48 protein-coding genes are annotated in these 53,907 nt (G+C 71.3%); 13 read left to right on the top strand and 35 right to left on the bottom strand.

The window, feature by feature from the left end; translation table 11 throughout:
* Positions 1–35 precede the first annotated feature (35 nt).
* From ODJ79_RS40730 to ODJ79_RS40750, 5 genes are all read right to left on the bottom strand, one after another.
* A complete protein-coding gene (locus ODJ79_RS40730; RefSeq protein WP_263029061.1) occupies positions 36–1,034 on the bottom strand; it encodes a MurR/RpiR family transcriptional regulator in 999 nt (332 codons plus the stop codon).
* A gap of 188 nt (positions 1,035–1,222) precedes the next feature.
* Positions 1,223–2,134 (bottom strand): aldo/keto reductase, encoded by a 912-nt coding sequence (locus ODJ79_RS40735; RefSeq protein ID WP_263029062.1) that lies wholly within the window; start codon positions 2,132–2,134, stop codon positions 1,223–1,225.
* A 38-nt stretch (positions 2,135–2,172) separates the two neighbouring features.
* Positions 2,173–2,484 carry a hypothetical protein gene (locus tag ODJ79_RS40740; RefSeq protein ID WP_263029063.1) on the bottom strand — a complete coding sequence of 104 codons (312 nt, stop codon included), beginning with the start codon at positions 2,482–2,484 and terminating at the stop codon, positions 2,173–2,175.
* A gap of 134 nt (positions 2,485–2,618) precedes the next feature.
* Positions 2,619–2,987, bottom strand: a complete 369-nt coding sequence (locus ODJ79_RS40745; RefSeq protein WP_263029064.1) for a DoxX family protein — start codon at positions 2,985–2,987, stop codon at positions 2,619–2,621.
* Positions 2,988–3,006: 19 nt separating this feature from the next.
* Positions 3,007–5,760: an AAA family ATPase gene (locus ODJ79_RS40750; RefSeq protein WP_263029065.1), complete on the bottom strand. Its 2,754-nt coding sequence runs from the start codon at positions 5,758–5,760 to the stop codon at positions 3,007–3,009.
* 243 nt (positions 5,761–6,003) lie between these two features.
* Here ODJ79_RS40750 and ODJ79_RS40755 point away from each other — a divergent pair, with 243 nt between their 5' ends.
* Both ODJ79_RS40755 and ODJ79_RS40760 read left to right on the top strand, forming a co-directional pair.
* A complete protein-coding gene (locus ODJ79_RS40755) occupies positions 6,004–7,206 on the top strand; it encodes an epoxide hydrolase family protein (protein WP_263029066.1) in 1,203 nt (400 codons plus the stop codon).
* A 121-nt stretch (positions 7,207–7,327) separates the two neighbouring features.
* The gene (locus ODJ79_RS40760; RefSeq protein WP_263029067.1) at positions 7,328–10,075 is read left to right on the top strand and encodes a helix-turn-helix transcriptional regulator; all 2,748 of its coding nucleotides are present in this window, start codon (positions 7,328–7,330) and stop codon (positions 10,073–10,075) included.
* On the opposite strand, the gene ODJ79_RS40765 is transcribed toward ODJ79_RS40760, so the two are convergent.
* Entirely contained in the window at positions 10,035–10,577 is a 543-nt protein-coding gene (locus ODJ79_RS40765; RefSeq protein ID WP_263029068.1) for a hypothetical protein, read from the bottom strand. The genes ODJ79_RS40760 and ODJ79_RS40765 overlap by 41 nt on opposite strands.
* Before the next feature lie 231 nt (positions 10,578–10,808).
* Between ODJ79_RS40765 and ODJ79_RS40770 the strand changes: the two genes are divergently transcribed.
* The 3 genes from ODJ79_RS40770 to ODJ79_RS40780 are packed head-to-tail and all read left to right on the top strand — an operon-like array spanning position 10,809 to position 12,823.
* Positions 10,809–11,267, top strand: a complete 459-nt coding sequence (locus ODJ79_RS40770) for a VOC family protein (protein WP_263029069.1) — start codon at positions 10,809–10,811, stop codon at positions 11,265–11,267.
* Positions 11,268–11,310: 43 nt separating this feature from the next.
* Complete coding sequence (locus ODJ79_RS40775) at positions 11,311–12,384, top strand: AI-2E family transporter (RefSeq protein ID WP_263029070.1); 1,074 nt, start codon at positions 11,311–11,313, stop codon at positions 12,382–12,384.
* A 28-nt stretch (positions 12,385–12,412) separates the two neighbouring features.
* The gene (locus tag ODJ79_RS40780) at positions 12,413–12,823 is read left to right on the top strand and encodes a DUF1003 domain-containing protein (RefSeq protein WP_263029071.1); all 411 of its coding nucleotides are present in this window, start codon (positions 12,413–12,415) and stop codon (positions 12,821–12,823) included.
* A 23-nt stretch (positions 12,824–12,846) separates the two neighbouring features.
* Here ODJ79_RS40780 and ODJ79_RS40785 read toward each other — a convergent pair whose 3' ends face one another.
* Positions 12,847–13,512 (bottom strand): TIGR03085 family metal-binding protein, encoded by a 666-nt coding sequence (locus ODJ79_RS40785; RefSeq protein ID WP_263029072.1) that lies wholly within the window; start codon positions 13,510–13,512, stop codon positions 12,847–12,849.
* Between the two features lie 74 nt (positions 13,513–13,586).
* On the opposite strand from ODJ79_RS40785, the gene ODJ79_RS40790 reads away from it, so the two are divergent.
* The gene (locus tag ODJ79_RS40790; protein WP_263029073.1) at positions 13,587–13,733 is read left to right on the top strand and encodes a hypothetical protein; all 147 of its coding nucleotides are present in this window, start codon (positions 13,587–13,589) and stop codon (positions 13,731–13,733) included.
* Between the two features lie 198 nt (positions 13,734–13,931).
* On the opposite strand, the gene ODJ79_RS40795 is transcribed toward ODJ79_RS40790, so the two are convergent.
* Both ODJ79_RS40795 and ODJ79_RS40805 read right to left on the bottom strand, forming a co-directional pair.
* Complete coding sequence (locus tag ODJ79_RS40795; RefSeq protein ID WP_263029074.1) at positions 13,932–14,759, bottom strand: alpha/beta hydrolase; 828 nt, start codon at positions 14,757–14,759, stop codon at positions 13,932–13,934.
* Positions 14,760–15,443: 684 nt separating this feature from the next.
* Entirely contained in the window at positions 15,444–16,298 is an 855-nt protein-coding gene (locus ODJ79_RS40805) for an enoyl-CoA hydratase/isomerase family protein (protein ID WP_263029076.1), read from the bottom strand.
* A gap of 188 nt (positions 16,299–16,486) precedes the next feature.
* On the opposite strand from ODJ79_RS40805, the gene ODJ79_RS40810 reads away from it, so the two are divergent.
* Positions 16,487–16,738: a three-helix bundle dimerization domain-containing protein gene (locus ODJ79_RS40810; protein ID WP_263029077.1), complete on the top strand. Its 252-nt coding sequence runs from the start codon at positions 16,487–16,489 to the stop codon at positions 16,736–16,738.
* A gap of 18 nt (positions 16,739–16,756) precedes the next feature.
* Here ODJ79_RS40810 and ODJ79_RS40815 read toward each other — a convergent pair whose 3' ends face one another.
* Complete coding sequence (locus ODJ79_RS40815) at positions 16,757–16,960, bottom strand: hypothetical protein (protein ID WP_263029078.1); 204 nt, start codon at positions 16,958–16,960, stop codon at positions 16,757–16,759.
* 449 nt (positions 16,961–17,409) lie between these two features.
* Between ODJ79_RS40815 and ODJ79_RS40820 the strand changes: the two genes are divergently transcribed.
* Positions 17,410–17,790, top strand: coding sequence for an STAS domain-containing protein (locus tag ODJ79_RS40820; RefSeq protein ID WP_263029079.1), 381 nt, complete (start codon positions 17,410–17,412; stop codon positions 17,788–17,790).
* Here ODJ79_RS40820 and ODJ79_RS40825 read toward each other — a convergent pair.
* From ODJ79_RS40825 to ODJ79_RS40870, 10 genes are all read right to left on the bottom strand, one after another.
* The gene (locus tag ODJ79_RS40825; RefSeq protein ID WP_263029080.1) at positions 17,774–19,687 is read right to left on the bottom strand and encodes a LamG-like jellyroll fold domain-containing protein; all 1,914 of its coding nucleotides are present in this window, start codon (positions 19,685–19,687) and stop codon (positions 17,774–17,776) included. The genes ODJ79_RS40820 and ODJ79_RS40825 overlap by 17 nt on opposite strands.
* A gap of 315 nt (positions 19,688–20,002) precedes the next feature.
* Positions 20,003–22,045 carry a putative bifunctional diguanylate cyclase/phosphodiesterase gene (locus tag ODJ79_RS40830; RefSeq protein ID WP_263029081.1) on the bottom strand — a complete coding sequence of 681 codons (2,043 nt, stop codon included), beginning with the start codon at positions 22,043–22,045 and terminating at the stop codon, positions 20,003–20,005.
* Between the two features lie 188 nt (positions 22,046–22,233).
* Complete coding sequence (locus ODJ79_RS40835; protein ID WP_263029109.1) at positions 22,234–23,703, bottom strand: M1 family metallopeptidase; 1,470 nt, start codon at positions 23,701–23,703, stop codon at positions 22,234–22,236.
* A gap of 182 nt (positions 23,704–23,885) precedes the next feature.
* Positions 23,886–24,887, bottom strand: a complete 1,002-nt coding sequence (locus ODJ79_RS40840) for a sensor histidine kinase (RefSeq protein ID WP_263029082.1) — start codon at positions 24,885–24,887, stop codon at positions 23,886–23,888.
* A complete protein-coding gene (locus tag ODJ79_RS40845) occupies positions 24,884–25,579 on the bottom strand; it encodes a response regulator transcription factor (RefSeq protein WP_263029083.1) in 696 nt (231 codons plus the stop codon). Before ODJ79_RS40845 ends, ODJ79_RS40840 begins: the two co-directional genes overlap by 4 nt.
* Positions 25,580–25,589: 10 nt before the next feature.
* Complete coding sequence (locus ODJ79_RS40850) at positions 25,590–25,994, bottom strand: hypothetical protein (protein WP_263029084.1); 405 nt, start codon at positions 25,992–25,994, stop codon at positions 25,590–25,592.
* Positions 25,991–27,175: a molybdopterin-dependent oxidoreductase gene (locus ODJ79_RS40855; protein ID WP_263029085.1), complete on the bottom strand. Its 1,185-nt coding sequence runs from the start codon at positions 27,173–27,175 to the stop codon at positions 25,991–25,993. The genes ODJ79_RS40850 and ODJ79_RS40855 overlap by 4 nt, the downstream gene beginning before the upstream one ends.
* Positions 27,148–27,759, bottom strand: a complete 612-nt coding sequence (locus ODJ79_RS40860; protein WP_263029086.1) for a class I SAM-dependent methyltransferase — start codon at positions 27,757–27,759, stop codon at positions 27,148–27,150. The genes ODJ79_RS40855 and ODJ79_RS40860 overlap by 28 nt, the downstream gene beginning before the upstream one ends.
* Positions 27,756–28,373, bottom strand: a complete 618-nt coding sequence (locus ODJ79_RS40865) for a TIGR04282 family arsenosugar biosynthesis glycosyltransferase (RefSeq protein WP_263029087.1) — start codon at positions 28,371–28,373, stop codon at positions 27,756–27,758. Before ODJ79_RS40865 ends, ODJ79_RS40860 begins: the two co-directional genes overlap by 4 nt.
* The gene (locus ODJ79_RS40870) at positions 28,370–29,029 is read right to left on the bottom strand and encodes a glycosyltransferase family 2 protein (RefSeq protein WP_263029088.1); all 660 of its coding nucleotides are present in this window, start codon (positions 29,027–29,029) and stop codon (positions 28,370–28,372) included. The genes ODJ79_RS40865 and ODJ79_RS40870 overlap by 4 nt, the downstream gene beginning before the upstream one ends.
* Positions 29,030–29,142: 113 nt before the next feature.
* Here ODJ79_RS40870 and ODJ79_RS40875 point away from each other — a divergent pair, with 113 nt between their 5' ends.
* Entirely contained in the window at positions 29,143–30,192 is a 1,050-nt protein-coding gene (locus ODJ79_RS40875; protein WP_263029089.1) for an NAD-dependent epimerase/dehydratase family protein, read from the top strand.
* On the top strand, positions 30,189–31,535 hold the full coding sequence (locus tag ODJ79_RS40880; protein WP_411267422.1) for a hypothetical protein: 1,347 nt from the start codon (positions 30,189–30,191) through the stop codon (positions 31,533–31,535). The genes ODJ79_RS40875 and ODJ79_RS40880 overlap by 4 nt, the downstream gene beginning before the upstream one ends.
* Before the next feature lie 12 nt (positions 31,536–31,547).
* On the opposite strand, the gene ODJ79_RS40885 is transcribed toward ODJ79_RS40880, so the two are convergent.
* The 11 genes from ODJ79_RS40885 to ODJ79_RS40935 all read right to left on the bottom strand — a co-directional run bounded on the left by ODJ79_RS40885 (position 31,548) and on the right by ODJ79_RS40935 (position 42,371).
* Complete coding sequence (locus ODJ79_RS40885) at positions 31,548–33,350, bottom strand: PAS domain-containing sensor histidine kinase (RefSeq protein ID WP_263029091.1); 1,803 nt, start codon at positions 33,348–33,350, stop codon at positions 31,548–31,550.
* A 216-nt stretch (positions 33,351–33,566) separates the two neighbouring features.
* Entirely contained in the window at positions 33,567–33,959 is a 393-nt protein-coding gene (locus tag ODJ79_RS40890) for a VOC family protein (protein WP_263029092.1), read from the bottom strand.
* Between the two features lie 181 nt (positions 33,960–34,140).
* Complete coding sequence (locus ODJ79_RS40895; RefSeq protein ID WP_263029093.1) at positions 34,141–34,542, bottom strand: hypothetical protein; 402 nt, start codon at positions 34,540–34,542, stop codon at positions 34,141–34,143.
* Positions 34,543–34,584: 42 nt separating this feature from the next.
* Entirely contained in the window at positions 34,585–34,998 is a 414-nt protein-coding gene (locus ODJ79_RS40900) for a subtilase-type protease inhibitor (RefSeq protein WP_263029094.1), read from the bottom strand.
* Between the two features lie 161 nt (positions 34,999–35,159).
* Entirely contained in the window at positions 35,160–36,191 is a 1,032-nt protein-coding gene (locus ODJ79_RS40905; RefSeq protein WP_263029095.1) for a branched-chain amino acid ABC transporter permease, read from the bottom strand.
* The gene (locus ODJ79_RS40910; RefSeq protein ID WP_263029096.1) at positions 36,188–37,048 is read right to left on the bottom strand and encodes a branched-chain amino acid ABC transporter permease; all 861 of its coding nucleotides are present in this window, start codon (positions 37,046–37,048) and stop codon (positions 36,188–36,190) included. Before ODJ79_RS40910 ends, ODJ79_RS40905 begins: the two co-directional genes overlap by 4 nt.
* Positions 37,045–37,740, bottom strand: coding sequence for an ABC transporter ATP-binding protein (locus ODJ79_RS40915; RefSeq protein ID WP_263029097.1), 696 nt, complete (start codon positions 37,738–37,740; stop codon positions 37,045–37,047). The genes ODJ79_RS40910 and ODJ79_RS40915 overlap by 4 nt, the downstream gene beginning before the upstream one ends.
* The gene (locus ODJ79_RS40920) at positions 37,737–38,507 is read right to left on the bottom strand and encodes an ABC transporter ATP-binding protein (RefSeq protein WP_263029098.1); all 771 of its coding nucleotides are present in this window, start codon (positions 38,505–38,507) and stop codon (positions 37,737–37,739) included. The genes ODJ79_RS40915 and ODJ79_RS40920 overlap by 4 nt, the downstream gene beginning before the upstream one ends.
* Before the next feature lie 8 nt (positions 38,508–38,515).
* Entirely contained in the window at positions 38,516–39,706 is a 1,191-nt protein-coding gene (locus ODJ79_RS40925; protein WP_263029099.1) for an ABC transporter substrate-binding protein, read from the bottom strand.
* Positions 39,707–39,929: 223 nt separating this feature from the next.
* Positions 39,930–41,237, bottom strand: a complete 1,308-nt coding sequence (locus ODJ79_RS40930) for an MFS transporter (RefSeq protein ID WP_263029100.1) — start codon at positions 41,235–41,237, stop codon at positions 39,930–39,932.
* Between the two features lie 84 nt (positions 41,238–41,321).
* Positions 41,322–42,371 (bottom strand): glycoside hydrolase family 11 protein, encoded by a 1,050-nt coding sequence (locus ODJ79_RS40935; protein ID WP_263029101.1) that lies wholly within the window; start codon positions 42,369–42,371, stop codon positions 41,322–41,324.
* A gap of 680 nt (positions 42,372–43,051) precedes the next feature.
* On the opposite strand from ODJ79_RS40935, the gene ODJ79_RS40940 reads away from it, so the two are divergent.
* The gene (locus ODJ79_RS40940) at positions 43,052–44,203 is read left to right on the top strand and encodes an RCC1 domain-containing protein (protein WP_263029102.1); all 1,152 of its coding nucleotides are present in this window, start codon (positions 43,052–43,054) and stop codon (positions 44,201–44,203) included.
* Positions 44,204–44,433: 230 nt separating this feature from the next.
* A complete protein-coding gene (locus ODJ79_RS40945; RefSeq protein ID WP_263029103.1) occupies positions 44,434–45,897 on the top strand; it encodes a sigma-70 family RNA polymerase sigma factor in 1,464 nt (487 codons plus the stop codon).
* 8 nt (positions 45,898–45,905) lie between these two features.
* Here the strand turns inward: ODJ79_RS40945 and ODJ79_RS40950 are convergent, their stop codons facing one another.
* Positions 45,906–46,856 carry a PaaX family transcriptional regulator C-terminal domain-containing protein gene (locus tag ODJ79_RS40950; RefSeq protein ID WP_263029104.1) on the bottom strand — a complete coding sequence of 317 codons (951 nt, stop codon included), beginning with the start codon at positions 46,854–46,856 and terminating at the stop codon, positions 45,906–45,908.
* A 271-nt stretch (positions 46,857–47,127) separates the two neighbouring features.
* Here ODJ79_RS40950 and ODJ79_RS40955 point away from each other — a divergent pair, with 271 nt between their 5' ends.
* Positions 47,128–48,477, top strand: coding sequence for a PHB depolymerase family esterase (locus ODJ79_RS40955; RefSeq protein WP_263029105.1), 1,350 nt, complete (start codon positions 47,128–47,130; stop codon positions 48,475–48,477).
* 67 nt (positions 48,478–48,544) lie between these two features.
* Here ODJ79_RS40955 and ODJ79_RS40960 read toward each other — a convergent pair whose 3' ends face one another.
* From ODJ79_RS40960 to ODJ79_RS40970, 3 genes are all read right to left on the bottom strand, one after another.
* Positions 48,545–49,795, bottom strand: coding sequence for a cellulose binding domain-containing protein (locus ODJ79_RS40960; protein WP_263029106.1), 1,251 nt, complete (start codon positions 49,793–49,795; stop codon positions 48,545–48,547).
* Positions 49,796–49,809: 14 nt separating this feature from the next.
* Positions 49,810–51,792 (bottom strand): family 43 glycosylhydrolase, encoded by a 1,983-nt coding sequence (locus ODJ79_RS40965; protein ID WP_263029107.1) that lies wholly within the window; start codon positions 51,790–51,792, stop codon positions 49,810–49,812.
* A gap of 70 nt (positions 51,793–51,862) precedes the next feature.
* Positions 51,863–53,227 (bottom strand): endo-1,4-beta-xylanase, encoded by a 1,365-nt coding sequence (locus tag ODJ79_RS40970; protein WP_263029108.1) that lies wholly within the window; start codon positions 53,225–53,227, stop codon positions 51,863–51,865.
* Between the last annotated feature and the right edge of the window lie 680 nt (positions 53,228–53,907).

The raw sequence follows: 53,907 nt of genomic DNA on the forward strand, positions 1-53,907 counted from the left end.
ACATCGGAATCCTTTCCGGAGGGTTGGGGAGTTGACTAGACGGTGGGGCTGACCTTGGCCGCCTTGTGTCCTTGAACAGCTTGAGCGGTGCGCTGGAAGGAAGCGTGGGATCGTTCGTGGGTTCGCTGTGCGACCGCGACGTAGAGCAGGTCGAGGACGACGAGCTGCGGGTGCCGGGCGGAAAGCGCGTCCGGCCGGAAGGTTGTCGCCTGCGTCGCGGTCAGCAGGACGATGTCGGCGAGATCGGCCAGCGGCGATCGCGGGAAGCTGGTCAGCGCGATCGTGGTGGCGCCCCGGCTGCCCGCCTCGGCGAGCAGCTCGATGGTCTCGCCCGTCTCGCCGCTGTGTGAGATGCCGAGCGCGACATCGCCGGGCCGGGACAGGGCGGCGCTGGCGAGGCCGTTGTGCACGTCGGTCCACGCCCACACGGGTACGCCGATCCGGTGCAGGCTGAACTGCATCTCATCGCCGACCAGCGCGCTTCCGCTGGCGCCGAAGATGTTCACGCGCGCCGCGGTGGCGATCGCGGTCGCGGCACGCTCCACCTCGGCCAGATCGAGCAGGGCGGCGGTGTCGTGCATGGCCTTGGTGTCGGCCGCCATGATCTGGCCGAGCACCCGCTCGAGGGGGTCGCTGGGCTGGATCTCCCGGCCGATGTCCACCGTCCAGCCGGCGGCCCGGGCCCGCCCGGTCTCCGCGGCGATGCCGAGGCGCAGGTCCGCGTACCCCTCGAAGCCGACGGCCCGGCAGAACCGGGTCACCGTGGCAGGCGAGGTTCCGCTGCGCTCGGCGAGCTCGACGATGGTGGCTCGCGATGCGGCGGCCGGGTCGGCGATGACCTGCTCGGCCACCCGGCGCAGCGCGCCGGTGAAGTCCGGCAGCAAGGTCCGCACCCGCGCCAGCACCCCGTCGCCGGTCGCGTGCGCCGTGCCCGCGCTGCCTGCGACACCCCCGTTCGCGAGGTCCTGGTCGTCGTTGGTCAGCAGGCCACCGCGCGCGGTCGATGCGGAACCGTTCACCTCCGGCTCAGCCATTCGCCACTCCTCCGCGAGACTTGTTCACCAACGCGGTAAAATTTCTTACTGAAGAGCGGCCTTGTCAAGAGGCCTGGGAGAAATTTTCAACCACGACGCTGAACTGCAACGAGGTGGCGACCGGGCGGTCGGCCCGCCGACCTACGACAGGCCACGAAAATAGTTCTTACCCGACAGGTCGCGCGGCGTCAGCTCCACGGCAGGTGCGACCGCTCGCGCCAATAGCGCTCGGCGGGCATGGCCAGGTCAGACCGCGGATGAACCGTGATCCCTTCCGCGCGCAGGTTCGACGTCAGCTGGTCGGCCGTCGCGGCTCCGGAGAGCACGATGGTCGCCCACGACTGGCTCAACGCCGCCGCGAGGGCGACGGCATCGCCGGGAGCGTGCTCGCCCACGGCGAGACGGCCGTTGCCGAGGGCCTCCTTGACGATGACCAGGCACCCCGCGTCGTACGCCTCGGCGAGCGCCGGGCCCGCGCTGGGTTCCAGCAGGTTCCAGGTGGCCTGCACGCTGCGGAACAGCGGTCGCCCGCCGACCCGGACGCCGAGCGCGGCCCGGATCGCCGCGGCCTGCGCGGGACCGCTGGTCGACAACCCGACGACCGTGCCTCGCTCGGCGAGGCCCGCAAGCCGGGCGTGCAGGGCCGCGTCGTGCAGCGCGGGGCTGTCCGGGGTGACCGAGTGGATGTGGTAGAGATCGAGGCGGTCGCCGAGCAGGGCCAGGGTCTCGCCGAGCTGCCGGTCGAAGGTGGCGACGCTGTGGTCCTTGACCTCGTGCACGTCGGCATCCATCCGCCAGCCGCCCGTGTAGGCGTAGCCCCACTTGCTGCCGACCACCGCATCGTGCACGTCCGGCCGGGCCTGCAGCCACTGGGCCAGGAATTCCTCGGCCCGTCCGTAGGAGCGGGCGACGTCGAAATACCGCACGCCGGCCCCGTACGCCCGATCCAGAAGTTCGTGCGCCCGGGAGCGCATCGCCTCGACCGTCCGCTCGGCCGGCAGATCTCCGGCCCGCCCGAGATTGATGTACGCGGGGCGCCCGACGGCCGCCAGCCCCAGCCCGATACGGGACGCTCCCGCCAGCCGCTCGACGATCTCCACGCCCCTATTCAACGCCTGGGGGCGTTCGGCGCGCAGCGTCACCGCCGTTCGTGTCCGGGCGCCCCCTCGTCGTGCGGATCGGCCGGCGGGTCGGCCGTGTCGTCCAGGCGCCGTTCGACCCGCCGCACGGCGGCCCGGAGCCGGGGCGTCCGCTGCCGCTGTGCCTTGGCGTTGGGCGAGTCCGGCCCGTGCCGGCGCAGCATGTCCTCGAGACGCTGCTCGAAGTCCATGACCCGCCCGTTGGGCCCGACGGTCTGGTCCGCGTAGGTCAGCGCGTCGGCGACCGGCGTCTCCTCGCGCGGAAATGGGGCGAGACGATCGGCCAGGCCGCGTACCTGCGCGACGCACAACGCCTCGGAGTGGTGCGCGACCAGGCCCGCCAGGCAACCGGCGCATTGACGAGGGTCACGGTAATCCCGAAACCCTAACCGGCCGAATACACCACATTAGACAACTCTAAGATGGACATACGGTAATGAACGAACTAACGGATCGCTTGGAGGGTGATGGCGGCCGCTAGCGCTGCGATCGCGAGCAGCAGATAGCCGACCGTCGCGAGGAGGAAGCGGTGTTCGTGCGCGCGCAGGTGGGTGACGATCGCCCCCAGGAAGAACAGGACGAGCCCGATCGCCGCCGCAACGCCGATGTACGGCACGCCGAGGAGCCCGAGAAGCAGGCCCAGGGCACCGGCGGTCTTGAGCGTGCCGAGCATCGGCAGCCAGGAGGTGGGAACACCGACCTTGTTCGCGTTGGCCACGGCGACCGTCCCACGGGTGAAGTCGGCCCAGGCCGCGTAGACGTTGGCCGCGATCGCGGCGACCGTGACGACCGCGCACAGCACGAACACCGGCATTTGCGCTCATCCCCTTCCGTCAAACGCGCACCGCGGTGGACAGTGCCTGCCGCAGCTCGCGGCGGGAGGCGATGCCGAGCTTGACGAAGACCTTGCGCAGGTGCCATTCGACGGTACGGGCGCTGACGAACAGCTCGGCTCCGATCTCCGCGTTCGTGCGGCCGTCGCGAGCCATCCGGGCGATGTGCTCCTCCTGCGGGGTCAGCTCGTCGGCCACACCGGGGCGGCGTCTGCGCACCTTCTCGCCGGTGGCACGCAGCTCCCGGCGGGCCCGCTCGGCGAACGCGCCGAGGCCCATCGCGGTGCTCATCGCGTACGCGGTCTGCAGGTGTTTCTTGGCTTCGGAGCGCCGATTCTCCCGGCGCAGCCACTCCCCGAGCAGCAGATGCGCCCGTGTGAGGTCGGGTCGCAGCCTGGTCCGGCCCAGCCGCTCGATCGCCTCGCGGTAGCGCTGCTCGGCGTCCCGGCCCTCGCTGAGCAGCGCCTCGCAGCGTGCGGCGAGGCCCATGGCCCAGTCCGAACCTTCCACCAGGTATCCGGACAGGCGCTTCAGCGCCGTCCTGCCCTCGGCCGGATCGCCGTCGCGGGCGACGGCCTCGACCAGCTCGGCGAGAGCGAACGGGGTCAGGAACGACAGCTCGTCGGCGGCGACCTCGCGGGCGGCCGCGGCGGCGACCTGGTGGCGGCCGAGACCGTTGTTCAGGACCGCCGTGGCGAGGCTCTCGATCTGCAGGGCGTAGCCGTCACCGTGGTCGATCGCCTCGGTGTCGAGGGCCGCCATCCGGGCGGTCAGCTCCGCCTGGCGGCCCTGGTAGGCGGCGAGCAGGTGAGCACCGTACGCCGCCATGGGGATCCCGGTCGCCTCCTTGACGGCATCGTGCTCGGCCACCACCGCCGCCGCAGCCTCCAGGTCGCCGCAGTGCGTGGTCATGAACCCGTGGTGGTTGAGCGAGAGAACCAGCGAAGTCAGCGCCCCGGAGCCGCGGGCAAGCTCCACCTGACGACCGCTCAGCTCGGCCCAGCCGTCGGCGTCCCAGAGCGCGAAAGCCGCCGTGGTCGCGCTGCGTCCCCATTGCAGCCAGTCGTCGGTGGACACCCTGTCCTCGCGGAACAGCTCGACGGCCTGCCGCAGTGCCGGCGCCGCCGCGGCGCGGTCCTCGAGGATCGCCGTGGCCAGGCCGTCGAGGAGCAGGTCGGACGGCCGGGCGTCGGCGGGCCGGGGAGCGGCGCGGGCCGCCCGGCAAACCGTACGGAGATCACCGCCGGGCGCGGCGAACTGGCCGGCGAGAACCGCGGCCCACCACGCCTGCAGGTAGGTGTCGCGGGCCAGGCGTACGTCGAGCGACTGCAGCCGGGAGGCGGCCCGCAAGAGCCGGACCGGCGCCTCGCGCCCGGGGTTCGCGGCCGCTTCGATCTGCCCGGCGAGCTGCTCGGCCCGGGCCCGCTGCAGGTCGTCGCCGGCCCTCGCGGCGGCTTCGCCGGCGAAGTCACGCGCCGCGTCGAACGCGCCCGCCCGGAGGTGGGCCAGCGCGGCGGCGTACGCCCGGTCGGCCCGGCGCACCGGGTCGGCGGTGAGCGCCATGGAGCGCTGCAGAAACGCGGCGGCGGCCGGGAGCCCGGCCCGGGCCTGCGCCGTCGCGGCGCTGCGCTCCAGCTCCAGGGCGAGGTGCTCATCGGGTCCGCCGGCGGCGCCGGCGAGATGCCACACCCGCCGCTCGGGGTCCGCCTCGACGTCGGTCGCCTGCGCGAGGGCATGGTGGACGGCCCGTCGATCGGCGGGCGCCCCGGCCAGATACGCCGCCGATCGGACCAGCGGATGCCGGAATCGGACGCCGCCGCCGATCTCGAGCAGGTCCTCCGCCCCGGCCGCCTCGGCGGCCTCGTGCCCGATCCCGAGCGTCGAGGCGGCCCGCCACACCAGGGCCGCATCCCCGGTCGGGTCGGCCGCGGCGAGCAGCATCAGGTGCCGGGTCGGCGTCGGCAGGGCGCGAACCCGGCCGAGATAGCGGGCGTGGAGCTGGTCGGAGACGGTGGCCGTGGCCGGGATGGCGAAGCCGCCGGCGAGTTCGGCGGGACTCATGCCCTTCGGGAACTCGAGAAGGCCAAGCGGGTTGCCCCTTGCTTCGGCGACGATCCGATCGCGTACGCGCGGGTCCAGATGCCCTCGAACTGTCGCGTCGAGCAGTGCCCGGGCATCGGCGTCGGTGAGCCCACCGACGGTGAGGGTGGGCAGCCCGCGGAGGGTTTGCTCGTCGCCGGTCTCCCGCGCGGCAACCACCAGCAGCACTGCCTCGGCCAGCAGCCGCCGGGCGACGAAGCCGAGCACCTGCGACGACGTCTCGTCCAGCCACTGCGCGTCGTCGACGAGGCAGACGATCGGCCGTTCGACGGACGCCTCGGCGAGCAGCCCGAGCACGGCCAGGCCGACGATGAACCGGTCCGGCGGGATCCCGTCGGCCACGCCGAACGCGACGCGAACGGCGTGGGCCTGTGGCTCGGGCAGGGCGCCGAGGTGGGCGAGCAGCGGCGCGCAGAGTTGGTGCAGGGCGGCGAACGGCATGGCGAGTTCCGACTCGACACCGGCGATCTGGATGATCCGGCAGCCCGCGGCCTTACCGGCGGCGTAGTGCAGCAACGCGGTCTTGCCGATCCCCGCCTCGCCGCGGATCACCAGCACCCCGCCGCCGCCCGCGCGCACGCCGGCCAGGGCGTCATCCAGGACGTTGCGCTCCCGGGTGCGTCCTCGGAAGGCGGGCGTACGGTGCGCCACCACGCCCTCAACATAGAGCCGGGACCGGGCCCGGGTAACCCCCGATGTGACGGCGGTAACCAGGCCGCACCCTCGCTCGCCGGCCGGGTGACGACCAGGGTGTTTCACTGGTGCGAGCCGTGCCGGGGCCTGGCCAGGCTGAGGGCATCCCGGAAGCACGGATTCGCCGGACCGCCCAGGTGGCGCTCGCCCGCCGGTCGGATCTGCGGCTTCTCTGCGCTGAGTTCGAGAAAGGCAGTGTCCGACATGACCACGCCCGATCAGCAGACAGGCAGCGCCATCCGGCCGTACACCGTCCAGATCCCCAAGGATGCGCTCGACGATCTCCGGCGTCGTCTGGCCGCGACCCGCTGGCCGACCAGGGAGATTGTCGGCGACCGCTCGCAGGGTGTGCAGCTGGCCACGATGGAGGCCCTGCGCCAGTACTGGGCGACCGAGTACGACGGGCAGCGGGTCGAGTCCCGGCTGAACGCGCTGCCGCAGTTCACCACCGAGATCGACGGCGTGGACATCCACTTCGTGCACATCCGGTCCGAGCAGCCGGACGCGCTGCCGCTGATCATGACGCACGGCTGGCCGGGCTCGGTCATCGAGATGCTCGACGCGGTCGGCCCGCTCACCGACCCCACCGCGCACGGCGGCGCCGCCACGGACGCGTTCCACCTGGTGCTGCCGTCACTGCCCGGGTACGGCTTCTCCGCAGAGCCGGGCGAGGTCGGGTGGGACCTCGCCCGGACCGCGCGGGCCTGGGCCGAACTCATGCGCCGGCTCGGCTACGACCGGTACGTGGCCCAGGGTGGTGACGTCGGCGCCGGCGTCACCGACGCGATGGGACGGCTGGGCCCCGACGGGCTGGCCGGCATCCACACCAACCTGCTCGTGCCCGCGCTCAACGACCCGGCGGCGCTGCCGAACGGCACGGACGCCGAGCGCGCCGCGCTCGCCGCCATCAAGACCTTCCAGACCAGCGGGAACGGCTACTTCGTGGAGATGGCCACCCGGCCGCAGACGATCGGGTACGCGCTGCTGGACTCGCCGGCCGCACTCGCCGCCTGGATGATCGACCACGACACCGACGCCTACTACAAGATCGCCCGCGCGTTCGTCGACGGTCAGCCCTCGGGCAACCTCACCCGCGACCACATCCTCGACAACATCACCACGTACTGGCTGAGCGGCACCGGCGCGTCCGCGGCCCGCTCGTACTGGGAGGCATACGGACCGGACGCGCCCGCCGCGGGCAGCCGGCCGCTCCCGCCGCCCCGGATCCCGGTCGGCTTCAGCACATTCCCCGGCGAGATCTGGCGCACGCCGCGCAGCTGGGCCGAGCAGTCCTACCCCACGCTCACCTACTTCGGCGAGGCCGAACGCGGCGGCCACTTCGCCGCCTGGGAAGAGCCGGAACTGTTCGCGGCGGAACTGCGGGCCGCCTTCCGCACGCTGCGGTGACCACACACATTGACGAGTGCTGATCATTCGGACCGGGTGATGTGTTGCCGGTTGCCGGCGTGCCAAGCTGAGGCTTCACGCCTGCAACCGGACAACGGTCGATCCAGCCGGACGGGTGGTCATGTCGCGTGCGATGCCGGAGCCGGCGCTTCGTGGCCGTCGGCGGGAGTGTGAGCTGCTGCGTCAGGTGCTGGCGGACGCCCGGAAGGGCGAAAGCCGGGTGCTGGTGTTGCGCGGTGATCCCGGTTCCGGCAAGACGGCGCTGCTGAGGTACGTCTCCGGCCTGCTCGGCGAGTGGCACCGGCTGGTGGCGGTCGGCGTCGAGTCGGAGATGGAGCTGGCCTACAGCGGTCTGCATCAGCTCTGCTTCCCGGTGCTGGATCGTCTCGACCGGTTGCCGCGGCCGCAGCGGGACGCGCTCGCGGTGGTGTTCGGTTTGAGCTCGGGGCCGCCGCCCGATCGGTTCCTGGTAGCGCTGGCGACCTTGACGCTGCTCGACGAGGTGGCCAAGGACGAGCCGCTGGCCTGCGTGGTCGACGACGCTCAATGGCTGGATCAGGCGTCGGCGCAGGTGCTCGGGTTCGTTGCGCGTCGCCTGCTGGCCGAGCCGATCGCTCTGGTGTGCGCGGCCCGGACCGGCGTGGGCGATGCGGTGCTGCCGGGCGCGCCCGCGCTGGCGGTCGCCGGTCTGGGTGTGGCGGACTCCCGCGCCCTGCTGATGGCGAACGTGACCGGCCGGATCGACCCGGAGGTGGCCGCCCAGATTGTCGCGGAGAGTCACGGCAACCCCCTCGCCCTGCTGGAGCTGCCCCGCACCTGGACGGGTCACGACCTCGCGGGCGGCTACGGCCTTCCGGACAGCCGGCCCGCGGCCAGCCGGGTCGAACAAAGCTACGCCCAGCGGCTGGCCTCGTTGCCGCAGGATACGCAGCAGCTCCTGCTGATCGCGGCGGCCGAGCCGCTCGGCCATCCTCGCCTGCTGGGAGCGGCCGCGGCCGCCCTCGGCGTCGACCTGGCGGCAGCGGCCCCGGCGGTGGCTGCCGGCCTGCTGAGGCTGGATGCCCGAGTGGAGTTCGCCCATCCGCTGGTGCGGTCCGCGACCTATCGCGCGGCGCTGCCCGATCAACGTCAGCGTGTCCACCGAGCGCTGGCCGAGGCGACGGACATCGGCACCGATCCGGACCGCCGGGCGTGGCATCGCTCCCGGGCCACCAAGGCGGCGAACGAGGATGTCGCCGCTGAGCTGGAGCGCTCGGCCGGGCGGGCCCAGTCCAGGGGCGGGTTCGCGGCCGCCGGCGCGTTCCTGTCCCGGGCGACCGAGCTGACGCCGGACCCGTCGATGCGCAGCCGGCGGGCGCTCGGGGCGGCGGCGGCCAATCTGCAGGCGGGCGAGTTCGAAACCGCCAGGCGGATGCTGACGCTGGCGACCGACGAGGTCGCCGACGATCTCCAGCTCGCGCAGATCGATCTGGTCCGCGCCCAGCTGGCCTTCGCGTCCAGCCGGGGCACGGAGGCGCCCCCGCTGCTGCTGGCCGCCGCGCAGCGCCTACAGCCCTTCGACGTGCGGCTGGCCCGCGAGACCTACCTGGACGCGTTCACCGCCGCGTTGTTCGGAGCGCGGCTCAACGAAACCGTCGGCATGACCGAGATCGCCGCGGCGGCCCGAGCCGCGGCCGGCCAGGCGGGACCCGAACCCACGCCCGCCGACCTGCTGCTGAACGGTCTGATCGCGCTGGCCGACGACCATGCCACGGCCGTGCCGCCGTGCCGGGCCGCCGTACGGCGAATGGCGTCCGGCTGGACGCCGTCGCCGAGCCGGCTCCGCCGGTTGTGGCAGGGCTGCGTCGTCGCGATCGAGATCTGGGACGACGAGAGCGCGTACGTCCTGTCGCAGCGACACGTTGAAATCGCCCGCCGGACGGGAGCGCTCAGCGAGGTGGCGCTGGCACTCAGCTCCCAGACGCCGGTCCTCGTCTTCTGCGGCGAGCTGGCCGTGGCGGCGGCGGCCGTCGCCGAGACGCAGTCCGTGGAGGAGATGACCGGCATCGCCGCCGCCCCGTACGGCGCCCTGATCGTCGCCGCCTGGCAGGGGCGCGCCGAGCACGCCGCTCGCCTGATCGCGAGCACCCGGCAGGAGGCGACCGCCCGAGGCGAGGGCATCGGCGTCGCCATCTGCGCCTACACCCAGGCCGTGCTGGCCAACGGCGGCGGCCGGTACCACGAGGCGATCTCCGCCGCCCGCGACGCCGCCGACCACCGGGAGGTCGTCGTCGAGAACTGGGCCCTCCCGGAACTGATCGAGGCGGCTTCCCGCGCGGGCGAGCCCGGTCTGGCACGGGCAAGCCTGACCCGGCTGGCGGAGAAGACTCAGGCGTGCCGGACCGATTGGGCACTCGGGGTGGAGGCGCGCTCCCGTGCCCTGCTGAGCGCGGGCGCCCGGGCCGAGGACCGGTACCGCGCCTCGATCGACCACCTGGCCCGCACCCGGATGCGCGGCGACCTGGCCCGCGCTCACCTGCTCTACGGCGAATGGCTGCGCCGGGCGAACCGCCGCGTCGACGCGCGCCGGGAGCTGGATTCCGCGTTCGAGCTGTTCACCGCGATGGACATGGCCGGCTTCGCCGAGCGGGCACGGCACGAGTTGCTGGCGACCGGCGCCACCGTACGCAAGCGGGGTTTCGAGGAATCCACCGAGTTGACCGCCCAGGAACTGCAGATCGCGCGCCTGGCGACGCAGGGGCAGACGAACTCGGAGATCGGCGCCCAGCTCTTCATCAGCAGCCGTACGGTCGAATGGCACCTGCGAAAGATCTACAGCAAGCTCGGCATCAGTTCACGCCGCTACCTCCACACGGCGCTTCCGGACTGACCACCGCCCCGCTGACCGACGGATCGATCATCAGCCGAACCGCCAGCGACGCCACCGCCTCCGCGACGCCACCGATGATCAGATTGACCCGGATCGGCGCCACCGCGGCGGCGAGGCTCGCGACGAGTGCGGACCACCCGGCCGTGCCGATCGCGGTGACCACGACCAGCGAACCGCCGTCGCGCATCTCCTGCCGGACGTAGCGGGCGGTGCAGCGCGGCTCGCCACCGCAGAGCACCAGGTGATCGATCGGTCCGGGCAGGCCGCCGAGAAACGCCTCCAACTGGTCGGGATCCGACTCGTCGAAGGTGGCGGTCGCCTCCACGCCGATCTCGTCGGCCAGGTCCTCGAGCGGGCCGGTACGCCGATCCGTGATGATCAGTTGCGCTCCGGCCCGCTTGGCGCAACGGGCGGTCGCCGGCCCGGTAGGGGTACAGCTCCCGACGATCACGACGGTTCGCCCCAGCAGGTCCGACGGTTGCGCAAGGGGCAAGTCCCACATGACGTGACCTTTCGCGGCTCGGGAGGTGCGCTGTTGTCAGAGTGCTCAGCGACGTGCCCGCCTGGCACCCGGCGTACCCCCTGGTCGGTCCGCTCGGCATCACGGGTCGCCCACCCATGGCCCGGTCGTGCGCTGCGGGCAGGACCCGTGACTACCACGGGCGCGACCGCCCACCGAGCCGGGCCAGGCTGGTGGCGGCCGACCCTGACGACTACAAAAGGAGTGGTACCCATGAATGTCAATCTCGAGGTGGTCAGCATTCCGGTGTCCGACGTGGAGAAGTCGCTCGAGTTCTACCGCGACCGGCTCGGGTGGCGGGTCGACGCCGACATCAACCGCGGCGAGTTCCGGATCGTCCAGCTCACCCCGACCGGCGACGGGCACGTGTCGATCGCCTTCGGCGCCGGCATCCCGCAGGGCACGCCCGGATCGATGCATCACCTGGAACTGGTCACCGACGACATCGTGGCCACCCGGGACGAGCTGGCCGAGCGCGGGGTCGACATCACCGAGGTCTACCACGGACCGGGCAGTCCGTTCTTCCCGGCCGCCCGGGTTCCCGGGCCCGACCCGGAACGAACCAGCTACAACTCGTACGCCTCGTTCCAGGACCCGGACGGGAACGGCTGGACGCTCCAGGAGGTCACCGGGCGCCTCCCCGGCCGCGAACCAACTCCGGCCCGGCGCTGACCACCGGCCCGCGGCCCGGTCGCCGCACGCGAAGGGGATCCCGATGACGGGTGACGATCGACGCACCACCCTGTCTGCGGGCTTCGTCTTCACCCGAGCCGCGGCCGGTACCGCGGGCGTGCTTGCGGTTCTGCTTGCCGCGTACGGCCTCTACCTCGTGCGCGGCATCGTCGTGCTCGTCCTGATCGGTCTGTTCGTGGCGGTCAGTCTGGATCCGGCCGTGCGCTGGCTGACGGCCCGCGGCCTGCGCCGCTCCTGGGCGATCACCATTCTGGTCGTGACCGGCCTGATCCTGCTCGCCGCGTTCGTCTGGTCGCTGGTCCCGCCGATCACTCGGCAGGGCGGCGCGCTGATCGCCGATCTGCCCCACTATCTGCAGCGGCTGTCCGACCAGTCACGTCCCGTACGCGAGCTCACCGACCGCTACCACCTCACCGCGCGGCTGACCGAGCTTGTCTCGGCACTTCCGGGCAAGCTCACCGGCGGCGCGTTCGGCTACCTGCAGCGCTTCCTCGGCGCGCTGGCCTCCACGGTTACCGTCGTGGTGCTCTCGGTGTATTTCATGGCGGACCTGACCCGCCTGCGCCGCGGCCTGGTCCGGGTGACCCCAGCCGCGCACCGGCCCCGAGTCGCGCACACCGTCGACGTGATCACCGACAAGGTCGGCGCCTACATGATCGGCAATCTGATCATCTCCCTGATCGCCGGCGTGGCCACGCTTGTCTGCCTCGAACTGCTCCGGATTCCGTACGCCGCGCCCCTGGCCGTGACCGTCGCGGTCACCGACCTGATCCCGATGATCGGTGCCACGCTGGGCGCCGCGATCTGCGTCATCGTGGTGATCTGCACGAGCGGGATCTGGCCGCAGGCCGTGATCGTTGTTCTGTTCTTCGTCGCCTACCAGCAGCTCGAGAACTATTTCATCGCGCCCCGGGTGCTACGCGACTCGGTCAACCTCTCCGCCGTCACGGTGTTTCTCGTGGCCCTCACCGGCGGCACCATTCTCGGCCTGGTCGGCGCCGTCATGGCGATTCCACTCGCGGCCACCGCGAAAGTGCTGTTGTCCGAAGCGTGGCCGGCCGCGGAGCCCGCGTCGCCGGGTGCACTCGAGTCCTGACCGAACTCGCGCTGCTTTGGGAGGCCACATGAAGCTTGCGATGCACCACCCGGCCGTGCTCGCGCAACAGGCACAACGGGCCGGCAGCCTGCAACTGAAGATCGCCGACGGGATCACCAGCTACGCCGGCTCCATGCCGTTCGTCTACGTCCACATCGTGATGTTCGCCGTCTGGATGCTGTTCATCGAATCCGACCCCTGGCCGATGCTCACCCTGATCGTCTCGCTGGAGGCCATCTTCCTGTCCACGTTCGTGATGATCGGGCAGAACCGGCAGGCGGCGTTCCAGCAGGCCAAGGCCGACCACGACTTCAACGAGCAGGAGCTGGAACTCAAGACCAACACCGAGCTGACCCGCGAGATCCACCGGCTCACGACCGAACTGCACCGACGCCTCATCGACGACCCGGGGCAGGCGGCAGGATCCGGCACGACATGAGCAGAGCCGGGACATTCAACCGGTCACATGCCGAATCGTGCGCGGCGTACGGCGCTGATGGCCGCGCCGGTTCCCTGGATGTCGACGTGTGCGGCGTTCGGCCGGCCGAAGAGGTGCAGGAGCAGCTCGCCCGGCGGGCCGGCCAGGCGGGCAGTCGGTTCGCCGCGCCGTGCACGCACGGTGTGGGTGGTTCCGGCCCACTGAAGCTCGAGTCCGGCGCCGCGTAGTCGGCGGGCCAGGAACCACGCGCTGCGGGTGACGTTGCGCCACAGCGCCTCATCCATCGCGGTCCCGTGGGTCCGGGGGCTGCGATCATTGGCTCTGCGGACGTCTTCGTGGTGGACGAAGAACTCGTTGAGGCTGGCCAGGCGCCGCACCCAGCCGATCCGGAAGAAGCCGGGCGGCGGCCCCTCGCGCAGAGTCGCGACCAGCCCGGTGAAGTCCCGTTGGGCGAGGACGTCCTGGCGACGCTCGGCGAAGCGGCGCCACCCGCCGGGCAGGACGAGACCGGGTGCGGCAAGGGGATCGTGGTCGCGCAGGATCAGGTGCGCGGCGATGTCGCGGGTCGTCCACGGCGCGAGAAGCGTCGGCGCGTACGGACCGAGCTCGTCCAGCAGGTCGCAGAGGTCCAGTCGCTCGGCGTCGTCAAAGAACTCGCCGCGATGGTGCCGGTCGGGTGGGCGGCGCATGTCGGCTCCTTCGAGGATGGCGGCCGGGTTCGGTCGCGAGTTTGAACCCAGCAGCTTGAGGTGCCGTCGCGGTCGTGGCCGGCGGTCTGCACGTGCGCCATCCGGCGATAGGTTCGGTTGCGCAGCCGCAGGATGATCGCGACGAGGACGCCGACCTTGACCCGGTCGTCGAGGTCGCTGCCGGCGCCGAACGCGAGGCACCACGGCCGAACAAACGATGACGGCTGATGCGGACGTCCGGCACGCGAACCTACTCTCGGGGTCGGTCGAATCAATGCCGACCAGACTTCCCGGCGCGCCTCACCAAACTCTATCCCGAAGCCGGGCCCGCACGCCGGTGGCGACGTCGTCGGCCACCATCGGCTGGAGGCGGCCCGCGGACGTGTTACGCGGGACAATCCCAAGGAGCCCTCGGACAGTCAGCCCTGTGGCGTTCGTGCGTGGCTCGTCGCCCAGTCGAGGGCGTAGTCGGCCACCTGCTCCCAGCCGGGCTCGACGCCGGTGAAGTGCGAGCGCTCCGGGAACTCGTAGAAGTCGGTAGTCGCCTCGGAGTTGCGGTACTTCTTCGCGTTCGAGCGGATCACCGACGGCGGCATCAGGTGGTCCTTGCCACCCGCGATGAACAACAGCGGAGCACGGTCGTCAAGGTCGTAGTCGACCCAGGTCTCCTGGTGGCCCGGCTTCCAGTTGGCGATCAGACCGTAGGCCCAGACCCAGTTGCCGGGCGCCGGGATGTGCAGGCGGTCGTAGGCCGCGTCGGAATCTTCCCGGCTGACGGTGTTGGCGAAGGCGTAGTGGAACTGCTCCTTGGTGAAGCCCACCGCGCGGTGCAGGTTGGCCGGGTTCTTCAGGATCGGGAACAGGGACCTGATCTGCGACGGCGGGTTCACCCGTACGCCCTCGGGCGGCGCCGAGTCGATCGTGACCGCGGCGGCGCCCAGTCCCCGGTTGACCAGCAGCTGGGTGAAGGTCCCGCCGAAGGAGTGGCCCATGATGATCGGTGGGCGGTCGAGGCTCTCGATGACCTCGGTGAGGTGGTCGAGCGTGGCGGGAACGGTGGCCTCGGCGATGATCTCGGGCTTTTCCCGCAGCGCCTCGACCTCGATCTCGAAGCCCGGGTACGAGGGCGTCAGGACCTCGTGGCCCTTGGCCCGGTAATGCTCCACCCAGCGGTCCCAGCTACGAGCGGTCATCCACAGTCCGTGGATCAGCACGATCGGCAGGGCGTCGTTCGTCGGCTCGGTCATGGTGCTCCTTCCGGTGGGGCCTGCTACCAAGGTGGACCGGACAGCGGATGAGGATGTGACACCCCGGGGCGTCGCTCTCCGGTCACGGACGACCCGTATTGCCCTGGCACAGGACATCGATCAAATGCGTCGTGTCGCCGAGTCGCGCGGCATCGAGGAAGGCCTCAAGCAGGTCATCTCGTTCCGCGGGATCGACCGGATGGTGCCGTTGTTCGGCCGCGCTCCGCCTCCCGCGCGGGCACCCTGCCAGGGGACCCACACGTCCTAAACGACGTCCTCGGCGTCGGCCGCACGACCCAGCATCCGGTAGGCGATCCCGAACAGTCGAGAACGGTTGCTCTCGAACTCCGCTACGGCCTGCGGCACGGGTGGACCCGCAACCCGGCTGCAGGTGATGCGACGGGTTGGGCTGGCCCTCGCCGGGGCAGGGGCCTGACAGGCCTCATTGCGCGCCCGGGTGGGCCCGCTCGAATGTTGAACCGACCGTGAACGCATCGGACGCTCCGTTCCGGATTGGTGGCCTCGCCGCGAGCCTGCCCGGCTCTCCCCTCCGTCGCACCCGTGCTAGCCCCTGGTCCACCACGTTGAATCGTCGTTCGGCCCGACACTGCGCCCGGACCCAAGGTCTCGTGGTGGTGGACCGGGCTGTTGCCGGCCCGCCGGCTGGGAGGCGATGGCGATTGGTCAGGGCTCCTCTCCCCCTCCGTGCTGTCGCAGCTCGCCGATCGCGGTACCGAGGTGCGTCTCGACGCCGTCGGGTTGCTGAAGGCCGTTCTTGAACAGCAGCTCGGCGAACGGACGGTGCTGCGGGCGCCCCACGGTGGCGAAGTACGCCGTCAGGCCGGCCGCCATCTCGTCGTTGCCCGGCAGGGTGGCCACGTCGACCAGCTCCTTGATGCCGGTCACGGCCACCTTGTCGAAGGCCGCGATCCGGCGCGCGAACGCGTCGACGAAGTCCTCGATCTCCGCGTCGGGGACGACCCGGTTCACGTACCCGTAGGCGGCGGCCAGCTCCGCGGGGATGTCGTCGCCGCCGAGCAGGATCTCCAGTGCGCGGCCGCGGCCGGCCAGCCGGCCCAGCCGGGCCATCGGGCCGCCGCCGGGCACCGCGCCGACACCGACCTCGAACTGGCCGAGGATCGCCGTCTCGGACGCGAAGCGGATGTCGGTGGCCAGCACGAACTCGCTGCCCGCGCCGCGGGTGCGGCCGCGGATCTCGCAGATCGTGGCGACCGGCAGCTTGCTGAGCCGGATGAAGTTGTCCAGGTACGGGTGCAGCCCGGTCGGCCCGGGCCGCATCGCCGCGATCCGCGCGTTGTCCGACCGGAAGTCCCAGTGAGCCATGAAGTAGCCGGGCTTGTCGCTGCGGAACACGACCACGGTCAGGTCCGCGTCGTGCTCGATCGCCTCGATGAGATCGGCGAGCTGGTCGACCGTGTCGGGGTCGAGCAGGTTCACCGGCCCGTTGTCGAAGGTCACCCGCCAATACGAAGGCAGGACTTTGCTGACGTGGAACTGTTCTTGGCCGTTTCCGGTCATGATGGCCTCCCTCGGCCGTCGGCATCGAGCCCAGTGTGGGCGCCCGATCGGCACCGTCGCGCCCGTGGAAGCCACCGGTCAGGAACCGCGCCGGCGCCGGCCGCATCGACGACACGACACGAGCAGCGCAGCTGTTGTTCACCTGACGGCCGTGGACCCGCGCTCCACTCAGGTGGTTACCTCGGACGGTGACCGAACAGGAAACGACCGGCGACGACCCGCTGGCCCAGGTCGTGGATGAGTTGCAGAAGCAGTTCCCCACCGTCGGCCAGGAGATCATCGCGGCACACGTGCGTCAGGCCCACGCCCAGTTGGATTCGGCCCCGGTGCAGGACTATGCCTCCGTCCTGGTGCAACGCCAGGCGCGGTTGAGCCTCGCCGCGATGATCGGCACCGATGCCACGACCCCGGAGGGCACCGAACACGCCGGCGCTTCCTGACCTCTGCGGGGGCTTGCCTCAGGGTGCGGCGGCCCGCCGGCCATCGGTCTCGGTCAGCATGGACATGAGCGCGTGGGCGTACCGTTCCGCGGCCGAGGCGGTCGCGGCGGCGACCCTGCGGCGCTCCCCCGGCGCGGCAGCGCGACGGCTGGAGAGTTCGCGACGCAGCGCTTGCAGCTCGGACAGATGACAGTCCAGAAGGTTCAGGACCTCGCCATGCATCACAACACCTCACTCGACGATGCCGGGGCCGTGGGCCAGCCCCTGCCGACAGGGATGGCAGCAACCGCTGGATCGGCCCCTCACTGTGGCTCGCTCGCCCGATGGGACCAGCCCAGCACGTCCAGCTGACGGTTCGTGGTCTTCTTCCTACCCTCCTTCGATTTCCTCGCGATGACCGCAATGTGTTCAACGTCGCGTAACCGAATGTTGTACGATAAGTGACCTGGCGGATAGGTTAGCGACCGAAGACCTCGCCGGCCAAGAGGTCGGACACGCCGTCCCATTTTGCGGACATCTGCCACTCCTTGCCCGCGCGATCAACCCTCGATGGGCATGCTCACCGCGGTCGGACGGCCACCAGATGTGACCGATGATCCAATCGACTCGGCACCGCTCCAGTCGTACCGTGACCTCAGTACTGAACGGTAGGTGACGAAGGGGCGAACCGAATGGACGCGCCGGCGATCGACGTGTGCACAGAACCCGACGGCACAGTTGTCATCCGACCGTCCGGTGTCGTCGATGCCGACGACGCCGTACACCTGCAGCGGGTCTTGGTCCACACAGTACGGAAGGTCCGGCCGTCACGGCTCATCCTCGACCTGTCCGCCGTGTACCGACTCGATCCGATCAGTGCCGGCACCGTGTCGGCGGCCTGCGAGCTCGGCGACGACCACCAGGTCGCGGTCTGCGTCCACCACACGTCCGCGCGCATCGCCCACCAACTGGCCAAAGCCGGCGTGCCACCGCAGCGCCTGCACGACGGGAAGGCCGGCACCCCACCGCCGCCGGCCGAAGGCCGCAACACGAACCCTATTTGGCGTTCATGAACTGGTTGGCCGGCAGGGGACGGTTGACGACGCGTACGTCGCCGATCCAGCCGTGGAAGACGTTGTCGACCGCGCCCGCGTACTCATGGCCGCCGAGCAACCAGGGCAGGCCGAGCGACGCGATGCCGACGGACAGGGTGGACGGGTTGTCGAGGACGGGACTGCCCTCGACGTACATGATGGTGTGCTTGCCGTCGTTGACGACGGCGACGTGCCACCAGACCTCCTCGAACAACCCATGGCCCCAGTTGGTCGTCGGGTAGGTCTGGCTCAGCGGGTAGAAGTTGAACTGCGGCTCGCGGCCGTTGTTCGAGATGCTGAGCCCGGCCAGCGGCTCCTTGGGATCGGTGTTCTTGCCGCTCTTGCCGGCCGCACCGGCCTGGCCCCGGCGGGTGAGCACCGACATCCAGGCGTTGTTGCCGCCGTCCCAGTCCAGCGGGATCTTGAGGAACGCCTCGATGGTGTAGCCGTGGTTGAACGTCTCGGCGTTCAGCGGGGCCGCCGGGCCGGTCGTCAGGTAGGCGCCGTGCAGCGGGTTGCGCCCGCCGACCAAGCGCAGGCCGGCGTGGCCGGGCTGGTCCGGGTGGTGGTCGCCCGACCAGGTCAGCGCGTCGGCGGCGCTGCCCGGGACCACCGCGACGGTCAGGTCGTTGCCGCGCCCGGACAGATCCCGGACGGTCTCGCCGGCACCGACCGGGCTGCCACTCACGCCGCCGCTGTCGAAGCGCCAGTACGCGAGCGTCCCGGGCACCACCATCCGGTTCGCCGGCCGGGCCGGACGCGGCGGGACCGGGAGGAAGCCCGCGAACCGCTTCGCGAAGTCGATCGGCATCGAGAACAGATCGACCGGGGTGGTCAGCCGCAGATGCTGAGCGGCCAGCGGGCTGCGCTCGTCCGCATCCTGGGCCAGGAAGTAGGGCGCGACCGTCTCCACGTCGATGACGTTGCGGGCCAGGTCGAAATGGTAGAGCCGCAGCATCGCGGCGCCACCGAAGTAGCGGTTCTGATAGTTCGTGATGTGCAGGTGCACGTCGTTGCCGGCGGCGTTCCCGATAGTGGTACGCCCGGGCGGCCAGTGGTGCCCGTTGATGCCCAGGAAGATCTGGTCGTTGTCGTTGATCAGCCCGTCCCAGAGCTGCCGGCCGTACCCCGAGAGGACCGCGTTGTCCTCCGGATCGCCGGATTCGTAGGGGTAGACGGTGTCGTCGTACGACGACCCGACCAGGTCGTGGGTCGTCAGGATCACCGGCAGCCGCGGGTGGTCGGCGATGAACCGGTTGGCCCAGGCGAAGCCCTGCGCCGACATCCGCCAGTCCAGCGCCAGCAGCAGCCACTCCCGGCCGCCGGCGCGGAAGATGTGCGCCGTGTTGTAGCCGCCGGCGTCCGAGCCGGCGAACGTCTTCCAGCGCCCGAACCGCTGCGGCCCCATGGTCTGCAGGTACGGCGTGGTGCCCCGGGTGTCGTCACCCGACACGTCGTGGTTGCCGGCCAGCACGCTGTACCCGACGCCGTACGAGTCGAGCAGGTCGAAACTCTTGCCGACCGCCGCGAACGAGGCCGGGGAGCCATCCTGCGTCAGATCGCCCAGGTGCGCCATGAAAACGATGTTGTCGTCGGCACTGTCGACGATGTAGCGGAACGAGGCCTCCTGCGGCGCCGGGTTGATGCTGCCCTGGCTGCCCCAGTACAGGAACTGGGTGTCCGGCATGATCGCCAACGTGAACTGCGGTGCGGCCGGATCCGGGGGCCCACCGGACCGCCAGGAGCCGGCGGGCGCGGGTGTCGCGCTCAGCGGCCAGAAGGTCGCCGCCGCCCCCGCACCGGCCAGCGCCCCGGCACGCAGCAGGTTACGCCGGCTCGGTCCGGCCGGCCCGTGGCCGTGATCGTGTTCGCGCATTGCCTTGCCTCCGAAGAATGCTCGGGACGAAGGTCCGAACCCGCCCACTACCAGTGAACCGCTGCCGCGGCCACACCGGCGACCGTGACCGCCGCACCCGCGATCAGCAAAGCCGCGCACATCCGGTCGACATGCCTGCCGGCCGGCGCGTCGACCGGTCGAGGAAGGCCACCAGGACACCCCACCCGACGGCAACGGCGCCGTTCGTCATCCTGGACGAGCCTGCTGCGCGAGAGCGACCTGCGGCTGACCGGCCGACGAACAGAATACGACGACTGTCGATGCGATTCGGGGCACGCGCGCCGCAGCTATCGGCTAACGGTGGGCTTCGGCCAGGTCCGGGGCGAAGTCCGGCTCGGGCACCGGCCTGCCGAAGTGGTAGCCCTGGGCGACGCGGTAGCCGAGGCGGTGCAGTTCGGCGGCCTGTTCCGCGGTCTCGACGCCCTCGGCGACGGCGGTCAGTCCGAGGCCGTCGGCGACCTGGATGAGGGCGGTGGCGATGACGGCGTGTCGCCCGGCCTCGGTGATGTTGTCGACGAACGATTTGTCGACCTTGAGGACGTCGACGGGGACGGTCTGCAGCAGTCCGAGCGAAGAGTGACCGGTGCCGAAGTCGTCGAGCGCGATCTGGACACCCAGCTCACGCAGCTCGTGGAGCGCCTGCACGGCCTGGCGACCGCCGAACACCGCCGTCTCGGTCACCTCGATGGCGAGCCGCTCGGCCGGCAGACCGGTCTCGGCCAAGGTCGCCGCGACGATCCGGGAGAAACCCGGCTGGGCGAGCTGGCGGGCCGAGGCGTTGACCGTGACCCGGCCCGGCGCCCGGTCACCGAGCTCGGACAGCCACCGGGCGGCCTGGGCGCACGCGGTCCGCAGCACCCAGGTGCCGAGCTCGACGATGAGCCCGTTGCGTTCGGCGGCGGGAATGAACCTGTCCGGCGGGACGAACCCGCGGGTCGGATGCTCCCACCGCACCAGGGCCTCCACCGCCCGGATGGCCCCGTGCGGCAGCTCGACGATGGGCTGGTAATGGACGCGGAACTGGCCGGTGTCCAGCGCGGTGCGCAGCTCCGCGCCGATGCGGGCCTGCTCGTCGGAGTCCGAGTCGAGCTCATCGAGGTAGCGGCGGTATTGGTCGCTGGATTCCTTGGCCGCGTACATGGCCACGTCGGCGCGGCGCAGCACCTCGTACGGGTCCGTGGTGCCGGTGCTGTCCGTGACGCCGATGCTGGCCCTGACCAGCAGGTCGTACCCCTTTGCGCGGATCGGGGTGCGCAGGGCTTCGACCAGCCGGGAGATGCTGAGGTCGGCGGTCGCGTCGGAGGCCTCCGGCATCATGATCGCGAACTCGTCGCCGCCCATCCGCGCGACGAGCGTGTCCGGGTCCAGGGCGGCGCGGAGCCGGCCGGCGAGCACGGCCAGCAGCTGATCACCGACGCCGTGCCCGAGACGGTCGTTGACGCCCTTGAAGTCGTCCAGGTCCAGCAGCGCGACCTGCACCGGGCCGGCCGCCATCGCCGCCTGCAGCTCCCGCTCCAGGCGCCGGCGGTTGGCCAGGCCGGTGAGGGCGTCCGTCATGGCCAGGTCCTCGAGCTGGGCCGCCTGATTCTTGGCGGCGGTGACATCGCTCAGGTGAGCCACGAACGAGCCGCTGCCGGCCAGCGCGCCCACGCAGGCGTGCACCCAGGCCTGCGCGCCGTCGGAACGGCGGAAGCGCAGGTCACCGCGAATGGTGTCGACCGTTCCGTCGGCCAGGGCGTGGAAAGCGGAAAGCGCCTGCTGCCGATCGGACGCGTCGATCCACTGCCAGTACGGCCGGCCCATGATGTCGTCGGCGGGCAGCGCGAGCAACGCTTCCAGCGCCGGGTTCGTCTCGGTCACCGATCCCGCGGCGTCGAGTATCGCCATTCCCGTGGGCGCGTGGCGGAACGCGGCCAGGAAGCGCTGTTGGGCGGCGGCAAGTTCGGCCTCCGCCTGCTTACGTTCGGTGATCTCACGGGTGAAGATGAGCGCCGCCGGGCGACCGTCGAACTCCCACAGCGTGCCCGCGGCCTCGGTGTCGACGACCCTGCCGTCGAGACGGATCAGCTTCTCCTCGACGTACTGCATCTCCTCACCGTCCGCGATCAGCGAGCGCATCCGCGCGGCACCCGGATCCCGGTAGTCCGGATGCAGGAACTCGATCGCGGGCCGGTCCTGCAGATCGGCGAGGCTGCGCGCACCCAGCAACCGGAGTCCACGGGCGTTCGCATACACGTGGTAGCCGTCACAGATCACGAAGATGGTGTCCGGGCTCAGGTTCACCAGCGCCTGGAACCAGGCATCCCCCACCCCAGCGGCCGTTCGCGTGTCGCCCACCACCAGATCACCACACCCCGCCCCGACAGCAATATCCGGCTCACGATCGGCCGGAGACCACTGACCCTGAGGGGAATCCGGCCCAACCTCGGCGGGATCAGCGTGGCCGAGCGGGTCCTGCCGAGGCGGTGATGGCCGGCGCCACCTCGCGGCGGCGGCCGGCCATCGTCCGGATGTGCGGGCGCCGGCTACCGGTGCGCGGCTGCCTGCGCGGCGACGATCTTCGGCCAGGACTTGGGCTCGGCCGGTGCGGTCAGCGCGGCGAGGCCCAGCTCCGGGCGGCCGGGCGTGAAGAGCCAGGTCCGGAAGAAGGCGTCGAGGTTCGCGCCGGATATCTTCTCGGCGAGCGCCTGGAACTCCTCGGTGGTGCCGGCACCGTACCGGTGCGTGGTCGTCCACGCCCGCAGGATCGCGAAGAAGGTCTCGTCACCGACGAGTTCGCGCAGGTGGTGCAACGTGAGCGCGCCGCGGTCGTAGACGGCGTCGTCGAAGAGCCGCGTGGCGCCGGGGTCGCCGGGCAGTACCTGCCAGAACGGGTCGTCGGCCGGGTGGACCTCGGAGTACACGTACGCGGCGATCTCGGCGGCCGTGCCCTCGCCCTGGTTTTCCGACCAGAGCCACTGCGCGTAGGACGCGAAGCCCTCGTTCAGCCAGATGTCCTTCCACTGCCCGACGGAGACCGCGTCGCCGAACCACTGGTGGGCCAGTTCGTGGACGATCAACGAGTCGTTCGAGCCGCGGGTGAACGAGCGCCCGTCGTACACCGGCCGGGTCTGGTTCTCCAGGGCGAAGCCCTGATCGCCGGCGCCGGTGACCACGCCGCCGCGGGCGTCGAACGGATAGGGCCCGAACAAACCGGCCTCCCAGTCGAGGATCTCGTCGGTGCGCTCCACGCTGGTCCGCGCGGCGGCGGCGGTGGCCGCGTCCAGGCGCCTGTTGTAGGCGGTGATGATCGGGCTGCCGTCCGCGGAGGTGTCCTGATAGGTGTCGAAATCGCCGATCGCCAGGAACGTCAGGTACGTGGCCTGGGGCTTGGTCTGCCGCCAGGACCAGCGGTTCCACCCGGTGAACGCCGGTTGCGCCCACCTCGTCGGCACGCCGTTGGAGATCGCCTCCACGCCGTCCGGCACCAGGACGGACACGTCGAAACTCGCCTTGTCCGTGGGGTGGTCGTTGCTCGGGTACCACCACCAGGCGATCTCCGGCTCGTTCACGGCGAGCGCGCCGTCGTCGGTGCGGTTCCACGAGGTGAATCCGGACGCGACGACCGAGGACGGTACGTCGTCGTACTGAACCACAATCGTCAGCGGTTCGCCCTCCGCCACCGGCCGGGCGGGGGTGACGACGAGTTCGTGGTCGCCCTGGCGCGCAAACCCGGCGGGACGGTTGTTGACCCGTACCGACTGGGTGTGAAGCACGAAGTCCAGGTCGAACGCGGAAAGGTCCTGGGTGGCGGTGGCCAGGATCGTGGTGGTGCCGGTCAGCCGGTCGGTGTCCGGGTAGTAACGCAGGCGGATGTCGTAGTGCGCGACGTCGTACCCCCCGTTGCCGTAGTCCGGGTAGTAGACGTCGCCCGCGCCAGGGCTGCCGGGCGCCGGGGCAGCCTCGGCACCGGTCTGCACGCCGAGGACGGCGGCGAGGACGGCCGCCGTCACCATGATGGTTCTCCGAAGCACGAATCTCCCTCCTCGCGGCTCGGTTGCCGAGCCCGCTCGGGCAGGGTATCGACGTATTTAAAACTATCTGTTAATAACGATAGTCGGCATCGACGGCCGCGTTCGACTTCTCGTAATGCGCCACGAACCTTCATCGGCCGGGGCAACCGCCTTACGGCAGGCGGTCAAGCGGCCGGGAGGCGTACCTCGAAGCGGCACCCGCCGCCGGTGTTGCGGACTCCCACCTGCCCGCCGTGCGCCTCGACCAGCCCGCGGACGATCGCCAGGCCTAGCCCGCCACCGGTGCCGGGGGTGCGGGCGGGCTCGCCCCGGAACGCGATGTCGAAGACCCGGTCGAGGTCGCCGTCGGGTATGCCGCCGCAGGTGTCCGAGACGGCCAGCCAGACCGCGTCGCGTTCGCGGCCGGCGTCGATGTGCACCGTGCCGTCGGCCGGGGTGTAGCGGACCGAGTTGATCAGCAGGTTCCGGACTACGCGGGCGAGTTCGCGTTCGCTGCCTCGTACGGTCGGCCAGCCGGTCTCCGCCGCGACCAGGGTGATCTTCTTGCCGGCGGCGAGCGGCGCGACGCCGGCGATCGCGTCGGAGACCACCTCGCGCAGCGGCACGGTGGTCGGGACCAGGCGCAGCGCGCCCGCGTTGATCCGGGACAGCTCGAACAGGTCGTCGACGAGCTGGGTCATCCGGCCGGTCTCGACCCGCAGCCGCCGGTGGTACTCGGCCACCGCCTCCGGCTCGGCGACGACGCCGTCCTCGAGCGCCTCGGCCATCGCCCGCATCCCGGCGAGCGGTGTGCGCAGGTCGTGCGACACCCAGGCGACCAGTTCGCGGCGGCCGGCCTCGAGCCGGCGTTCCCGGTCGCGGGCCTGCTCGGCCCAGACCGCCGAGGCGGCCAGCCGACGACCGAAGATCACGCCGACGGCCAGGCTGACCACGGCGGCGGCGCAGATGGTGAGCAGCACGACCCGCATGTCGTGGCCGGAGATGAACATCGCGCGGGCGACCACGGCGACACCGGCCACCACGGCCAGCACCGTCACGGCCAGCAGCACCACGATGTGCACGAGGATCGACCGGCCGCGCAGCAGCCTCAGCACCGCGGCGCCCGCGGCGGCGACCACCGCGCCGGCGGCGAGCGCGTACAGGCCGATGAGCAGGGTGTCGGTCACGACTCACCCGGCTCGTAGCGGTAGCCGATACCCCAGACGGTGAGCAGGCGGCGCGGCTCGGCGGGATCGGGCTCGATCTTCTCCCGCAGGCGCCGCACGTGCACGGTGACGGTGGACTGGTCGCCGAACTGCCAGCCCCACACCTTGTCCAGCAGCTCGGCGCGCGACCACGCCCGGCCGGGATGGCAGATCAGGAAGACCAGCAGGTCGAACTCGCGGACGGTGAGCGACAGCGGCGCGCCGTCCAGCTCGGCCAGCCGGCGAGCGGTGTCCAGCCGCAGGCCGCCGTCGGCGATCGAGGCGGGCGGTGCCGGGTCGGCGGCCGGCACGGCGCGGCGCAGCACCGATCGGATCCGCAGCACGAGCTCGCGGGGCGAGAACGGCTTGGTGACGTAGTCGTCGGCGCCGACCTCGAGGCCGAGCACCCGGTCGGCCTCCTCGCCGAGCGCGGTCAGCATGATCACTGGCAGGTCGGGCAGCCGACGGCGCAGCCGCCGGCACACCTCGATGCCGTCGATGCCGGGCATCATCAGGTCGAGCACGACCAGATCGGGGCGCTCGGCGGCGACCGCGGCCAGCCCGTCGGCGCCGTCCGCCGCCAGCCGCACCGAGCAGCCGTCCTGTTCCAGGTAGCGGCGGACGACGTCGCTCACGGTCGGATCGTCGTCGACGACCAGCACCCGATGTCCCACCCCGCTCACGCTACCGACCGGCGCGCCGTCGCGGCCTTGCGAACTTCTTACGGATCGCCGCGCCCGCCGGCACCGCCGCCACCACCAGCAGAATCAGGACCAGGTTGCGGCCATAGTGCAGGGGCAGCACCGACGGGTTGTCCGCCGGTCGGCCGATCCCGAGCACCAGCGGCAGCCCGACGATCCCCACCGCGGCGGCCACCAGCGCGGCGGTCCGGACACGCGTGCCGCCCCGGGCGATCAGCAGGCCGGCGGCGAGCGCCACCGGCATCCACACCAGGTCGTGACCGACCAGAACGGCCAGGAGAAACACCAGCATGCCGATCGGATCGGCGTCCGCGTCGGCAAGGACACCAACCATTGCGTACGCGATGAGCACCGCACCCACCGTGACCAGTGCGACTCGGGTCTTCATCGCACGCTGATCCTTGCCACCCATTTGGTTTGCAGCACGCCGGGCCGGTTGGGCGCGATCAGCCGGGCCGGGTAGCCGTGGTCGGGGTGCAGCACCCGCCCGCCGACCCGCAGCGCGATCAGGGTCAGCGGATCGCGCACGTGCTCGGGCGGCACCGTGGCGGCCCGGTAGCGGCCGCGCCGCTCCGACGACTCGACCAGCACCGTGGCCCGATCCGGGTCGCCGCCGGCGAGCGTCACCAGGTCCCGCAGCCGGATCCCGCCCCAGACCGCGTCCGCGCTCCACCCTTCGACGCAGGCGATCGGCAGCTCGGCGGTGTGCTGGGGCAGCGCGTTCAACGCGGCCAGATCGAGACTCCGCTCCCCCGCCGGACCGGTCAGCACCAGCCGGTATCCGGGGTCGGTGACGATGCCGGCGGCGGCCGCGGTCCGGTTCACCGGTAGCCCCTGCGGGCCGATGTCCGGCCGGCGCGGCGCGAGCAGGCCGAGACCGGACAGCGGCCGTACGGTCTGCCCGATGGTGGTCAAGGTGATCAGGCCGGCCGCCGCCGCGACCCCGGTCAGCAACGCCCGCCGGGCGGGCTCTACCGGGCGCCGCAACGCCGCCCGCGCGACCGGCAGTTGCACGCCCACGTGGATCAGCAGCGCGCCGGCCGCCAGCCAGGCCACCCAGTAGTGCCCGGCGGTGAAGAAGAACGGCATCGGCGCGTACCAGTGCGCGATGTTCAGGACTCCGCTGAGCACCTGGAACAGCGCCGCGGCCACCAGCGCCGCGACGGCGACCCGCTCGGCGCCGTGCGCGATCGACCGGATCGGCGGCCAGGCGAACAGCCGCGGGTAGACCGACCAGAGCTTGACGCCGAGCAGCGGCACGCAGGCCAGCCCGGTCGCCACATGCACGCCCTGGGTGACCCGGTAGAGCCCGACCGGCCGCGACGGCCACCAGAACCACCCGGGCGGATGCTGGATCAGGTGGCTGAGCAGCCCGGTGACGAAGCAGACGGCAAACGCCACGCCGAGCGCTACGCCCAACCGGCTGGTCAGCCCGGCGGAGCGCAACCGCGACGGGAAGGCCCCCTCTCGAAACGGGCCGCGCCGCAGGGCCGCCGGCGGCTCGGGCAGCGGCGCCTGCCACCGGTCCCGCAGCCGCCGGGTCAGTGTGCGGTCAGCGTCGCGAACCATCGGTCCGCCTCCGTCCACGTGTCCAGCACTCGCATCGCGGTCGCCGCGGCGAGCGCGGCGAGGTCGTCGACGGGCACGCAGGCCCACGGCAAGCGGCTGCCGTCGTCGGCGACGGCCGCGCCGGACCAGCCGGCCGTGCCCGGCGCGGCCGCCTCGACGTGCAGCCGGCCGCCGGGCGCCAGCAACCGGCGGCAGCGGCGCAGCAGCCGTGCCGGGTCACCACCGATGCCGATGTTGCCGTCGGCGAGCAGCAGGTGCTGCCAGCGGCCCTCGCCCGGCACCCGGCCGAAGACATCCCGGCGCAGGGCGGCGGCGCCGCGCCGGCGGGCCAGCCGTACGGCGGTCTCGCTGATGTCGATGCCCAGCGTGGGACAGCCGCGGCCGGCCAGCGCGCCGGCCAGCCGGCCGGGGCCGCAGCCGACGTCCAGGGTCGGCCCGGCACAGCGAGCCAGCAGCGCCTCGTCCCCGGCCCGGGAATGGCACCAGGCGATCGGGTCGAACCGGTGCTCGGCCCCGTTCGGGTGGCGGACGGTGACCGGCGCCGATCGGCGGAACATGGCATCGAAGAGCGTCGCCGCGCTCATCGTGGCACCTCCGCGGCGACCGCGCCGGGAAAGGCCCGGCCCGCCGGGCAGAGGGCGGCCACGGCGTACGCGTCCGGCGCGGTGTCGACGTCGCGCAGCCGGGGCAGCTCCGCGATCCGCAGCCCACGCCGGAGCAGCGCGTCGCGGGTCCGCGCCCCGGTCGTCGCGGTCGAGGTCGGAATGTCGCGCAGCACCTCGGCGTGGCCGGGATCGCGCAGACCCAGCGCCCACCAGCCGCCGTCCTCGGCCGGCCCGAACACCGCGTCCGCGCCGGCCAGCAGGCGCAGCGCCTCGTCGAGGTGGCCGCCGGTCAGCTGCGGCGTGTCCATCCCGATCAGCAGGGCCGGCCGCAGGTCGGCGAATGCGTTCGCCAGCCGCTCCCCCAGCGGGCCGCCCCGCTGCAGCGCGCCCGACCAGCCGACCGGCGCCGCACCGGGGCGGTCGGTGGCCAGGACCCGGGTCGCGGCGCCCGACGCGTCCACCGCCGCGACGGTGTCGGCCAGCGCCGCGGCCGCCACCCGGGCCGCCTGCTCCGGCGAGCAGGGCGGGCACAGGCGGGTCTTGACCCGGCCCGGCGTCGGCACCTTGGCGAGCACGACCACGCGGGCGTTCACCGGGCCAGCACCCGGCTCATGTCCCGGATCGCGCGGGCGGTGCCGAGCGTCGTTCCGGTCACCTTCGACCGGGTGCCGGCGGCGCGCGGCAGGTAGTCCACGTCGATCTCGGTGACCCGCCAACCGGCCCGGCCGGCCGCGATCAGCAGTTCGAGGGGGTACCCGAACCGGCGGTCGCGCAGGCCGAGGGCGAGCAGGTCGGCGCGGCGTACGGCGCGCATCGGCCCGATGTCGTGCACCCTCAGGCCGGTGGTGCGGCGGATCCGCCGGGCCAGCAGGGCGTTGCCGGCGCGGGCGTGCCAGGGCCAGACCCCGCGACCGACCGGCCGGCGCCTGGCCGTCGCCAGCTCGGCCTCGCCGTCGCGCACCGGCCGGACCATCGCCGGCAGCTGTGCCGGGTCGAACGAGCCGTCGGCGTCCATCACGCAGAGCACGCCGTCGTCCGGGTCGGCCCCGAGAACGCCGGCGTGCACCGCGGCGCCGTATCCGGGTTCGGCCACGGCGATCACCTCGGCGCCGCAGGCGCGGGCCACCGCGGCCGAGCCGTCGGTCGAGCCGTTGTCGACGACGATCGCCCGGTAGCCGGCCGGCATCCGGGCCAGCAGGCCGGGCAGGGCGGGAGCCTCGTTCCGGCAGGGCAGCACCACATCGGTCATGCCGACGACGCTATTGACCAAGGCCCGGAACAGGGCTTACGCGCCGATGACGAACTCTTACGAACCGCTGACGCACGCTCCGCCGGTGCCCGTCGCGGCCTAGCGTCGGCGCCGTGACACACGTACTCGTGACCGGCGGTGCCGGCTTCATCGGATCCCATGTCGTCGCGACGCTGACCGCCTCCGGCTGCGAGGTGACCGTCCTCGACTGCGGCCACCCCGCCGCCCATCGCGGCCCGCTGCCCGCCGAGGTCGCCGGGGTGCCGGTGACCCGGGCGGATCTGCGCGACCCCGGCGCGGTCGCCGCCGCACTGACCGATGTGGACGTGGTCGTGCACCAGGCGGCGATGGTCGGGCTCGGCGTCGACCTGGACGACCTCCCGGACTACGTCGGCTGCAACGACCTGGGCACCGCCGTCCTGCTCGCCCGGATGGCCAGGGCCGGCGTGCACCGGCTCGTGCTGGCCAGTTCCATGGTCGTGTACGGCGAGGGCGGCTACTCCTGCGCCGAGCACGGCCGGGTCCGGCCCGGGCCCCGCGTCGTGGCCGACCTGGCGGCGGGCGTCTTCGAGCCGCCCTGCCCGATCTGCCGTACCCCGCTCGTACCGGAGCTGGTCGGCGAGGACGCGCCACTCGACCCGCGCAGCGTCTATGCCGCCACCAAGGTCGCCCAGGAGCACCTGACCGCCGCGTGGGCCCGGCAGACCGGGGGTGCCGTCGCCGCGCTGCGCTATCACAACGTGTACGGGCCGGGGATGCCCCGCGACACCCCGTACAGCGGCGTCGCGGCGATCTTCCGGTCCCTGGTCGAGGCGGGCCGGCCGCCCCGAGTGTTCGAGGACGGCGGCCAGCGCCGCGACTTCGTCCACGTCCGCGACGTCGCCGCCGCCAACCTGGCCGCCGTCGCGGCCACCGAGACGCTCGGCGGGTGGCGGGCGTACAACGTCGCGTCCGGCCGGCCCGCGACGGTGGGCGAGCTCGCGGCCGAGCTGTCTCGCGCCGCCGGTGGCCCGGCGCCGGTGACCACCGGCGAGTTCCGGCTGGGCGACGTCCGGCACGTGGTCGCCCGCCCGGACCGGGCCGCCACCGAGCTCGGCTTCCGGGCCCGGGTCGGGCTCGCCGAGGGCGTCGCCGAGTTCGCCTCCGCCCCGCTGCGCGGATGACGCCAACTTTGCCCGCCATCACCCGCTCCCGCAGCGTCGGGCCGTTGACCGACCGTCTCGTCGCCGGCCTGTCGCTCGCCCTGTTCGCGGCGGCGGCCATCGCCGCCGGGATCCTCCAGCTGCTCGGTCATCCGGTGCACGCCGGCGCGGCGCCCCTGTTCGCGCACTGGCTGCCGCACGCGGGGCCGGGCACGCCGCTCGCCATCGCGGTGGCGGCGCTGGTGTGCGGCTACGGGCCGGCGGTGGCCGCGCGCCTGCCCTGGCGACGGCTGCTCGCGGTCTGCTACCTGACCGCGGTCGCCTGGACGCTGTCGCTCGCGCTGGTCGACGGCTGGCAACGCGGCGTGGCGGGCCGGCTGACCACCCGTCCGGAGTACCTGACCGAGGTGCCGGGCGTGACGAGCGTCCCGGCGATGCTGCGGGGCTTCACCGCCCGGATCCTCGATCATCAGCCGGACTCGTGGACCACCCACGTCGCGGGCCACCCACCCGGCGCGCTGCTGGTCTTCGTCGGCCTCGACCGGGCCGGCCTGTCCGGTGGCGCCTGGGCCGGCCTGCTGTGCATCGCCGTCGGCGGGCTCACCGCCGTGGCCGTCCCGGCCACCGTCCGGCTGCTCGACCGCGAGGAGTCCGCGCGTGCCGCGGCGCCGTTCGTCGCGCTGTTCCCCGGCGCCGTCTGGATCGGTGTCTCCGCCGATGGCCTGTTCGCCGGGGTCACCGCCACCGGGATCGCGCTGCTCGCGTACGGCGTGGTCCGCCGGTCCCCGCCCGCCGCGGCCGCCGCCGGCCTGCTGCTGGCCTGCGGCGCGTACCTCTCCTATGGACTGGTGCTGATGGCGGCGATCGCCTCGGCGGTGGTCCTGGCCGCGCCCGCGCCCCGGCGGACGGCCTGGTGGGCGGCGGCCGGGACGGTCGCGGTCGCGGTCACGTTCACCGTGACCGGTTTCGACTGGCTGACCGGCTACCACCTGGTCATCCGGCGCTACTACCAGGGCCTGGCCGCCCACCGCCCGTACCTCTATTGGGTCTGGGCCGACCTGGCGGTGCTGGTGGTCTCCGCAGGACCGGCAGCGGCCGTGATCCTTCGCCGGGCGGCGGTCCGCGCCGGTCTTCGACGGGCCGGTCGGGGCGTCTGGCTGCTTCCGCTCGCCGCCGCGGCCGCCGTCCTGGCCGCCGATCTTTCCGGCTACAGCAAGGCCGAGGTCGAGAGGATCTGGCTGCCGTTCGCCGTGTGGTTCCTGGCCGGCGCCGCGCTGCTGCCCGGCCACCGGCGGCGCCGCTGGCTGATCGGGCAGGCGGCGGTCGCGCTCGTGGTCAACCACATCGTGCTCACCGTCTGGTGAGGCGCCCAACGGTCAGGCCGCGTCGGTGGTGGCGGTTCGGTCCGGCGGGGGCGGGCCGTCGGTGGGCGCGAGCGCTTCGGCGACGCCGGCGAGCAGTTCGACCGCGGTGAACGGCTTCTGCACGATGCGGATGCCGGCGTCGATCTCGTAGCGTCGGCGCAGATCGGTGTCGCTGTAGCCGGACATGAACAGCACCCGCATGCCCGGGTGCCGGCCGCACAGTTCCTCGGCGATCGATGGTCCGGATCTGCCGGACAGCATGACGTCGGTGACGAGCAGGGCCACGTCGTCCAGGTTGTCGGGGATCGCCTCGCCGCGCATCGCCGTGGTCCGGTATCCGTCGTCGCGCAGGATGCGGTCCACGAGGTCGCGGACGTGGTCCTCGTCCTCGATGATCGCGATCAGCTCCCCGTGGCCCGGCGCCCGCTCGCCCGGCGCGGCACCGGCCCGGCCGGCCTCTTCGGACGCCGGGTTCGCCACCGGCAGCAGGATCTGGAAGGTGGTGCCGGCGCCCGGCTCCGATGCCACGCCGATGTGCCCGCCCGCGTCGCCCACGATGCCGTACACGGTCGCCAGCCCCAGCCCGGTGCCCTGATCGGCCGGCTTCGTGGTGAAGAACGGCTCGAAGAGCCGGTCGCGGACCTCGGGTGTCATGCCGACGCCGGTGTCGCTGATCGTCAGCCGCGCGTATCGGCCCGGCGGCAACGGCCCGGCCTCGTCCTCGGACAGGTCCGCGATGCCGGTCTCGATCACCACTGTGCCGCCGTCGGGCATCGCGTCGCGCGCGTTGACCACGAGGTTGAGCAGGATCTGGCTGAGGCGGCCGCGGTTGGCGCTCACCGGTACGGCGCCGGTGTCGGGCCGGCACACCAGTCTGATGTTCGCCCCGATGGTGCGGCTCAGCAGCTCATCGGCCTCGGCGACGACCTCGTTGAGGTCGACGATCTCCACCTCGGTGGGTTCCCGCTTGGCGAAGGTGAGCAGCTGGCTGATGAGCGATCGGGCCCGGCCGGCGGCGTCGCGGATCCGCGCGAGATCGTCGGCAGCCGGGCCGCTGACCTCGTCGGCGAGGAAGTCGGAGTAGTTGAGGATGATGGCGAGCAGGTTGTTGAAGTCGTGCGCGATCCCGCCGGCCAGCTGCCCGACGCTTTCCAGCCGGGCCGCCCGGGCCGACCGCTCCAGGGCCAGCTTCTGCGCGGTCATGTCGCGTTCGGTGGCCGCCACCGCGACGACGGTGCCGTCCTCGTCGCGAAGCGGCGAGGCGAGAATCGACAGCGTCAGGGCCGACCCGTCGCTGCGCAGCCCCGGCGCATCCTCGAAGCGCATCTTCCGGCCCTTCGCCAGCTCGCTCAGCGCGCCGTTGACGGCCTCCTCCCGGCCGGCCGGCCGCAGGAAGCTGACCGGCCGGCCGATGGCCTGCTCCGCGGTGTAGCCGTAAATGAGCTCCGCTCCGGAGTTCCAGGAGGTCACGATGCCGTCCAGGGTGCTGGTAATGATCGCGTCGAAGGACTGCTCGACGACCGCGGCCAGCAGTTGCTGCTCTCGCAACATCCGGGCGGTCCTGCGCCGCAGCACCTCCTGGTGCCGGGCGAGGACGCAGCTGATCACCGTGGCCCCGGCCACCACCGCCAGCCGGCCGAGCTGGTCGCCGGTGCCGGCCAGGCCCTGCCAGGAGGAGACCGCGGCGCCGACGGCGAGCGCGTATCCCCCGACCGCCAGCACGATCTGCGGCCGGGCCGCGACCGCGGCGACCGCCGGGCCCAACGCCACCGTGCCGAACAGCAGCGCGCGCGGCGGCGACGCCAGGGAGAGCATGCCAAGCACCGTCACCAGAGCCGCCGATGCCACGACGTACCATCGCGATCCACCTCGCGCGCCGGACACCGCCTTCGGAAGCTTGCTCAAGGGGCGACCTTCCCGCGACGCTGGTGCCTGCCCACTCGGCCCTGATAAAGGTCAGGTTAGCCGCGGCCGCGACGCCCTTAGCCGCGTTCGATGAAAGCAGCCGCCCGCCCGGATGGCACGGAGAGATCAGGCGGTCCGGGCGGCGTTGCCGTGAGTGATCCGCAGGTAGTAGCCATCCGGATCGGTGAGCCGGAAGTCGTACAGGCCCCACGGCTGCAACTGAAGAGGTTCACTGATCGGGCCCCGCCGCCGACAGTGTGCATAGAGTTGCTGGAGCATTTTCAGGTTGTCGAGCTCCAGCACGATCTCGACCCCGGCACCTTTGGCGCCCTGGAGCCTCTGCCGGGTGAAACCGTGCCCCTGCGCCTGCTCGGGCAGCTTCGCCACCGGGCCGAGCCCGAGCACGACCAGGCCTCGGCGCAGGCTCGCGTAGTCCTCGGCGCGGCGCTCCACCTGAAACCCGAGCAGATCACGGTAGAACGCGACGCTGACATCCATGTCCTCGACGAAGAGTTCCATCCGAAGCCGCACCCGCCAATGATTCACCACCGGGTCGGAGGTCGGCATCTGCCGCGTTGCGTTCCGTCGGAGCGCCGGATCTTGCGCATGAGCATCGCCGGCGGCGGCGCCGACGGGCGGTCCGCAGGCACCTGGCCTGCGGACCGTAAAGGTGGCTGGTTCGCGCACCGTCGATCTGTGCCTACGCCGCAGCTCCCGTTGCTGTCACGAGGTCGATGACCTCCAGCAGGACCGGTGGCGTGCCGGGAACGCCCTCCATCGTCACGACGATCTTGTCGGTGTCGTCGCTGTAGTGGGTGACGACCACGTAGCGGTGGCGGTCGCAGCACGGGTTGGCCGGCAGGTAGATCGGCGCCAGCGCGCGGTACTGGGGGCCGGCGGCCAGGCTCAGCGCCTGGGCCGCGCGCACGTCAAGGGTGGTGCCATCCACCGAGAAGACGTCGGTGGTGCCGGCGAGCCCGCCCGACTCGGTCACCGAGATGGATTCGGTGTATGGCGCCGACGCGGCAGCTGCCGGGTTGGCGGCGATCAAGGCGGTCGCCATGGCGAACGCCATGGCCAGGGCACGGAACAATTGCGTCATTGCATCGTCCTGTCTGCGCGTGAAATTGGTCGGGCGGATGGTTCAGAAATCGAATACGTCGCCCGTGGCGTGCAGCAGGACGCAGCGGTTCGAGAAGGTTTCGCGGTACGCGACGGGATTACCTTCCCAGGTGCCGACCGCGATGGCCGTCACCGGCTGGTACACCCGGGTGCAGATGCCACCGTCGTCGGTGAGCGCGGCGATGTCGCCGTCGACCAGGCGCAGATCGTCGCAGGCCGAGCCCGCGGCGGCGTAGCTGCCGCCGTCCGGGTCGCACTCGAGCGTGGCCAGCCGGGGCGGGACGCCGCCGGGGTCGGCGGGAAGTACGGCGAGCACCAGCGTGCTGTCGGGTGCGGGGGCCGTCGGCGCCGCAGCGGCCGGGGTGCCGGGGGCGATCAGCGCGGCCGTGGTGGACAGGCTGGTGGCGAGAATCCCGATGTGGTGAATGGGGATCACGATTTCCCTCCTCCTTGTGGAAGGCGCGGCTCATCGGGACGCATCCCTTCTTGTGGAGGGCGCGCCCGCGAATCGCTTGGTTGAATCGCCCACACGCTAAGGCCTTTTCGGGCGGGGCGTCAACTTGAGAAGTTTATAATCGTCAATACAAATGCGACTATTTAATGTCGCGGAGGCGCGTTCGCAGCGCGGGCCGGGGGCGGGTTCAAGGGAATTTCACATCGGCTCGAGGTGGCGGGGCGGCGCCATGGCCACCATCTCCGCAATGCCGGCACCAGGCCGTGCGGCAGGAAGAGGACGACAACGACGAGCAGCACCGCGTACACGGCGTACGAGAGCACGCCGGGCGCGTAGCTCGGCATGCCGGGGCGCGTGCCGATGTCCGTGAGCAGCTGGACGATCAGGGTGACGGCCGCCGCGCCGAGCAGGCCGCCCCAGATGGTGCCGAGGCCGCCGACGACGGCCATCACGACGTACTGCACCGAGAGCAGGACCGGGAACGAGCCGGGAGCAAGGTAGCCGAGGAAGTACGCGTAGATGCCCCCGGCCAGGCCGGCGAACGCGGCGGACACGGCGAAGACGAGCAGCCGGTAGCGGCCCACCGGGACCCCGCTGGCCGCGGCCGCGGTCTCGCTGGTGGCCAACGCCCGCAGCCCTCGGCCGGTGCGCGAGGAGATCAGGTTGTGCGCCACGACCATGGTGACGGCGACGCCGGCCCAGGTGAGGTAGGCGTAGTCGATGCTCTGATCGAGCTCCACGCCGGCGACCGCGAGGTGCGGGATGCCCTGCAGCCCGATGGCCCCGCCGGCCCAGGACGCGTCGCCGAGCAGCGACAGCAGGATCAGTTGCAGGGCCAGGGTGGCGAAGGCGAGCTGGTGGCCGCGCAGCCGCAGGATCGGCACGCCGACGACGAGCGCGACCGCCGCCGCCACCGCCGGTGCGGCGATCAGGCCCAGCAGCGACGGCCCACCGTGCACGCTGATCAGTCCGGCCGCGTAGGCGCCCAGGGCATAGAACGATGCCTGGCCCAGCGAGACCTGGCCGGCGTAACCCATCAGGATCGACAGGCCGATGGTCACCATGGCCGAGAGGCCGAGCAGGACGTACAGGGTCAGCTGGTTGTCGTTCAGCATCGGGGGCAGTGCCAGCGTGCCGGCCGCGATCAGGAGCACACCAAGCATCGGCCTGGTCATGCGGTCTCCTCCTGGATCATCGGGCGGCGCGCGGCCTGCACGATCAGGGCCACGAGCATCAGGAGCAACGCCACCTCGCTCTGGTAGGCGGTGCTGAGATAGCCCGCCACCATCGCCTGCGCCACGCCGAGGAGCAGACCGCCGAGCAGAGTGGCGGCCGGCCGGGTGAGGTTGCCGAGGATCGCCGCCGCGAAGCCGCTGACCACCAACACCAGGTCGCTGTCGAAGGCGATCTGCTGAACCGGGGTGACGAGCACGCCGGCGAGGCCGCCGAGCGCGCCGCCGATGACGAACGAGAGCAGACCCATGCGCGTCACGTTGATGCCGACGATCCGGGCGGCGTACGGGTTGGCCGCCGCCGCGGTCAGCGCCCGGCCGATGTCGGTGCGGGCGAACAGCACCGCGAGGCCGGCGAAGACCAGCGCCGACGCGGCGATGATCAGCAAATAGTGGCGCTGTATCCGGGCGCCGAACACCGTGGCCGATCCGGACAGCCCGGCGAACGAGCGCGGCTGATCGCCCCAGACGAGGATCTCCACCGCGTACGCGAACACGGCGACGCCCAGCGTGACGATGAGCGCCGACTGCGGGCTGGTGCCCGGCTTGCCGATCGCGATCAGACCCACCACCAGGCCGACGAGTCCGGCCAGCAGGACGGCGAGCGCCTCGGCGACGCCGTGCGGCACGCCGGAACCCAGCAGCGAGGAAACCGTCATCGCCGCGATGACCGCGAACGCGCCCTGCGCGAAGTTGACCACCCGAGTCACCCGGTAGACGACCACGATGCCGCTTCCGACCAGGGCGAACGCGCATCCCACGCCGAGACCGGTGATGAGGTACTGCAGGAAGGCGCTCATCGGCCTTCCTCCGCCGCGCCGCCCAGGTAGGCCGCGACCACCGCGGGACTCGACGCGAGCTCCGCGGAGGGGCCCTGAGCCGCCAGTTTCCCGGCCTCCAGCACGTAGGCCCGGGAACACAGCTCCAGCGCGAGCCGCGCGTTCTGCTCGATCAGCAACACCGCCAGCCCGTCCTGAGCGTTGAGAGTCCGCAGGTGTACGGCGAGGTCGCTGACGACCAGCGGCGCGAGCCCGAGCGACATCTCGTCGATGACCAGCACCTGCGGGCGGCTCATCAGGGCCCGGCCCAGCGCCACCATCTGCTGCTGGCCGCCGGAGAGCAGGCCGGCCCGGTGCTTCCGGACGCGCGCCAGCTCCGGAAAGATCGCGTAGATCCGGGCGGTGCTGCGGTCGCGTCCGCGCCACGCGCCCAGCCGCAGGTTGTCGTCGACGGTCAGACTGCCGAACATCTGCCGCCCCTCCGGGACGTGTGCCAGCCGGCCGGTGACCGTGACCGTCCCGGACGCCGGCCGGAGGATCCCGGAAAGCGTATTGACCAGGGTGGACTTTCCGGCGCCGTTCGGTCCGATGAGCGCCACCATCTCGCCGACCCGCACCGTCAGGGTGACCGCGTCCAGGGCCACCGCCGCGCCGTACCGGACGGTCAGGTCGTCCACATCGATGACGGGCGCGCCGCCTGCGGGCCGGCTCATGGCGCGGATTCCCCTCCGAGGTAGGCGTCGATCACCCGCTGGTCGGCACGGATCGCCTGGGGCACGCCCTGGGCGATGACCCGGCCCAGGTCCAGGACCGTGATGCGATCGGCAAGGCGGGTCACGAAGGCGACGTCGTGTTCGACGAGCATCATCGTCAGCCCGCCGGCCCGCAGCTCCGCGATCAGTTGGGCGAGTGCGGCCCGCTCCGCGGCACGCAGCCCGGACGCGGGTTCGTCGAGGAGCAGCAGCCGGGGGTGCCCGCAGAGCGCACGGGCGACCTGAAGTGCCCGCTGCTGGCCGAGGGGCAGCGCCTCCGCCGGGCGGTCGGCCCAGTCGGCGAGGCCGACCCGGGCCAGTGCCTCGGACGACCAGGCCCGGATCCGGCGTTCGTCGCGGGAGTGCCGGGGCAGGCGCAGCGTCGCGCTGAGCGCGCCGGCCCCGGTCGCGGCGTGCGCGCCGACCATGACGTTCTCCCGGGCGGTCAGGCCGTGGAACAGCCGCGCGCCCTGGAACACGATCGCGATCCCGGACCGGGCCCGGCGGTGCGGCGCGGCGCGGTCGATCCGGGTTCCGTCGTACGCGATGGTGCCGGCGCTCGCCTTGAGATGTCCGCCGATGAGGCTGAACAGGGTGGACTTCCCGGCCCCGTTCGGCCCGATGACGGCGTGCGTCTCGCCCTGCACGACGTCGAGGTCGACATCACGCAGGGCGTACACGCCGCCGAACCGGCGGGAAAGACCCGCCACGCTCAGCAGAACGGGCATCGACGCCGTCATCCGTTGGCGAGGCCGGCGAGCTCGGCCTTGGCCCAGTCGGTCGCCTTGAACGCGCCATGCTCGACCACGTCGATCGAGATGTATTTCGCCGGCAGTCCGGCATGGTCGGTGGCGGTGTAGCGGTAGGTGCCGTTCGGGGTGAGCAGGGTGAGTCCCTCCAGCGCCTGCTGGATCTTCGCGTGGTCCGTGCTGTTGGCGTTCTGGATGGCGGCGAACAGCAGTTTCGCGCCCGAGTACCCATCCGCGGCGAACTGTGGCGGCGGGTACCCGTACTTGCTGGTGAAGGGATCCGTCAGCTCCTTGATGGCCTGCTTCTGCGCGCCGTCGGGCAGGGCGTCGCCGACGACCGCGAGGGAGCTGGCGACGAAGACGCCCTCGGCTGCCGGTCCGGTCGGCTTGAGCCACAGGCTGCTGGCCTGCGCGCCGGTGAACATCAGCGGGATGCCGAGACCGGCGCTCGCGTACTGCTTCGCGAAAGCGACCGACGGCGGACCGGTGGCCCACACCACCAGCGCCTGGGCGCCGGCCGACTTGACGTGGTTGAGCACCGCGCTGAACTCGGTCGTCGTCGTCTGGAACTCTTCGGCGGCGACCAGGGTGATGCCGTACTGGGCCGCCTTGGCCTGGGTGCCGGCGAACCCCGCCTTGGCGTACGAGCTCTTGGTGTCATAGGCGATCGCGATCTTGGTGTACTTCTGTGCCTGGTAGTACTGGAGGATCCGGTCGGCATAGGTGGCCGAGGTCGCCGGGACCACGAAGACGTACGGATGCACGGGGTTGACCTGCTCGTCGGCCGGGGTGAGCGACACGTAGGGGATCTTCTCGCGATCGACCTGCGGGATGGTGGCCAGCGCCGAGTTGGAGAACGGCGAACCCAGCACGGCGACCACGCCGTCGCCCTTGAGCTGGTTGAAGGCGAGCACCGACTGATCCGGCATGCTCTTGTCGTCCTGGACGGTCAGTTCGATCTGGCGGCCGAGCAGGCCGCCCTTGTCGTTGATCTGCTGGACCGCCAGTTCGACGGCCTTCCGGTCCTCGGTGCCCAGGGGCGCGTAGTTGCCGGTAAGCGAAGTGATCATGCCGAGTTTGACCGGGCTGCTCTTGCTGTCGCCCGAGGAGTTGCCGCCGCACCCGGAAGCGGCCAGGGCCATCGCCAGGCTTACGAAGATCGCTGTTAGGCGTCGCACAAGTACCTCCAGGAACCCGGCCTCATGCGCCGGGACGAGGGTCACGCATGGACGGTGCGGCCGGTGTTCGCGCGGAGCTCAACCGGCGTTTCGGGGAGCCGGGAACAGGACGAGGGCTCGGAAGCTGACCTCGGCGCAAAGATAGGCCGATTTCAGACGACAGTCAATATTGTGCCCAACGTGGATGGTCGACCGAGGACTGCTGCGCCGCCGCTGCCGGCCATCACGTACGGGCGACTGAGCCCGTGACGCGGGACGGCGATTCGGGGTGGGCGCCGACCCGCCGGGCCATCGGCCCCCAGATCAGGAGCTGGAGCAGGGACAAGGCCAGGGTGAAGGGAAGCAGGGTCCAGACCCCCGTGCCCTCGGCGATCGCGCCGGCGAGCCAGGGGAACATCGAGCCACCGACGACCGATCCCGCGTTCATGATGCCGATCGAGGCCGGCACCAGACGCGCGGTGGTGAGTCGCGGCGCCACCGCCATCGCGGTGGGGAAGATGGGCCCGAGGAAGAAGCCGAGCAGCACCAGACCCGCCGCGGCGACGGCCTTGCCCGGCAGGAGCCAGGTCAGGGTGGTGACGACGGTGACGCCGGCGAGGCAGGTCCACATCAGGCCGGACGCGGTGAGGCCGAGCCGGGTGACGGTCGGACCGAGCAGGAACCGGCCCGCGGTGAGCCCGAGCCAGTAACCGCTGACCGCGTACCCGGCGAGGACCGCGGCCTGCCCCCGCGCCTGGACGAGGTAGCCGAACGCCCAGTTCCCCATGCCCAGCTCGAGGCCCACGTAGACGGCGAGCAGCGCGGCGCCGAGCAGAACGCCCGGCTGCCGCACCGCGAGACCGGCCAGGCCGCCCGGGGCCGGCGACTCCAGCTTGGCGGCGGCCGACGACTCCGGCTTGGCGGCGGCCGACGACTCCGGCTTGGCGGCGGCCGGCGACTCCGGCGCGGCCGGCGACTCCGGCTTCGCCGCGGCCGGATCCGGCCCGGCGCGCGGGTAGACGATCAGGAAGCAGGCGATGAGCGGGATGGCCACCACCCCGAGCAGCAGCATCACCGTGGGCCAGGAGGCGACGGCGACGATCGCGGCGGCCAGCGGCGGCCCGAGCAGCGCCCCGACGCCGAAAAATCCGTGCAGCCGGTTGAGCAGCGTGGTCGCGTCGGGCAAGGCGGACAGGTACGCGTTGAGCACGGACTCCAGCACGCCGACCCCGTAGCCGGACGCGACCTGAAGCACGACGAGCGCCGCGAAGGCCGGTCGGGTGGCCGCGTACAGGGCGGCAAGCGCGTACACGCAGCAGCCGGTCGCCACCGCGATCCGGGTGCCGTAGCGCTGGATCAGCGCGCCGGCGGTGACCCCGGCCAGCACAAACCCGGCGGAACCGGCGAAGAAGGTGAGGCCGAGCGTTGCTCGGGAGACGGCGTAGTCGTCCATCTGCGCGGCCAGCAACACCCCGGTGACGCCCGCGTTCACGCCGACGAACACGAAGGCGGCGTACGCCAGGAGGACCGGCCCCCTCATCGGCTGTCGCATCACGGCTCCCACCCTTTTGGCCACGCCGCCGGGGACGGTGCGGCGCGGCAGCCGAGACCGCCGCGCCGCAGTTCAGGTTGGTGGTCAGCCTGCGCTGCAGGAGACCGAGGGCCAGGTCCAGGTGCCGTTTGCCATGATCGTGACACCGAAGTTGTTGCCGCTGCCGTTCGGCTTGCCGACCATCACGTACTGGCTGGGCCAGCTGGCGCTGACGTTCCAGGTGGAGCTGATCGTCTCGGGCGACGGGAGGTTCATCGTCACGGTCCAGTTGCTGGAGCCGGACACCGCCACGTTGAGGTTGTATCGATCGCTCCACTGCTGTCCGGCGGAAAGGGTGGCCGTGCAACCGCCGTTGCCGCCGCCACCGCCACCACCGCCGCCGCCACCGCCACCGCCACCACCGCCGCCACCGCCGCCACCGCCGGAGCCTTCGCTGACCGTGATGTTGGAGCTGACGTTGCTCTGGTAGCCCTCGGTGGCGAGGATCTGGTAGTTCGCCGTGCCCAGCTGCAGCCCGGCCTGCCGCCACGCGTTGAAGTGGTTGGCCACCGTGATCGTGCCGCCGGTGCGATGCTGCTGGCGGACGCTCCAGTACTGGTAGAAAGTCGCGGTGCCCTGGATGGAGGGCTGGTTGACCCGCTGGGTGCGGTAGAGGTCGTAGGTGCTGCCGTCGGAGGTGACCGAGCCCAGTCGGGTGGCTCCCGAGCTCGGGTTGTAGGAGCCGAAGTTGTCGACGATGTAGTACTCGACGAGCGGGTTCGTCATCCAGCCGTACAGGGCCAGGTAACAGTTGCCGCCGCAGTTGAAGGAACCGGAGTAGTTGACCGTGTGGCTGGTGGAGCCGGGGTTCCAGCCCTTACCGACGACGGAGTTGTTGATATTGCTCATCTGGACGCTGTAGTTGCCGCCACCGCCCAGGTTCATGGTGACGTTGCCGTTGTCTTTCCAATACGAATAGAAGTAGCCGTTGTGGGTGCCGGTCGAGTTGGACGTGATGGTGCGGTCCGCCTCGGCGTTGGCGACGCCGGCGACGGCCACCGAGGCCACGGCCAGGGCCACGGTGCTGGCCAGGCCGAGGAACAGCCGCGTGCGGCGGCGCCCGCGACGGCTCGGTTCAGCTGGTTTGTGGTTCATCGATACGTCCTTTCCGGAGGACTCGGGGGACATACGGACAGCAGGACGTTCCCTGCGGGAACCGAGGACCTGAGCGACGGCAAGGCACCTCGGTGTCGCTCCCGCAGGTGGGGATTTCGCTGGGGTGTCAGTCGACCGGCCCCGGAGAGCCGGGTCGCGGCAACCCCATTGATAAGGGTCTAACCATCCGTGGCGCCATCATGGGCCTGGGACCGCTCGGCTGTCAACAACTTCCGGAAGCTCGCGGAAGTTTCTCTCGCGAATCTTCCGGCAATAGTGGCCCACTTACGTGCTTTTGGCTGCTTGTTTCGAGAGGTCTGACGACAGTGGATCATGGCCCGCAGGACGCCTGCCATCCATGTTGAAGCGCTTCGTCTCCGGAACTTTCGGAGCCCTCGGGTCGCGGCGCGGGCGCCGTCGTCTGCCCGCGCACGGGGCAGAGGCCTCGACGAATCGTCGCGAAAGGGGAACCGATCACCTTGCGAGAATGGCGCAACTTTGCCCTGTCGATAGCTCACTGAAAACCCGTTATGCGCGAGCACGGCCTAGGAAATGGCGCTCATACACATCGGTTTTGGTCAATGGCATGGGTTGATGTTATGAACTGGTGGGTCGCTGTCGACCTACCGGGACAGCGTCGTCGCGACCGTTGCCGGACCGATTTGTTTGGGGATCGACACATGGGCAGATTTCACGACGCGTGGCGTCGCGCGGCGGTGATCGTCACCGGGCTCGCCGCACTGAGCTGGGCAACGGTAGGACCGGCGTACGCCGCCGGCCCGGCCGCCGGCACCGTCGCCGCGGGGTACTCGCACACCTGCACGATCCGCGCCGACGCGACGCTGTGGTGCTGGGGCGGCAACGAGAGCGGCCAGCTGGGCGACGGCACCACCACGGGCCGGACCACGCCGGAGCGGATCGGCGCGGACACGTGGACCACCATCGACGCGGGCACCAGCTACACCTGCGGGGTGCGTACCGACCGCACGCTGTGGTGCTGGGGCAGCAACCGATGGGGTCAGCTGGGCGACGGCAGCACCACCAACCGCACCGCCCCGGTGCCGGTCGGCGGCGGCGCCACCTGGTCCAGCGTCGCCGCCGGGGACAGTCACACCTGCGCCGTACGGACCGACGGCACCCTGTGGTGCTGGGGGTTCAACCGTCTCGGCCAGTTGGGGATCGGCACCTCCGTCTACTACGCGACCAGCCCCGTCATGGTCGGCACGGCGACCACCTGGGCGAGCGTCACGGCAGGCTTCGCGCACACCTGCGCCGTCCGCACCGACGGCACCCTGTGGTGCTGGGGCGACAGCACCACGGGCCAGCTCGGTCTCGGCATCCTGAGCTACACGGCGACGCCCGCGCAGGTCGGCACCGCGACCACCTGGACCGGCGTGACCGCCGGCTACGCCTTCACCTGCGCCGTGCGCTCCGACGGGACGCTGTGGTGCTGGGGCGAGAACGGGTACGGGCAACTGGGCGCCGAGACCACGTACCAGACCACGCCGATGCAGACCGGCGCCGGCGCCACGTGGACCAGGGTCGCCGCGGGTTTCAACACGACGTGCGCCACCCGCGCCGACGGCAGCCTGTGGTGCTGGGGAAACAACATGGCCGGACAGGTGGGTGACGGCACTACCACGAACCAGTACGCCCCCGTCCGAGTCGGCACCGCCACGACGTGGGCCGACGGTTTCGCGGTCACCTATCACACCTGCGCGGCGCGCACCGACGGCAGTCTGTGGTGCTGGGGCTACAACCCCGCCGGCCAGTTGGGCGATGGCACAGCCACGAGCCGGCCGACGCCGGCGCCGGCGAGCTTCCCCGCCTGACCGGCCCGGTCGCCGCGCACCGAGGCCGAAAGCCGTGCCGCCGGCCGCCACCGGCGCACGGCTTTCTCTCGATTGGCGACAATCCGGGGTGACAATCCGGTTCGAAAAATGGATTGAAAGGTTATTAACCCGCGATCACCAAAGGCTGTCTTGAATGTGCGAACCCACGCTCATAGCATCGACCGCAACCCCTGTGAGCGTTCACTTCGCATCTCGGTCAGGACACCGCGTTGGCTCAGCCGTCCCCGCTTCCCGACGAGGCACTGGTCGCCGCCGCACGTGGCGGTGACCGGTCGGCGGCCGACGAGCTTGCTCATCGTCACCTGCCGATGGTCTACCACCTGGTCCGCCAGGCGCTGGCCGACGACCCGGCCGTCGACGACGTCGTGCAGGACATCATGGTGCGTGCCCTGGGGCAGTTGCCGGCCCTGCGGTCGCCGGGCAGCTTCCGGCCTTGGCTGGCCGCCATCGCGGTGCGTCAGATCGGCCGCCACCTGGCGCGGCAGGACCTCGCGGCCCGTCGCACGGTGGCGTGGGACGCCGCCGCGGACCGTCCGGACGCCGGCGCCGACGTGGAAGGCCCGGCGCTGCTGCGGGTGGAGCTGGCCGGACAGCGCCGGCAGGTCGGGCACGCGACGCGGTGGCTGGGCGCGAGCGAACGTACCTCGTTCTCGCTGTGGTGGTTGGAGATGACCGGCGAGCTCACCCGCCCGCAGGTCGCCGCCGCCCTCGGCACGAGCGTGGCGCACGCGGGCGTGCGGATCCAGCGGATGCGTGAGCAGCTCGAGGTGAGCCGGCAGATCGTCGCCGCGCTGGAGGCGTTGCCCGGCTGCGATCTGCTCGGCGAGGTCGCGGCGGACTGGGACGCGACGCCGAGCCCGTACTGGCGCAAGCGGCTCGGGCGGCATGTGCAGTCGTGCCCCGTCTGCGCCCGCGCCACGGGGGTCCTGCTGCCCACCGAGCGGCTGCTGGCCGGGCTGGTCCTGCTGCCCGTTCCCGCCGCCCTCGCCGCCGCGGTGGTCGCCAAGGCCGTCGCGGGCGGCGCCGCCGCGGGCCCGGGCACGGCCGTGGCCTCGGGTGTCGCCTCGTGGCTGGCACGCGCGGTCCAGGCGGCCGCCGCGCACCCGCTGGCCGCCACGGTCACCGCCGGAGTCCTGGCCGTCGGCGTCACGGTGCCCACGACCGGATGGACCGTGGCCGCACCGCCGTCGCGAACGACCGGCCCGGCCGCCTCGTCACCCAGCTCGTCGACCGCGCTGCTGCGGACCGGGCGGGTGTCGCTGGAATCCGCCACCGCCGCCGGCCAGTACGTGGCGGTGTCCGGCGACTTCGGAGTGCTCACGCCGGTAGGACCGGCGAGCGACGCGGCGGCGCGGGAGCGGACCGGCCTGCGCGTCGTGGCCGGCCTGGCCGATCCGTCGTGCTTCTCGTTCCGCCGCCCGGACGGCCGCTACCTGCGGCACTCCTCGTTCCGGCTGCGGCTGAACGCGGACGACGGCACCGTCCTGTTCCGGCAGGATGCCACGTTCTGCCCCCGGCCCGGCTTCCGCACCGGCTCGGTGTCGCTGGAGTCGTTCAACTACCGGGGTTTCTTCCTGCGCCACGTCAACGATCAGATGTGGATCGACAAGTACGACGGCAGCGCACAGTTCCAGGCGGACAGCTCCTTCTTCGTCCGCCCGCCACTCGGCTGACCAACCTCTCAGGGGAAGCCGGTCGCCAGGTCGGCCACGGTGTGCGCGCCCACTCCGGTGATCGGCCCCTCGGCGTACCGGTCGGCCACCGCCCGCACGTGATCCTCGGCGGTCTCGGCCAAGCCGTCGTAGACGGCGATGAACAGCTCGCGGGCCGGCTCGCGCAGCCACCCCGGGGGCAGCAGCCGGGCGGGTAGCTGGGGGTCGAGGATGGGCAGGCGCCGGTAGGTGTCCATCACCTCGGTACGAGCGCGGACGGCCTCGGCACCGGCGATCTGCCCGGCCGCCGCCCGGGGCACTGTCGCTTTCCAGCGGCGGAGGAAGGATTCGTACTGCCGCGCGATGTCGGCGGTGTCCCAGGCGTCGAGCGGATTCCGGCGGATCGACGCGTCCAGTTCGACGTGGCGCGCGCGGAAGACGGTCAGGGTGCCGAGGGTGAGCTCGGCGAGCCGGGCCTTGGTCTTCTCACTGAGCTCGTGCGGGGAGATCCACAGTCCGTCGTACAGCGGCGCGTAACCCATCCACCGCAGTTGCCCGCGTAGCGCTCGCCGGATCGCGCCCTCCTCCTGCGGCAGCGAGAAGGCGATCAGCGTCCACTGCTCGTCCCACGGCCGCGTTCCGCCCGGCGAGACGATGGCACCGCCGCCGATCACCAGGAAGGCAGCGGCCGCCGGCGTCAGCCGGTAGGAGCTGCGCCGACCCTGGCGGTGGCTTTCGAGCACACCGCGGCGGGCGAGCCGGCTGATCGCCGTCCGGGCGCCCGCCTGGCTGACGCCGGCCTCGGCCAGCAGCGCAACGATGGCCGCCGACGGCAGCCAGGCCCGCGATCGCAGCGTGTAGTCCGCCAGCAGGGTGACCGCGAGGCCCTGCGGCGAGTTGCCGGCCTGTCGCCGGGGCAGCCGCACCGCGCCGGCCGTGTCCTGCGGAAAAATTTCGTTGATGTCGTACGGGCTGGTCACAGAGACGACTGTAGGGGTTCGACACCCGATTTGATCGAGGATTGTCGATTGACAGTTTGCTGTCTCGGGTGAACGATATATGTCACGCGATGGTGGTGGACCGGGTCCCGCATGGAGTCCTGATACGCGATACCCACCTGGCGCGGCCCGTCCTCGGCCTGCGCACCCACGCGTACGTTCCCATCTCTATCTGCCACAGCGGCAGCCGTCCGCGCAGTCCACCGCGCGGCCGGCGATGCCGGTCTGCGCGCGGAAACGAAGGAGTCAGGCGATGAAGATCAGACGGAAACTCCTGCTCGTGGCGGCCATGTCGGCGGCCGTCGCCGGTCTCGCGGTGCCGGCGGCCCAGCCCGCGTACGCCGCCTCGTTGACCGAGGTCACCGCGTTCGGTGACAACCCCGGCGGCATGCGCATGCACATCTACGTCCCGGACACCCGCCCGGCCAACCCCGCCATCCTCGTGGCCATGCACGGCTGCGGCGGCTCGGGACCGGGCTTCTACTCCAGCAGCGAGTTCGCCGGGCTGGCCGACCGGTACGGGTTCCTGGTCATCTATCCCACCGCCACCCAGCAGGCCGGTTTCGGCAACTGCTTCGACACCTGGTCGGACGCCGCCAAGCGCCGCGGCGGCGGCAGTGATCCGGTGTCGATCGTCTCGATGGTCACCTACGCCGAACGACAGTACGGCGGCGATCCGAATCGGGTGTTCGCGACCGGCAGTTCGTCCGGCGGCATGATGACCAACGAGATGCTCGCCCTCTACCCCGACGTTTTCAAGGCGGGAGCGGCGTACATGGGAGTGCCGTTCAACTGCTTCGCCAACGCCGCCGACTATCCGCCGGGCAGCAGCAAGTGCACCGGCGGCAGCATGGACCGGACGCCGCAGCAGTGGGGCGACGCGGTCCGGCAGGCCTACCCCGGCTACACCGGCCCGCGCCCGCGCATGCAGCTGTGGCACGGCACCAGCGACACCCTCGTGCCGTACTCGCTGCTGCAAGAAGAGATCGAGCAGTGGACCAACGTGTTCGGGCTGAGCCAGACGCCGACCTCGACCGACACGCCGCAGTCCGGCTGGAACCGGCGCCGGTACGCGGACAGCTCCGGGACGGTTCAGGTGGAGGCGTACAGCATCCAGGGCGCGGGGCACAGCCTGCCGGGTGCGGGCATGGCCGCGTACGCGATCTCGTTCTTCGGCCTCACCGGCACCCCGCCGACCACGCCTCCGACCACGCCTCCGACCACCCCGCCAACTACACCGCCGACCACGCCTCCGACGACACCGCCGACCACGCCTCCGAGCACGGGCGCGTGCCGCGTGACGGCCGCCGTGAACGCGTGGAACACCGGTCTGACCGAGAACCTCACCATCACCGACACCGGCTCCGCCGCGATCAACGGCTGGTCGCTGGTCTTCACGCTGCCCGCCGGCCAGACCATCACGTCGGGCTGGAACGCCACCTACTCCCCGGCTTCCGGCCAGGTGACGGCCAGGAACGCGGCGTACAACGGCACCATCCCGGCCGGCGGTTCGGTGACCATCGGCTTCCAAGCCACCCACACCGGCAACACGGGCACGCCGTCCGCGTACACGCTCAACGGCGCCGCCTGCAGCACAGCCTGAGGGTCGCACAGGGAAGGGGTGCCGCCGGACGATCCGGCGGCACCCCTTCCCTTCCTCCCCCTCGCGGCTATGCCGCCGAGCAAGTCGTCGACGGGACGCTGTTGGTGGCGTTCCAGGTGCCGAGGAAGCCGAACGTGGTGGATGCCCCCGCGGCGACGCTGCCGTTCCAGGTCTCGTTCACCACGGTCTGCGTGCTACCGCTGGACGTGCCGCGGCCACCCCAGATCTGGGTGATCGTCTGGCCGTTGGCGAACGTCCAGCTCACTCGCCACCCGGTCAGGGCCGCGGACCCGGCGGTCACGGTGACCTCGGCCTGGAAGCCGCCCTGCCACTGACCGGTGATCCGGTACCCGGCGGTGCATGCGCCCGGCTGGGCGGTGGGCGACGAGGTCGGCGAACTCGGCGAGCTCGGCGACGTCGGCGAACTCGGTGGCGAGGACGGCGTGGTGCTGGGCAGCTGCGAGAAGAACCTCCAGATCTCCGGGTACGTCCAGGTCCGGGCGCCGCTGGTCGAGGTGGACCCGTCCACCGGTTCCGGGGTGTGGTCGCCGTCGAACGCCGCCCACTCCACCGGGTATCCGGCGCGGCAGCCCGCGTACGCGGTCACGATGTGGGTGAGGCTGCCCTGGGCCGGCTCCGGCGGGTTCTGGGAGGTGCACCCGTTGTTGCGGACGAAGGTGTCCCTGATCGACCTGCCGAGCGAGATGTTGAGCACGCTGTCGTGGATGCCGTGGATCCCGAGGTAGGCGACCGGCTGGGTGCCCGGGTCGCAGCCGCTGAGGTTGGCGCCGGAGAGTACGGCGACGGCGCGGAAGACCGTGGGCCGGGCGCAGGCGACGGCGTAGCTCATCGAGCCCCCGTAGCTCCAGCCCAGGGCGAACAGCTGGGACGTGTCGACGCACAGGTCCCCCTCGATCAACGAGGTCAGGTTGTCGACGAGGGTGAGGTCGCGGCCGCCGGTGTTCGCCCAGCCGTTGTCGATGCCCTGCGGTGCGACCAGGATCGCCGTGTTGTTCGACAGCTGCTGGAGTCCGTAGTAGCCGCCGCTTGCCACGTTGGCGGCGGTTCCGTTCAGCCAGTGGAAGGCGAAGATCAGCTTGTACGGCCGGTTCCGGTCGTAGTTGTCCGGGATCCGGAGAATGTAGCTACGGCTCTGGCCGCCGCTGGAGATGGTGCGGGTGCCGCTGGTCAGCGTCGGCGCCTTGCCGCAGCCGGCGGTCACGGCCGCGTCCGCGGGTGCTGCTGTCACGATCGCCAGGGTCGCGGCGGCGGCCAGCACGGCCGCCGCGACTCCGCCGGCGAGGCTACGGATGGACATCGCGATTCCTCGATTCAGGAGACGGCGAATTGGTTGACGGTGACGTAGCCGCCGAGCGCGCTGGTGGCGTAGTTGAAGACGCCGAACCGGTAGCCCATGAAGAACTGCCAGTCGCTGTTGAGGGTGAAGGCGGGCCCGAGCGGGGTGAAGGAACTGCCGTTGGTGCTGTACGAGAACGTGGCGGTCCGGTTGGAGCCGGGCTGGATGTTCGCGGACACCCGCAACCAGATCTTTCCGCCGGACACCGTCGCGCCGGCTTGCTCGGCTCCGGTGCCGGTGGTGGTCCAGCCGTTGGTCGACATGGTCAACCCGCTGGTCATCGACACCCGGGTGGTGCCGTTGTCCTTGCGGATGCCGATCCAGGCCGACTGGTCGCGAAGCATCGCCAGTCCGGCCCGGTCACCGTTGGCCATGCCCGAGTAGTCCAGCTGAATCGTCGCGGTCGAGGCCGGTCCCTGGATCCGGCGGGTCAGGGTGTTGCGGGCGTCGTACAGGTCGCCGGTGACCGTGGCGGTGGACAACCTCAGCCCGTTGCCGACGGTGAACTTCGACGCGTCCGGGTTGTGGTTCCATTCGTAGGCCGGGCCCAATGCGCTGCCGGTGAAGTCGTCGGTGCCGGTCATCGGGGCCAGCGGATGCCAGGGCAGGTTCGGGCGGGGGTAGGCGGCGCCCCATCGGCCGTTGACGGTTTGCAGCACGGGCCAACCGTCGCTGCTCCAGCTGATCGGCGCCATCGTCGGCATCCGGCCACCCGGGTACGCGTCGGTGAAGGCCATGTACCACCAGTCGCCGTTCTGGGTCTGCACGAGCCCGCCCTGGTGCGGCACGCCGCCGCCGGAGATCGGGCCGGGCAGGTTCAGCAAGACCTGGCGCTGCTCGTACGGGCCCCACGGGCTGGTCGACCGCAGCACGTACTGCCCGTTGGCCGGCCGGGTGAGCCAGATGTAGTAGTAACTACCCCGCTTGTACATGCGCGAGCCCTCGAGGGTGCCGATGCTCGACGGCGTGTTGTAGACGGTCTGCGACCGCACCTCCGCGGTCAGGTCGGACGAGAGCTGGGCGACGCTGATCGTGGTGTTCCCGTAGGCGACGTACGGGGTATCGCCGTCGAACAGCAGACCGGCGTCGTAGTAACACTTGTTGATCCGAGCCTTCTTGCTCCAGCCGCTGCCGATCGCCGTCGAGGCGTAGACGTAGGTGCGGTTGAACTCGGTGCAGCCCAGCCAGTAGAACGTGCTGTTGCTCGGCCGGTAGTTGAACGCCGACGCCCAGATGCCCTTCACGTACGCCCGGCCGCCGCTGAGGTCGTAGGCGCTCGAGTCGAAGTCCAGCCGCGGCACGGAGTGGCCCGCGAACTCCCAGTTCACCAGGTCGTAGGAGCGCAGGATCGGCGCGCCCGGCGAGTAGTGCATGGTCGAGGCCGAGTAGTAGTACACGTCCCCGACCCGGACGATGTCCCCGTCCGCGAAGTCCTGCCACACCACCGGATTGCTGAAGGTCGACGGCGCCGAGGGGCTGGTGGCCGGATCGGTCGGAGTCGGGCCGGCCGTCGGCGTGGGACTCAGGGTAGGCGTCGGGCTCGCCGTGGGCGTCGTGGCGCCCGTGCAGGGCACGCCGTTGAGGCTGAATCCGGCCGGTGCCGGGTTGCCGGAGGTCCAGCTTCCGTTGAAGCCGAAGCTCGCCGCTCCACCGGTGGCCAGGTTGCCGTTGTACGCGGCGTTGGTGACGGTCACTTGCCCTCCCGACTGGGTCACCGTGCCGTTCCACAACTGCGTCACCGTCTGGCCGGCGGTGTAGGTCCAGGACAGTTGCCAGCCGGTGAGCGGATCGCCGAGGTTGACGACGGTCACGTCGGCGCCGAAGCCACCCTGCCATTGACTGGTCACGGTGTACGTGACCTGGCATCCGGCGGCGGCCTCGGCGGAGGTGGCGACCGCCGTGAGCCCAGCGGTGACGGCGAGCGTGACAGCACACGCCCGCCAAGAGGGTCGCTTCATGCGCAGACTCCTGGTTCGAGGGCTCTCCGGCCCCGGGCTGAGGCCGGAGAGCGCCGGGACGAGACGGGCCCTAGCCGGCCGCGCAGCCAGGGGTGGCGGTCGGCCCGGCTCCGGTGCCCTGGAAGCCGAACTCGGTGTAGCCGCCGGCCGCGATCTGGCCGTTGTAGCTCACGTTGTGGAACGTGACCGTTCCCGTCGTGCCGGTGTTGGTGGCGTTCCAGGTGCTGGTGAGCGCGCTGCCCGACGGGAGGGGGAGGCTGACCGTCCAGCCGTTGACCCCGGCGGAGCCCGCGGTGACCCGGACGGTGGCGACGTAGCCGCCACTCCAGGAGTTGAGCGACACGGAGGCGGCGCACGCCCCGGACGGCGGATTGCTGGTCGGCGGGGAGGTGACCGGTGTGGTGGGCGGTGGGGTGGTGGGGTTGGTCGGACCGCCGGCGTTGAGGGCGTTCAACACCGACGTGTAAGCGGCCTTCTTATTGCCGGAGGCGTCGAACAGCAGCGGGTTCTCGCCGGTACGCCAGGAGTCGCTGTCCCGGATCCCCCACACGGTGATGCCGCCGCACCGTGACACCGCCATGCACGCCCTGGTCACCGCGGCGTAGATGGTGGCCTGGTTGCCGCCCTGCGCGACGTCCAGCTCGGTGATCTGCACCTCGACCCCGAGGTCGGCGAAACGCTGCAGGTTGGACTGGTAGTCGCCGGGGATGCTGGTGCCCAGGTGGGACTGGAACCCCACGCAGTCGATCGGCACCCCGCGGGACTTGAAGTCCTTGACCATGTTGTACACGCCGGTGCTCTTCGCGTTCACACCGTCGGTGTTGTAGTCGTTGTAGCAGAGCTTGGCGCCCGGGTCGGCGGCCCGGGCGGCACGGAACGCGGCCTCGATCCAGTCGTTGCCGGTGCGCTGCAGGTTGGAGTCCCGGCGAGCGCCGCTGCCACCGTCGGCGAAGGCTTCGTTGACCACGTCCCAGGCGTAGATCTTGCCCCGGTAGTGGGTGGCGACCTGGGTGACGTGGTTCAACGCTGCGCTACGCAGGGCGCTGCCGGACAGTCCCTGCGCCCAGGACGGTTGCTGCTGGTGCCAGAGCAGCGCATGCCCGCGGATCTTGGCGCCCATCGAGATGCCCTGGTTGAGGATCCGGTCGCCGTTGGTGTACGTGAACCGGCCCTGGGACGGTTCGGTGGCGTCCCACTTCATCTCGTTCTCGGGGGTAACCGCATTGAACTCGCGGTTGAGGATGCCGGTGTAGGTGGCGTCGCCCAGCTTTCCGGCCGCGATCGCCGCGCCGAAATAGCGGCCGGTTTGCGCCGCCGACGCGCCGAGCGTGGAGGCCGCGTCCGCGGTGCCGATCACGGCGACGCTCGCGGCGAAGACAACGCCGGTCACGGCGGTCGCGAGCAGCACAGGACGGCCTCGCCTGGGGATGGACATGAGAAGGGAACCCTTCGGGAGAGGGAATGCTCGGGGGAAAGAGGGGTGAACGTTAACAGGTCGATGTCGCAAACGTTACGGGAGCGCTCCCATAGATTCAAGTAAATGCCTTGCCGCAGCCGCCGGCATGATTCATAACAACAATTCAGTAGGCTTCTCAGCTTCGTAACTTTCGGGCCGACGACGCGCTCATCACAGTCCGCAGCGCGGTCGACCCGAGGGGCGACGCGCCTAGCCGAAGCGTACGTAACGGTGTTTATGCGGGCAGAAGCCCGCCGCAAAGCCGTTGGAAGTTTCCGGAACATCTCCGGAACCTATTGTTTCCGCAGTGTTGCCGTGTCAGCATGACGTGCAATTGAAGTATGTCGTTGTCAGATCCGGGCGGCGCGATACACCGACTCCCCCTCGCATGCACGGCGGCTGCGTACCGCCGGCTGCGCGGTGCTCGCCCGCCGGTAGGCAGAATCGAGAATGGAGGCATTGTGGCAACCGCTTTCCCTGCCCATCCCGCCACTTCCCCGGGTGGCCGGTCGCTGCGAGTCCGATCGATGATCTTCGGTGCCGCCGCACTTGTCGCGGCGGCGGGTGTCGTCATGGTGATGCCGGCCGCGAACGCCGCGGCGGGCACCCTGGGCGCGGCGGCCGCGCAATCGGGCCGCTACTTCGGCACGGCCATCGCG

The sequence above is a fragment of the Actinoplanes sp. KI2 genome (assembly GCF_025630775.1).
GTDB lineage: Bacteria > Actinomycetota > Actinomycetes > Mycobacteriales > Micromonosporaceae > Actinoplanes.

What these genes read in the sequence shown, in the direction of transcription:
- ODJ79_RS40730 (WP_263029061.1), bottom strand. Translation starts at nt 1,034, where the DNA reads ATGGCTGAGCCGGAGGTGAACGGTTCCGCATCGACCGCGCGCGGTGGC.
- ODJ79_RS40745 (WP_263029064.1), bottom strand. Translation starts at nt 2,987, where the DNA reads ATGCCGGTGTTCGTGCTGTGCGCGGTCGTCACGGTCGCCGCGATCGCG.
- ODJ79_RS40755 (WP_263029066.1), top strand. Translation starts at nt 6,004, where the DNA reads ATGACCACGCCCGATCAGCAGACAGGCAGCGCCATCCGGCCGTACACC.
- ODJ79_RS40760 (WP_263029067.1), top strand. Translation starts at nt 7,328, where the DNA reads ATGTCGCGTGCGATGCCGGAGCCGGCGCTTCGTGGCCGTCGGCGGGAG.
- ODJ79_RS40765 (WP_263029068.1), bottom strand. Translation starts at nt 10,577, where the DNA reads ATGTGGGACTTGCCCCTTGCGCAACCGTCGGACCTGCTGGGGCGAACC.
- ODJ79_RS40770 (WP_263029069.1), top strand. Translation starts at nt 10,809, where the DNA reads ATGAATGTCAATCTCGAGGTGGTCAGCATTCCGGTGTCCGACGTGGAG.
- ODJ79_RS40775 (WP_263029070.1), top strand. Translation starts at nt 11,311, where the DNA reads ATGACGGGTGACGATCGACGCACCACCCTGTCTGCGGGCTTCGTCTTC.
- ODJ79_RS40780 (WP_263029071.1), top strand. Translation starts at nt 12,413, where the DNA reads ATGAAGCTTGCGATGCACCACCCGGCCGTGCTCGCGCAACAGGCACAA.
- ODJ79_RS40785 (WP_263029072.1), bottom strand. Translation starts at nt 13,512, where the DNA reads ATGCGCCGCCCACCCGACCGGCACCATCGCGGCGAGTTCTTTGACGAC.
- ODJ79_RS40795 (WP_263029074.1), bottom strand. Translation starts at nt 14,759, where the DNA reads ATGACCGAGCCGACGAACGACGCCCTGCCGATCGTGCTGATCCACGGA.
- ODJ79_RS40805 (WP_263029076.1), bottom strand. Translation starts at nt 16,298, where the DNA reads ATGACCGGAAACGGCCAAGAACAGTTCCACGTCAGCAAAGTCCTGCCT.
- ODJ79_RS40815 (WP_263029078.1), bottom strand. Translation starts at nt 16,960, where the DNA reads ATGCATGGCGAGGTCCTGAACCTTCTGGACTGTCATCTGTCCGAGCTG.
- ODJ79_RS40820 (WP_263029079.1), top strand. Translation starts at nt 17,410, where the DNA reads ATGGACGCGCCGGCGATCGACGTGTGCACAGAACCCGACGGCACAGTT.
- ODJ79_RS40825 (WP_263029080.1), bottom strand. Translation starts at nt 19,687, where the DNA reads ATGCGCGAACACGATCACGGCCACGGGCCGGCCGGACCGAGCCGGCGT.
- ODJ79_RS40835 (WP_263029109.1), bottom strand. Translation starts at nt 23,703, where the DNA reads ATGGTGACGGCGGCCGTCCTCGCCGCCGTCCTCGGCGTGCAGACCGGT.
- ODJ79_RS40850 (WP_263029084.1), bottom strand. Translation starts at nt 25,994, where the DNA reads ATGAAGACCCGAGTCGCACTGGTCACGGTGGGTGCGGTGCTCATCGCG.
- ODJ79_RS40855 (WP_263029085.1), bottom strand. Translation starts at nt 27,175, where the DNA reads ATGGTTCGCGACGCTGACCGCACACTGACCCGGCGGCTGCGGGACCGG.
- ODJ79_RS40860 (WP_263029086.1), bottom strand. Translation starts at nt 27,759, where the DNA reads ATGAGCGCGGCGACGCTCTTCGATGCCATGTTCCGCCGATCGGCGCCG.
- ODJ79_RS40870 (WP_263029088.1), bottom strand. Translation starts at nt 29,029, where the DNA reads ATGACCGATGTGGTGCTGCCCTGCCGGAACGAGGCTCCCGCCCTGCCC.
- ODJ79_RS40880 (WP_411267422.1), top strand. Translation starts at nt 30,189, where the DNA reads ATGACGCCAACTTTGCCCGCCATCACCCGCTCCCGCAGCGTCGGGCCG.
- ODJ79_RS40885 (WP_263029091.1), bottom strand. Translation starts at nt 33,350, where the DNA reads ATGCTCTCCCTGGCGTCGCCGCCGCGCGCGCTGCTGTTCGGCACGGTG.
- ODJ79_RS40890 (WP_263029092.1), bottom strand. Translation starts at nt 33,959, where the DNA reads ATGGAACTCTTCGTCGAGGACATGGATGTCAGCGTCGCGTTCTACCGT.
- ODJ79_RS40895 (WP_263029093.1), bottom strand. Translation starts at nt 34,542, where the DNA reads ATGACGCAATTGTTCCGTGCCCTGGCCATGGCGTTCGCCATGGCGACC.
- ODJ79_RS40905 (WP_263029095.1), bottom strand. Translation starts at nt 36,191, where the DNA reads ATGACCAGGCCGATGCTTGGTGTGCTCCTGATCGCGGCCGGCACGCTG.
- ODJ79_RS40910 (WP_263029096.1), bottom strand. Translation starts at nt 37,048, where the DNA reads ATGAGCGCCTTCCTGCAGTACCTCATCACCGGTCTCGGCGTGGGATGC.
- ODJ79_RS40915 (WP_263029097.1), bottom strand. Translation starts at nt 37,740, where the DNA reads ATGAGCCGGCCCGCAGGCGGCGCGCCCGTCATCGATGTGGACGACCTG.
- ODJ79_RS40920 (WP_263029098.1), bottom strand. Translation starts at nt 38,507, where the DNA reads ATGCCCGTTCTGCTGAGCGTGGCGGGTCTTTCCCGCCGGTTCGGCGGC.
- ODJ79_RS40930 (WP_263029100.1), bottom strand. Translation starts at nt 41,237, where the DNA reads ATGCGACAGCCGATGAGGGGGCCGGTCCTCCTGGCGTACGCCGCCTTC.
- ODJ79_RS40935 (WP_263029101.1), bottom strand. Translation starts at nt 42,371, where the DNA reads ATGAACCACAAACCAGCTGAACCGAGCCGTCGCGGGCGCCGCCGCACG.
- ODJ79_RS40940 (WP_263029102.1), top strand. Translation starts at nt 43,052, where the DNA reads ATGGGCAGATTTCACGACGCGTGGCGTCGCGCGGCGGTGATCGTCACC.
- ODJ79_RS40955 (WP_263029105.1), top strand. Translation starts at nt 47,128, where the DNA reads ATGAAGATCAGACGGAAACTCCTGCTCGTGGCGGCCATGTCGGCGGCC.
- ODJ79_RS40960 (WP_263029106.1), bottom strand. Translation starts at nt 49,795, where the DNA reads ATGTCCATCCGTAGCCTCGCCGGCGGAGTCGCGGCGGCCGTGCTGGCC.
- ODJ79_RS40965 (WP_263029107.1), bottom strand. Translation starts at nt 51,792, where the DNA reads ATGAAGCGACCCTCTTGGCGGGCGTGTGCTGTCACGCTCGCCGTCACC.
- ODJ79_RS40970 (WP_263029108.1), bottom strand. Translation starts at nt 53,227, where the DNA reads ATGTCCATCCCCAGGCGAGGCCGTCCTGTGCTGCTCGCGACCGCCGTG.